The organism is Desulfuromonas sp. TF, from assembly GCF_000472285.1.
Classification (GTDB): Bacteria; Desulfobacterota; Desulfuromonadia; order Desulfuromonadales; family ATBO01; genus ATBO01.
The window spans coordinates 110,442-166,175 of record NZ_KI421426.1 but is presented as its reverse complement, the minus strand read 5'-3'; the positions used below and the strand labels follow the sequence as shown (position 1 = coordinate 166,175).

Sequence of the window (55,734 nt, the reverse complement as noted above, 5' to 3'; positions counted from 1 at the left end):
TGTGTTTGCGGAACACTTCAGCCGCATCGGCGTGCCGGTCTTCATGGCCGACGTCAAAGGAGACCTGTCCGGACTGGCTAAAGCCGGCGGGGATCATCCCAAAATCGTGGAGCGGGTTGAAACCCTCGGTCTGGAGGACTTCCAGCCTCAGGGTTTTCCCGTGGTGTTCTGGGACCTGTTCGGTGAGCAGGGACACCCGGTCCGCACCACGGTCTCGGAGATGGGCCCTTTGCTGCTCGCCCGCCTGCTCGACCTGAACCCGACCCAGGCAGGTGTTCTCACCCTGGTGTTCAAGGTCGCCGATGATCAGGGACTGCTGCTGCTCGATCTCAAGGACCTGCAGGCCCTGGTCCGATCCGTCGGCGACAACGCGAAGGACTATCGCACAACCTACGGCAATATCTCCACGGCCAGCATCGGCGCCATCCAGCGCTCGCTGTTGGCGCTGGAGCAGCAGGGCGCCGAACACTTCTTCGGTGAACCGGCCCTGAACCTGGATGACCTGATGCAGACCGGACCCGGCGGACTCGGGGTGATCAACATACTCACGGCCGACCGTCTGATCCGGACCCCCAAGATCTACGCCACCTTTCTGCTCTGGCTGATCGCCGAACTCTTCGAGCAGCTGCCGGAGGTCGGTGATCCGATCAAGCCGCGGATGGTTTTCTTTTTCGATGAAGCTCATCTGCTCTTCGACGACCCGTCCGAAGCCCTGCTCGAGAAGGTCGAACAGGTGGTCCGTCTGATCCGCTCGAAAGGCGTCGGCATCTATTTCGTCACCCAGAATCCCCTCGATGTGCCGGACACCATCCTCGGACAGCTCGGCAACCGGGTACAGCATGCCTTGCGCGCCTATACCCCGCGCGACCAGAAGGCGGTGCGTGCGGCGGCGCAGACATTCCGCCCCAACCCGCCTCTGGATGTCGAGCAGGCGATTTCGGAAGTCGGGGTCGGGGAGGCCCTGGTCTCCTTTCTCGACGAAAAAGGGATACCTGCGCCGGTGGAGCGGGCCTTGATCTGTCCGCCGGCCAGCCGCCTGCGTCCGCTCGATTCGAAGGAGCGCGAACAGGTACGATCCGAATCGATTGTCGGCACCGTCTATGACCGGGAAATCGACCGGGAATCCGCTTATGAGCAGTTGGCGGCCCGGGCCCAGCAGCAGGCGGCTGAGCCGCCTTTAAGCACCCAGCGCAGCCGATCGCGACAGACAAATTCGGCGGGAGAACTTCTCGAAGCTGCGGCCAAAAGCGCCGCCCGCTCGATCGGAACCCAACTCGGCCGCCAGATCATGCGGGGCGTGCTGGGTTCCCTGTTCGGCAAGCGGAGTTGATGCATCGCGGCGTGTAGGTCCTGCGCCCGGATCTGAGACCTCCTTGCGCGAGAGCCAGAATATGAAAGGGCCGATTCTTTTGAACCCGGCCCTTTTTAATTGATCCCTGACTTTAGCTATCGGCTTTGGGGATAGACCATCTTGCCGCTCAGACTCAGGTCATAACCGGGGAGGCTCTCAGCCAGGCTCCGAAAGTCGCTGCCATGGAGGAGCTCGAGAAATATTTGCGGCCCCTTGGCGAAGAAGCCTTCCTTGGGGATGAGCAGGTCGAAGCGTTCCCAGCGCAGGGGAAGGAAGTCGAGATCGAGCAGGGAGGCGACGGCGCGGATGCCCGGGCCGATGTCCGCCCGCCCGGACAAAACCTCCAGGCCGACTTCCAGGTGACTGTTGAATTCGCGGTCATACCCCTTGACCTTCCTGCAATCGATGCCGGCCTTGTTGAGTTCCCGGTCGAGCAGCAGTCGTGTGCTTGCTTCCAGGGGCCGGTTGGCTATCCTCAGCTCCCCGGCGCCGATGTCGGCGACCCCCTTTATATTTCGGGGGTTCCCCTTGGGGACGAAGAGGCCCTGCTCGCGGCGGCAGAAGTTGACCACCGCGGGCAGCTCCTCCAGCTCGGTTGCCGCGAAAGAGAAGTTGTACTCCTCCTCATTTTCCTGGGCCAGATGGCTGGTGGCGATGTGGCAGAGTCCCTGCCGCAGCGCCCTCAGACCTCCGAGGCTGCCGAGGTTGCCGAACAGGGCGACATGTTCCGGGTTCTGCCGCCGGAAGAGCGCCAGCGTGCGGTCGAGCAGGATGTCGTTGCTCCCCGCGACAAGAAGCAGATTAGGGACCTGGACGGCCGACTCCGGCTGCCGGGGGAAGTTTACCGTCTTGCTCACCACCCATTGTTCGACCAGATGCTTGGGAAACAGCCACTTCCCGGTGATCCGCGTCGCCGGCAGGCCCTTCTCATTGATCAGTGTGTAGATCATCTTCTCGTTGACCCCGAGAAACTCCGCGACCTCTTTGGTCGAGAGAAGTTTTTCCATGGCAGGATTCCTTTCCTATGACCGGGAACGGGTGAATGTTGAGCGACATCCGTCCGGAAATATATAGGAATCGGGAGAGAAAGTCTACACGGCGAGGCCCATGCGGGGGGGACCGCCGATCCCTCCGGGCCGGGAGAGGGCAACCCGCCGGCCCGCTTCGAGCCGCAGGACCTCCCCCCGCAGGCGGCGGGACTGATCGGCGTCGTGGGTGGAGAGAATGACGGTGACCCCCTCCCTGGGCAGAGCTGCCAGGCAGTTCTCGAAGAGCGGCAGCGACTCCCGGTCGAGACCGGCCGTCGGCTCATCGAGAAGCAGGACTTTCGGTCGCAGGACCATGGCCCGGGCCAGGGCTACCCGCCGGATTTCGCCGCCGGACAGGGCGCGCGCCCGGCGGAAATCGAAACCCTGAAGTCCCACCGCCTCCAGGGCCGAGGAGATGCGGCGGCGCTGCAGGTCGCCGCGGATATTCCGCAGGCGCAGACCGAAGGCGAGATTGTCGTAGACCGTTCCGTCGAAGAGGAAAGGCGCCTGCTCGACCAGGGTGATCTGCCGCCGCAGACGCTGCCGGTCCGATCCTCCCCGCACCACCGTTCCCGCGACGATGATCTCTCCCCGGTCGGGCGGCAGCAGCAGTCCGAGCAACTGCATCAGGGTGCTTTTGCCGGCTCCGTTGGGCCCGGCCAGCAGGTAGATGCATCCGGGCTGAAAGTCCAGCTGGTCGATGCTGAGGCTGAATTGGGGACCCCGGCGGTATTCCAGATTGCGCAAGGCAAGAATCGGTTCCATGGCCCTACCGCTGCTGCAGCACGTTGAAAAAACGGTTCATTGATCCCTCTATTTCTTGTAGACGAAGAAGATCGGATCGCCGTCCACCTTGTAATCGGCGATGATTTTCTGCCCCATGGGGCCGGTGATATAGTCGATGAAATGCAGCGCCAGGTCATAATTCACATGCGGATGCTTCTTGGGATTGACGGCGATCACACCGTAAGGGTTGAAGAGTCCCTTCTCCCCTTCGAAGACGATCACCAGGTCGGTCTTCTCCTTCTTGAAGGCGTTGTAGGTTCCCCGGTCGGCCATGGTGTAGGCGTCCTTCTCGGTCGCCATCACGATCACCTCGCCCATCCCCTGGCCGGCCTCCACGTACCAGGCGCCGGACGGCTTCACCCCAGCCGCCTGCCAAATCTCCTTCTCCTTCTGGTGCGTTCCCGACTCGTCGCCGCGGGAGACGAAGGGCGCCTGCTTTTCGGCGATCTTCGCAAACGCCTCGGCGGTCGATTTCGACCCCTTCACCCCCGCAGGATCATCGGCCGGGCCGAGAACCACGAAGTCGTTGTACATGACGTCCTTGCGGTTCACGCCGAAGCCGTCGGCGACGAACTTGTCCTCCAGCGTGCGGGCGTGCACCAGAACCACGTCGACGTCCCCGGCCTCGCCGAGCTTGAGCGCCTTGCCGGTGCCGACGGAGATCACGTCGACCTTGCAGTCATTGGCTTTTTCGAAGGGGGGGAGAAGGACCTTGAGCAGGCCCGAGTTCTCGGTGGAGGTGGTGGTGGACATACGCAGCCGCTCCGCGGCGAAGCCTGGGACGGCCATCACCAGCAGCAGTAGAATGGCTAACAGATGACGATGCATGGCTTTCTCTCCTTTGCTTGCCGGTCCCGGCGCCTGGGCGCCGGGACCGGAGGGTTGATCAGTAGTAGAACTGGGCCTGAAGACGGAAGATGTTGTCGTCCATGTCGTCGTTCAGGTCGTCCTCGACCATGGTGTAGTCGCTCTGCACTTTGAGGTTGTGCTTGGCGAAGTAGTAGTTGACGCCGAACTGTGTCTCCGACTTGTCGAAACTGGACGACGCATTGACGTCGTCGGACTCGACCTCGGAATAGCGCACCGCCAGCTCAAGGGTCTTGGGGATCACCTGGTAGCCGGCCTGAACGTAATAGCCGTCGGCGTCCCAGTCACTCCCCAGGTCGGGATCGGCGTTGAGGTCAAAATACTCGGCGGCGAAGACGGCCCCCATCCAGGTGGCGTTCAGATTGGCGGTCCACAGCAGCCAAGTGAGGTCGCTGCCGTAGGCGGCCGTGAAGCCGGCGGCATTCAGGGCGTCGAGGCCGAGAGCCACATCCATGACGTCGTTGTCGCGGTTGAAGCCGGAGCCGATATCGCTCGCCCCCACCTTGTTCCAGGCGAAGGAGCCGCCGACGTTGACCAGCGGCTCATCGACCGGCCAGCCGGCTTCGTCCATGGCGTAGGCGCCGAGGGGATTGAGGTCGAGGCGCCCGGACACCATGTGACGGTTATCGGGGTTGCCGGTATTGGGGCCGTTGCCGTTGAAGAGGCCGAGGCGGTATTCGACCAGCTTGTCGGCGAAGCTCCCGGCGGCCTGCACGCCCTGGTCGCGGCCGAGATTGAAGGTGTCGTTGGCCAGAGAGCGCTCGGGAAAGAGCTGCTTGCCGGCGCCTGTCAGCTCCTGCCGGGACTGTGGCGGCTTGAACTGGCCGACCTGCACGGTGAGAGGAGCCCCGAATTTGTAGTTGAGTAAGGCGTCCTCGGTGACGAAGCCGCTGGAGACGTCTCCCTGAAACTTGTATCCGAAGTTTTTCGAATAGATGTTGCCCTGAAGCACCAGCTTGAAGCGCCGGATGTCGAAATCGCTCCTGTCGTCACCCGCCTGGCTGTCGAAGTCCGTGTACCGGTAGATCAGCTGGGCATATCCTCCAATCAGGAGGGCGTAGTTGCCGTCGGCCGTCGCCGCCTTGAACCCCTTCCCCGCCACATAGGCGGCGTTCGGTTTCTGCTTGAGTGCCTCCTGGTACTCCTCGGCGGTGATCACCCCTTTGTCCTTGAGAATCTCCTCGATGCTTTTGGCTTCACCGCTTCGGGTAAAGCCGGCGGTCGCTGCGAGCATCAGCGCCAATACGAAGATCTGCTTTTTCACTTCTGTTTCCTCCTGGTGCATAAATAGGCTCCGGACCATCCGGAGCAAGGCTAAGACGACAACTCACGCGATCTGGATCATGTCTGAGGCCGTCATCCATGGTTGAATTTAATCGTCATTCTTGAGAGATGATAGGTCAATAAAATTCCAAAAACAACCAAAAATAACCGTAATGAACAAATAAAATTATATGCGACTTGGAGGTTGAGAGCAGAGAATCAGCATACAGGGGGACAGGGTTCTGGACGGGCCTTCACCGGCGGGAAAGGAAAACGGAGAGGAGGGGGTGCGGTTTTAGAGGAGGAGTGAGGCATCGGCGGGAAGAGAGCGGGGGTGACCCCGAGATCACATCAGGTTTTCTCTGGCGGCAAAGCAATCAGACCAGGTGGGTTGTCGCGCTCTACCACCTTTCACGCTCGGCCCTTTCGAAGGCAGCTTGCGCCCCCTGCACGTCCCCGAGCAGGCTTCGCGCTTGACCGATGATTCGCCAGTTCTCAGGCCGCAGGCGCTTGTCATCCCCGGCGAGAGCATTGGATTTCGCAGCGAGGTTTTCCGCCTGCCGATATTGTCCCTGATCCAGTCGGACCCGCGCCAGTTCCTGCCACAACACAGGATTTCGCGGCTCGATGCGCAAGGCGCGCTCCAGGGAGGCGCCTGCCGCCTCCATCTGACCGGCGGACCGTTGTGCTTGTGCCTGATCCAGAAGGGCCAGAACAGCCGCATTTTGCGAAGGCGCCGTCGGGGCTTCTGGCAGGAGCCCAGCACATCCCGCCAGGAGCAGGGCTGCGGCCAGAAGGAGGGCGCGGCGTACTATTCTCATCTTCCGAATATCCTTTCGAAGAACCCTTTGACTGACCTGGCCATGGAGCCCGGCCCGCACGGTGCGGACTCGGTCGGCGCCGAGCCGGTTATAAACGGCAGCTCGACGGCGTCACGGCACCCCCTGTCGCTGAGCAGGCCCGACACCGGATCGATCCAGACCCGTTCGATATCCTCCGGTTCGGCCAGGATAAGCGGCTCGGGATCGAGGCCGGCCATCAGGTCGCCCCAGACGGTCATGGCCCCGGAGGCTCCGGTAAGGCCGGTCGACCCGTTGTCGTCGCGTCCGACCCATACCACGGCCAGGCGATCTCCGGAAAAGCCGGCGAACCAACTGTCGCGAAAATCGTCGGTGGTGCCGGTTTTACCCGCGACCTCGAGAGCCGGCGGCAGATAACCGCCGAGTCCGTGTGCCGTCCCCTCGCGCACCACATCCTGCATGGCCGTGGTCAGCAGAAAGAGGGGGGCGGGGTCGATCACCTGCTCTACGTTGAGGGGATACCGCTGCAGCGGTTCGCCCTCGGCGGTCAATACGGAATGGATGGCCCGCAGCGGCGTGCGAAAGCCGCCGCTGGCAAGCGTCTGATAAACCTGCGTCACCTCCAGAGGAGACAGGGCGTTGGAACCGAGCAGGCTGGACGCGAACTCGGGCAGGTCCCGTTCCACCCCGAGGCGCCGCAGGTTCGCCATCACCCGGGATACTCCGATCTCCAGGCCGACCTTGACCGTCGGCACATTATACGAGTTCACCAGGGCGGCTCGCAGCGACACCTCGCCGTGAAATTCCTTATCGTAGTTCTGGGGTGACCAGTCGTCGGTTCCCGCCTGCTGCAGGATCAAGGGCGTATCGTCGAGGAGCGTGGCCAGGTTGTAGCTCTGAGGCTGCTGGAGGGCGGTGAGGAAGACGACCGGCTTGATCAGCGACCCGATGGGCCGCCGGGCGTCCAGGGCCCGGTTGAACCCCTTGAAGCTCGGGTCGCTTCCCCCCACCACGGCCTGAACCTCCGCGTTCTGGGGGCTGGTGACGATCAGCGCGCCCTGCAGCGTGCCGTGCTTCATGCCGCGCGCCTTTTCAAGGCGCGCCAGGCGTCTGCTCAGAGCGTTTTCGGCCGCGCTCTGCACCCTGGGATCCAGCGTGGTGAAAATCCTAAGTCCTTCCGAGCGCAGGTCTTCGTCCCGATAGTCTCGTTTCAACTGGTGATACACCAGGCTCAGAAAGGCCGGATGCGGAGACGTGCCGCGGGACGGCCTCTCGACGACGCCCAAGGGAGCGGCCTTGGCGGAACGCAGCCGCTGGTCGGTGATGAATCCCTCCTCGGCCATCTTCTCCAGGACGAGATTCCGCCGTTCCAGCGCGCGCTGGGGATGACTGCGCGGGCTGAAATAGGTCGGCCCCTTGAGCATCCCCACCAGCAGGGCCGCCTCGTGAATGTCGAGATGAGTCAGAGGCTTGTTGAAGAAAAAGGGGGCGGCCAGTCCGAACCCGTGGATGGCGCGGTTGCCGTCCTGGCCCAGGTAGACTTCGTTGAGGTAGGTTTCCAGGATTTCCTCTTTACCGTAATGGGTCTCCAGCAGGACCGCCATCACCATTTCGGTGAGCTTTCTCCTCAGTGTTCGATCTGCGGTCAGGAAGAAGTTCTTGACGAGCTGCTGGGTCAGCGTGCTGCCTCCCTGCACGCTGCCGCCGCTCAATGTGGTGAGGGCGGCCCGCGCGATCCCCCTCGGATCAAGGCCGTGGTGGGAATAGAACCGGCGGTCCTCCACGGCGATCAAGGCATCGACAACGTGCTCGGGTACGTCGGCCAGTTTTACCAGAACGCGGTCCTCGTTTTTCCCGGGATAGATGCCTCCGATCAGGGGCGGGTCCATGCGCGCGAGATGAAGGGGTTTGCCGGCCTGATCGGTCAGCTCCGCCACCCGATTGCCGTCGAATTCCACGCGCACCGATATCGCTTCCTGGGGTCCGTCGGCGAAGCCGAAGGGGCGCAGGGCCAGATGGAGGGTATCGTCCCTCCATTGAAAAGAGCCCGGGTCCCGGGGGAGGGGCGTTTCACGGTAGTCAAGAAGAGCCAGCTCCGACATCATCTCCGCAGGGCTAAGGCGCAGACCCGGATACAGCTCCAGTGGCCGGGCATAGACCGTCGCCGGCAGCGCAAACCGTTTTCCTTCGAAGCGCCCCCGCACGACGAAGTCCAGGTAGGCGGTAAAGACGGCGGCAAAAAGCAGCCCTGCCACGGCAAAAATGATCAGATATTTTTTTCTGTTTCTCAGGCGTTTAGCCTTTCTTTTTCTCATTAACTTTCCGCCTTAACAAATAGAGGGAAACCGCATTATGTCACGAAGGGATGCGATATGGCTATTTTTAGATACTGACCGGCATCCGTCACGGTTGTTCGGATACCTTACAAGTTGAGCAAGAAATGTTCCATTGCCCGGTTACAGGTGTCAGTCCTCTTCGAGCCATTCGACGCCCGAGCGCCTGCTTGATAGAATAGCCACACAGTCGTAAGCTCTTATGACCCGGAGCTTCCGTTCATAAAGGCGCTTTGGATAGCACCGGTCTCGGCTGCGCGTCGGTAGGCGCTCCGAACAGGTCACGGGTCTTGATTGCCTTCGGCCCTGATTTTGTTAAGATGTTTTCATGTCACCGATACCGGTTTTTTGCCGTGCCGCAAATGTCAAGAAAATGTACCTGGAGGAGTTGCAGCGATTCAAACCGGAGAATTAGATCCGTGAACTTCAACGACCTGGTTAACGAGCAGCCTCTCCTGAGCGATATCATGGACACCATCCTGGACGGTGTCGTCACCATCGAGCACTCCGATACGTTCACTTACGCCAATGCCGGCGCCGCCAGGATTTTCGGCGTCAGCAGGGAAGAGCTGACAAACCGCAAGTTCGGTACCAGTGAATGGGCGTTGCTTTTTGAAGAGGGAATTCCCCTTACAGGAAAAGAGGAGCCCTTCGCCAAGGTGCACCGGGAAAACATCACGATTTCAGCTAAAAAAGTGTATGTTCAGCGCCCCGACGGAAGCAAACTTCCGGTGCTGCTCAACATTGGCCCCATCGAGCTGGATGGTATAGGGGAGGGGATGGTGGGCGTCTTCACGGACATTTCGGCATTAAGTGAAACCGAGAACCTGCGGCAGGATTACCAGCGATCGATTTCCCATGATCTGCGCACGCCTCTGACCGTCATTCTCGGGTATTCCGAGATGCTCGGGACCCTGTTGCGCGGCTATGATCTCCCCGACGAGGTCTGGACCGCGATCGAATCCATACGCCAGTCCGGCACCCGCATGCTGGCTATGATCAATGACCTGCTGGAAGTCGCCCGCCTGGAGGGCCACCCGATCGAGCTGGATCGAAAACCCGTGCATCTGGACCGGTTTCTTCCCTCTCTCCTTCAAGATTCGCGCACGCCCCAAAACCTCCACCGTTTTAAACTTCAAATTCAACCGGACTTGCCCCCCATAGATGCCGACCCTGACAAGCTGACGCGAGTGATTACGAATCTGCTCGACAATGCCGTCAATTATTCAGAGGAATATTCCCCGATTGTGATCGAAACCGGGGCAACGGCTGCTGGATTTGTCCGAATCTCCATCCAGGACCAGGGAAAGGGACTCCCGCCCATAAAGATCTCCACCTTGTTTAATCGATTCGACCGCGGCGAAAGGCGTGGAGGAGAGGGCTATGGGCTGGGCCTGTACGTTGTCAGGCTGTTGACCGAAGCCCATGGAGGGCATGTCTTCGTCTGCAGCGAGCCCGAAAAAGGGTCCACCTTCTCGATTTATTATCCGGAATGGACCTGAAGCGGGAAGGCGTTGCGAGGGGGAGCCCGGCTTTCCCAGGGAGGAATCCCTTCCCGCCGCAAAGGCGCAACGCCTCCAGCTCATCATAGTGCGGCGGGAGCCTGACCGGCGACAACGACTCAATCACCCCTTGCAATGGGAGGAGCGATCATGATCCGAAACATTCTTGTCAGCCTTACCCTGGTACTTGCCGGCGCCACTCTGGCAGCCGGAGCCGACGATCTGATGCAGCGGGCCCAGGGGCAGTTCAAACCAATCCCCCAGGATCCGCCCGCCATCGAGGGCAATCCGGCGACGCCGGAGAAGATCGACCTGGGCCGGATGCTCTACTTCGATCCGCGCCTCTCCGAGTCCCATCTGATCAGCTGCCAGACCTGCCACAACGTCGGCCTGGCAGGGGTGGACCTGCAGGCGACGTCGGTCGGGCACGGCTGGCAGAAGGGGCCGCGCAATGCCCCGACGGTCTACAATGCCGTCTTCAACGTGGCTCAGTTCTGGGACGGCCGGGCCAAGGACCTGGCAGAGCAGGCGAAGGGCCCGGTGCAGGCGAATGTCGAAATGAACAGCACTCCCGAGCTGGCCGTGAAAACCCTCAAGAGCATGCCGGACTATGAAAAGGCCTTCGCCGCTGCGTTCCCCGATCAGAAAGAGCCTGTGACCTTCGACAACATGGCCCGGGCCATCGAGGTCTTCGAGGCAACCCTGATCACTCCGAACGCCCCCTTCGACAAGTTCCTCAGGGGAGATCCCGAGGCCCTTTCGGCCCAGGAAAAACAAGGGTTGTCTTTGTTCATGGATAAAGGTTGCGCGGGCTGCCACAGCGGCATCAACATAGGAGGGCAGGGCTACTTTCCCTTCGGGGTGGTAGAGAAGCCCGGCGCCGAGATCCTACCGCCGGAGGACAAAGGCCGCTTCGCGGTGACCAAGACCGCCAGCGATGAATATGTCTTCAGATCACCTCCCCTGCGCAATATCGATCTGACTCCTCCCTACTTCCACTCCGGTCAGGTCTGGGATCTGAAGGCGGCGGTAGAGGTGATGGGATCGTCCCAGCTCGGCGCTGCATTGACGGACCAGGAGGCCGGGGACATCAAGGCCTTCCTGGTCTCCCTGAACGGGGATCTCCCCGAGGTCGTCCACCCCCTGCTCCCTGGAAGAACCTCCGGGACGCCCCAGCCGGTTCTGGCCATCAAGAGGCCATAGTATCAAAAAATCGATTGATGGCGACGGTCAGTGCTGGTGCGCTGTTGGAGACGCGGCTTCGTCATGATGGGGGGCGCCATGAACGGCCTGAGCGATCCCTTCGACATAATGGACATAAGTCACGTAGGCTTCGACGTATTCCCTGCCTGCCCGCACACTATCCTGTGCATGCTTTCTGGTGAGCAGGGCATTCCTGAAGCGCTCGCGAATCCCTTCCTCGGTGTGGGCGGCAATGGCCCCGGCCAGGCCGTCTACAACGCCCTGTTCCAAGGCCTGGTCGGCTTTGGCGACCACGGGCTCAACGGTTCCTGCCGCCTTGAGCCCGGTGTAAGGAGCCCCCTCCCCGGCGCGATGGAGCCGTACAAGGGTTTCAAAGAAGTAGGTGTCGGCCAGTTTCTGCGCTTCGGGATTGAGCCTGCGCACCGCAAGGGTCCTTGCGAAAGCCTCCCGAACCTCCTGTTCGTCTCTGACTTGAAGCCACTTCAGGATAGGGGTAACATTCCCCTCGGCAAGGGCGACCCGTGCGTCCGCTACCACCGGTCCGTCGAGAGTGTCGCAATGGGCCATGGCAGTCTGCGGAACGATCAGGATTGCCAGGGCAAGGCAGACCGAAAACAGAAATCCTTTACTGCAGGTGCTGACTTTTTGCATGGTGTACTCCTTGGGAAATGGGTTTTTTGTGCATTTGAATACCAGAACGAAAACCCAGAGCTGTTTGTGACAAAAAAATAAAAGAAAAATTCTGTCACAAATTTCTGCTGCCCTTCGTTACAGGAGAAAAAGGGGAAAGGTGAGGTACGTTGAACGACGAGGAACTCATGCTGGCTTATATCGATGGCGATATGGAGGCGTTCGAGGCCTTATATGAGCGGCACAAAAATCGGGTCTTCGGGTTTTTGATGGCAAGATTGAAGGATCGCAGCGAGGCGGAGGATGTCTTTCAGGCGATTTTCGTCAAGCTTCATCGCAGCCGTGACAAATACCGGCAGGAGATCCCCTTCCTGCCCTGGCTCTTCACCCTTGCCCGAAACACCCTGATCGACCATATCCGCAAGAGGGACGCCTATGGGAAGCACGTCACGGTTTCCGAGAAGACCGTAGAAACCTACGTCGCCCCGGTTTCCGATACCTCCTCCATCGACGCAGCCTTTGCCGAGCTCTCCAGGCTGAACGATAGTCAGCGCAAAGCCCTGGAACTGCGGTTCAACCAGGGATTGACCTTCGCCGAAATTGCCGACCAGATGCAGATCTCGGTGGACAATTCGCGCCAGATCATCAGCCGGGCGGTCCGCAAACTGCGCAGCCTGATGGTGGGAAAGGAGAAGCCATGAGTAAAATTGGATCGGAACATGAGATGCTGAGGGAATTTGCCGGGTTCATCGATGGCGTCCCGGCTGACACGTCGAGGGAAATGGATGAGAATGTCCTGCACATTGTGGCCAAAGACCTTCAGCCTGCCTCCTGGAAGGTCTTTGGCAAGTTGACGGTGGTCGAGGTGGCCGCCGGTCTGGTGACCTTGACCCTCTGCCCCCAATTCGGTCTGGGCTTCGGGGCGCACAACGCTTTCCTGCATCGTCTTCACGCTGCAGCATCCCCCGCCGTCTTCTATCTCCTCTGTGGGATGCTGTTCGTGATTCTCGGAGCGGCACTGGGCGGCCTGGTTCTGACTCGCCACGAAATCCGAACCGTCGCCCCTGCAAAGAATCTCTACTTTGCCCTTTACAGCGTACTGGCCTATGTGACGCTGGTAGCGCTTGGACCCGAGGTGTTCATGGCCGGCTCCTTGACCTGGGTGGGGGGTGCGATGCTGGGCAACGTTTTCGGGTATGGATTCGTCATCCGGCTGCGGGCGGGTCGGGGGGCAGCCGGAGAGCCCGCTCATGGATAGTCAGCCTGACAGGCCTTCGCTGAGCGGGGACGCCAAAATTCAAGGGCTTGCGGTGACGTCCGCAAGCCTTTTGCAGGCACGCTCTGGGATCGGATGGTCAATCTCTCCACCGAAATTCGGGCCCGCGCTTATGACAGGGTACGCCCTTCTTGCTGCAGTGGGATGCTGAAGGTAAACATGCTTCCTTTCCCCGGCTCACTGGTCACCCAAATGCTTCCACCATGGGCTTCGACCAGTCTCCGGGTGATGTAGAGACCCAGTCCGATCCCCCGTTTCCGTCCGGCATCCCTGCTCCGGAAGAAGCGCTCGAACAGATAGAGCTGGTCCTCCGGCGAGATCCCCTTGCCGTGGTCAGTTATGGAAATCCGCATGTTTTCTCCATCGACCTCGGACGCAACCCGGACCGGGCTTTCAACTGAGGAATACATGAAGGCGTTCGTGATCAGGTTGGTGAGGATGCGCTCCAGGCTTTCCGCGTCGGCCCAGACCGGCGGCAGGTCCGGCGGGAACGATTTTTCTGCCGGCCAGCCGATTCCGGCCAGAGTCAGCCGGTTCAGCAATCGGGTTATGAACTCCGGCACCTCGATCGGCTCGAATTCGAGGGGGAGCTGCCCCTTCTCCAGATGGATGACCCGCGCCAGGTCCTCCATCATGCCGGTCAGCTGCCGCGTGCCCTCTTTGATCGAATCCAGATTGACGGTGGTGATCTCGTCGGGCTCCGAGATCCGCCCTTGAAGCATCTCCGCATGCCCCTGGATGACGGTGATCGGCGTCCGCAGGTCGTGGGAAATCATCTGCATGAAAATCTCCTGCTCTTTCTGCAGTTGGTACAGATCCGTGATATCGGTGAGGATGATGACGGCCCTCGCGGCGTTCGGTCCGGTCGCGAGAATGGGGGCGGCACTGACGGAAAGCCAGCACGGAGGCCGCCCGGGCGGCCGGAAATGAAGGACTGTCCGGATCTTCTCGCCCGCCAGCGCCCTTTTGGCCGGGATCTCACCGGACGGCAGGGGGGCGCCATCCATTTTCTCCACGCGCATCCGGTCCCATCGCCGATCGATATCCATCTCCCGCACCTCGGCCGTATATCCGAGGAATTCTTCAGCGGCGCCGTTCATGCGCAGAATCTTCCCCTCCGCATCGTAAATGGCGATTCCATCCTGCGTCGCATCGAAAATCGCCTCTATCAAGGCCAGGCGGCGCCGGTCCTCCTCGATCAGCCGTTCCCGTTCGCGTTCCAATGTTCTGCGGTCGGTGATGTTCCGGTCGACTCCCCGGTAACCGAGAAGATTTCCCGACTTGTCGAAAAACGGAACGCCGCTGGTTTCGAGAACGACCAGGCGACCGTCTTTATGGAAATTGGTGTTTTCCAGGGCGCAAAACGGCTGGCGTTTTTCCGCGATCTCCCCGAAGATCCTGCCCACCCTCTCCCCTTCATGGTCGGGCATGAGATCGAAAGGCTTTTTCCCGATCACCTCCTCCGGCTCGTACCCGAGCAGGTCGCGAATCTGCGGGCTGGCATAGGTATAGACGCCTTTCTCGTCGACCTCCCACACCCAGTCATTGACCTGCTCGACCAGATCCCGATACCGCCCCCTGCTTTTTCGCGGGGCCTTCTTAACACCTTCGATATTTCCCGCTGGCTCCGTCTCGGCATCCTCGCGTGCCGAGTTTTCGTGCTGACGGCCTGCTGTTTCCAATTCCCGAAGGCGCGACAGAACGGCATCCCTCTCATTCTCGAGGCGCCGGATCTTCTCCTTCAATGTCAGGTTTTCCCTCTGGGACGCTTCAGAATTGCCGGCGTCAGTTTTGTTCCGTGCCATCCCGTCCCTCCTTCAGATGTAAGACAAAGTATAACTTTAAATAACTTCAATAAACAACAGCGGGTAAGGCAAAAAAAGCAGGTGCTTTTTCTCCCGAAGCGCCTGCCCCTTCTTTACCGAGAGCAGCGGATTCACTTCTTCCCGCGCGGACGTCACGAAAGCATCTGAACTGCCATGGCATGAGAAAGGCCGATGCTCTTTAGGGATCGGTTTTTTAATAATTGCGATGAAAAACGCATGGAAAAAGGGGCTCCGGAGAGCCCCTTTCCAGCGCCTCAGTGGAGCCGGCGCTCCGTCTCCTCGCGCGCCGATTCCACGCCTGTGCGGAGGATTGCTTCGGCTGTCTCCGTCTGCTCACGGCCCTTTTCCTTAGCACGGTCCACAGCCTTGTCGCGGGTTTCTCCCATCAACCGGTCCTCGGTTCGGGTCGGGGGTATGGCCGCGCCGATGAGAGCGCCCACGGCCAACCCCAGTCCGGCCAGCAGGATGGGGCGCTCATCCCGCATTCCAGCAAAGCTCTCTCGCATATGCCGGCCCTTTTCCTGAATGCCGTAGCCGGCTTCTCCGGCCCGGGAACGGGCTGCCTCCGCTCCTTCCCTGACCGAACTTCCTGCTTCGTGCATGCTTTCCTTGACCCGTGAGATCCCGCCGTGGATGCGGTCGCTGACCTGGTGGAACTTTTCACCCACGGTGTGGGACGCCTCCCGCATCTTCTCCCGTGCGGCGCCTGAATGCCGCACCCGGCCTTCATAAGAGGAACTGCCGGATTCGGCCATGAGCCAGGCGAGGCCGATACCCGTCAACGCCGCGGGGAGGGGATTGTCGCGCAGGGCGTACCCCAGGTTGTTAGCAAATTCCTTGGGTCCCCCTGGCAACTGATGAAGTGCCCGATCCAGGAGTTCTCCGGGAGATAATCTGCGCTCGATTTCCCGGAGAGTCTGGTCCATTTCGGCGCGGATCATGCGGATTTCGTTCTCCAGTTCGGCGGAATTTTTTTCCGAGAGTTCATCGAGCGATTCGGAATGCCGCACGGATTCCTGTGCCCGGAACTTTTCCCGGAGCTCTTCGGTCCGTTCGTCGATATCCTGTCTTCCGTTCATCTCATGTGCTCCTTATATGATCCTTGGCAAACGATTTGTCCTCCCGCATCGTTTTCATGGTGCGGTGCGGAACCAGATTCTTCGCCTTGAGGTTGCTGCGCCCCTTCTGCAGCATCACCACGCCGACCACCAGAACGATAAGGCCGACGATCAGGGCGGCAAGCCAGAGCTCCACCACCTGGGCGAGGGCGTAGACGGCCGAAAAGAGCAGGACGAGAATGCTGGCGAAAGTGACCATTCCGCCGACGGCGAGGGAGGTGACCCCCGTGGTCGCCTGGTGGGCCTTTTCGGACATTTCCGCCTTGGCGAGGGCGACCTCGTGGCGCACCAGCGAAGACATCTCCCGGGTCAGTTCGGAAAAGAGGCCGGCTACCGACCGCTCTTCCCTGTATGTATTCTTTTCCATAACGTCCTCCTATGTGGGGAATTCCTTTTCTTTTTCCTTGAACTCCTTCTCCGTGAGGATTGGGGAAGAGGGGGTCGTTCCCCGGAACCCCGCCTCCGTCCCCATGATCAGGCTCTCCTCTCGTTCGCGGGAACCTGAGTCTTCGCGATATTCATGTTCCGTATGCTCGGCGGAACTCTTGAAGAAGCGGGAAGCGAGGAAGCCGAGTGCCACCGCGCCGCCGGCGATCAGGGCCGGCTGCTGCCGGGCCAGATCCGTAACCTGGCGCTTCAGAGATTCGATATCGCGTTCGCGCAGGTCCCGGGCAAAGCGATGGAGATTTTCCGCCGCCTCCCGGGTGTAACGGGAGGTATTGGGCTGCCCTTCTTCAGCGAAGTGGGGTGCCGATTTGTCCAGGGCATTGGCGATTCCGTTCAGGATCTCGGCCAGAGAGCCTTTCTGCTCGCTCAGCAGGGATTCTCCCTTTCTCTGGAGCTCTTCCCGGAGGTGTTCCGCCTCCTGCCTGGACCAGGTTTTCTTATCGCCGGTCCCGGAGGCGGGTCCAGTGGTGCTTCCACTGGTTCCGATTATTCTATCCTCTGCCATAGGTGCCTCCTGTGTGCGGGTAAGTACCTCTTTTATCGTCGTTTTTTATTCCAAACCTATCACCGCCAAGGAGTCTGTCAAGAGTGGAAGAGTGCCCTCACGAATGGTCATGGATTCTACAGAGAAGCTCTGAGCATATCAGGGAAACTAGAAAACTTTTCGGTCCCGCTTCCCCTGGCGCAGGTGGCTTTATTCAAGACTAAGTTATTAAAATTACTTGATCTTTGACCCCGAGGCCAAGTATATGTAGAATTTATTTCACTATACATCAAAGTGGACCTAGGACATGGATGACAAAAATACTCCCGACCTGCCCGAATCGGAACGCGAGACCGGGGTGCTGAAGGAACAACTCCGGCGCCTGGAAAAGGAGCGGGACGATGCCCTTGCCAGGGTGCGAGAAGCCGATGGATGGCGGGAGACGGGCGACCTTTTGCGGGTCGTTTTCGACAGCAGCTTCGATGCGATCGTGATCCACACCCTGGCCGGCGAGGTGCTCGATGCCAATGAAACGTTCCTTCATCTGCACGGCATCAGTCGTGAAGAAGCCCTGCGCCTGACGATTGCCGACTTCGTCAGTCCATCGATGCCGATGGAAACCGCGACAGCCATCTGGGCGAAGGTGGCGGAGGGAGAAGATCAGGTATTCGAATGGAAGGGGCGGCGGTACAAAGAGGGCACCGAGTTTGATGCGGAAGTATTCCTGCGCCGGATGCCCATGGGCGGGCAGGATGCCATCCTTGCCCATGTGCGCGACATCACGCGGTACAAGCAGACCGAGACGGAGATCAGGGAAAGCCGGGAACGCCTGCGGCAGGCGCATGACCTGCTGGAGGGGATCACCGAAGGGACCGAGGATCTGATCGCCGCGCAGGACCCCGGCTTCCGGTTTATCCTCTTCAACCGCGCCTACCGTGAGGAATTCAAGCGGATCTTCGGCACGGACATCGAGTTGGGCAGCAGCATGACGGAGGCGCTGGCGCATCTTCCGGAAGACCGGAAAAAGGCCATGAAGCTCTGGGGCCGGGCATTGAAGGGGGAGTCATTCACCGCCATACAGGAGATGGGCGATCCCGGACTGGAGCGAAACGTTTACGAGATGCGGTACAGTCCTCTGCGAGGCGCCGAAGGCAACATGATCGGAGCGGCGTACATCGTCCGCAATGTGACGGCGAAAGTTCAGGGGATACGGAAACTGCAGAAAAAAGAAGAGCAGTTCCGGGCCTTCTTCGATAATGCGGCGGTGGGGACGGTGCAGATGGCCCTGGATGGATCCTTTTTGCGGGTAAACGATCGCTTCTGCCAGATTGTCGGCTATAGCCGGGAGGAATTGCTGGGAAGGTCGGTCCTTGAGATCACCCATCCGGAGGACCGGCACGAAACCCGGGAGGCCCTCCGGGAACTCGGTTCCGGCGATATCTCGGTTTACAGGATCGAAAAACGATACCTCCGCAGGGATGGGAACGAAATATGGGTCTATCTATCGGCAGGACTTGTCCATGATGCGGAAGGCGCTCCCCTGCACCTGATAAACATTGTTCAGGATATTACGGAGCGAAAGCGCATGGAACAGGATCTGCTTATGGCGAAGGAGGTGGCCGAGGATGCGAGTCTGGCCAAAAGTCAATTCCTGGCCAACATGAGCCATGAACTCCGCACCCCGATGACGGTGATCATGGGCTCACTGGAGTTGCTGAAGAAATCATGGGCAGCTCCCGAGCGGGAGCATCTTCTGGAGATGGCCGACACCTCCGCCGATCGGCTGCTGGAACTCATCGACGACCTGCTCGACATCTCCAGGATCGAGGCGCGGCAGTTGAAAATAGAGGAGCAGCCTTTCGATCTCCGGAGTTGTATTCGCCAGGCGATGGAGATCTTTGCGGCGCCGGCGCGGAAAAAGGGATTGCTCCTTCACTGGACGGTTGACCCGCAGCTGCCTGAGCAGTTGAACGGCGATTCCGTTCGGCTGGAACAGGTGCTGATAAACCTGGTGGGGAACGCCGTTAAATTCACCCGGAACGGCGAGGTATCGGTGAATGTCGTCAAGAAGGCCGGTGAGCTGGTGTTTTCCGTTCGCGACACCGGCATCGGCATTCCCGCAGATAAAATCAGTGACCTTTTTCGACTCTTCACCCAGGCGGACAGCTCACTGACCCGCACCTATGGCGGTACGGGCCTGGGATTGGCGATCAGCAAAGAACTGGTGGAAATGATGGGCGGCTCCCTCGAAGCGGAAAGTGAAGTGGGGAAAGGAAGCATCTTTACCTTCACCATCCCCTTGACAGAAGTTGAAAAGGGAGTCGAGCCTGCTCCCTCAGAAGCGACGGGAGACAGCGGCGGCCCATTGCAGATCCTCCTGGCCGAGGACGATCCGACGGTTCGGGATCTGGTAAGAATGATTCTCGACAAGCGGGGGTTGACGGTGTCCACTGCCGCGAACGGGCGCGAGGCGGTGGACCTATGGAAAGCGGGAGGAGTCGACCTGATTCTCATGGATCTTCAGATGCCGGAGATGAACGGCCTTGAGGCCACGAGGCAGATCCGCGAAATGGAAAACGGACGGGGCCGAAGAGTCTGCATTTTTGCCCTCACTGCCCACGCCAGGCCGGAAGACCGGCAGGAATGCCTGTCCGCGGGCATGGACGGGTTTTTGGCCAAACCTATTCATGTAGAAGAACTGAACAGACTAATCGAAAGCTGCCGGTGTGGAGTGAAATCGAGGTTTCCCGGGAACTGATCTGTCCGCTTGAAAATGCCGAACCCTGCTCCCGCAGGAGAACCTTGATCGGACGAAAGACATATGCGATAGTGCATCGCTCCGGTGTCTTCGCCTTCCGGAAAACTCGTTTTGATGTGTATTCAAGGAGGTTCCCGCATGAAGAAGTATTTGCTGCTGCCCTTATTGCTGTGCCTGCCCGCCTTGCCGGCATGGTCGAGTTCCTTCGACCTGAGCTTCAACGATACGAGCGCCCAGGTTCAGCTCGTCTTCCCCCTGCGCTCCGATGATTACGGAACGATGCAGTTTGAGGGGCGAGCGCTCTACAACGACCACGAGGAGACCCGGCTGGGATCGGCGGGGGTGACGTTCGTCGGTGAGCCGGGGAACGTTCCTGGATTCTCTCTCGGCGTCGGCGGCCTGCTCTATGGAGGCCGCACGGACGACAGGCAGGATCTTCTTGCCCTCGGCGTCGGCGGCCGCCTGAACTTCGCCCCTCCGGCCTTGGGCGGCTTCGGTTTCGGCGGCAAAATTTACTACGCGCCGCAGATCTTTACCGGCCTCGATGCCGAACGCCTTCTGGAGACCGGCGTCCGGCTCGCTTATGCCGTCACCCCGAAGGTGCGGGTGTTTGCCGAATACCAGAACATCAGGAGCGATTTCGAGGATCGGGGGAACTGGACGATCGACGAAGAGGTGCGGGTCGGCTTTCAGGCCAGCTTTTGAGCCGGCGGCAGAGTATGGAAGAGAAGGGGCGTCACCCGAGAGGATGGCGCCTCTTTCTATTGGTGCGCCCCGTCGGGATTGACATGCGGGTTCCAGACGCTAAGTTCAACAAAGGCTACTGACTCCGAGCCAGGCAAACGATGCCACAGACTACCTCTCCACCACTTTGCTGGAGAACTGTCGGCTGACAACCCCGGAGTGGCCGTCACTGGTTCATGCCCAGGACAAGTCATTCAAGGTCAGAGTCTGGCCGCCGCGAGCGGTCCGACACAGAGAGATGAACCTGCCGCAGCGGCCGCGGGGGGAGATGGAAAGGCCGCTTCCTTATCGGAAGCGGCCCCAGTAATCCGTGGATCTGCTCATGTCTCCAAAGCTATTCTCCCTCGGAGTCCCCCACGAAGTAGTTCTCCCAGGCATTTTGTATCGTCTCCTCGGTAAGTTCCGGAGGGTAGTTGTAGTACCGCGAATCATCGACCACATGGCCGATGATATCCCTGGGATGGCAGGCATTGAGGGGGACGCCGAGCCTTTTGTAATAGTTGCTGAGCAGATATTCGAAAACCTCTTTTCTGAACGGAACATCATTCGATTCGCATACTTTGCGGAAAATATGTTCATACTCCTCTTCGGTAGGATGATCGATTTTGATCTTGTACCGGATGCGGCGCAGGAAGGCTTCGTCCACCAGCGTCTTCGGTTCGAGGTTGGTCGAAAAGATCACCAGCTGGTCGAAGGGGATCTCGAACTTCATTCCTGTATGCAGGGACATAAAGTCGATTTTCCGGTCGAGATTTACGATCCATCGATTGAGCAACTGCTGGGGATCGACCTGCTGACGGCCGAAATCGTCGATGATGAAAAGCCCGTTGTTGGCCTTCATCTGCAGGGGCGCCTCATAGTACTTGGCGATGGTGTTGAATTCGAGATCCAGGGTTTTCAGGGTGAGTTCCCCCCCCGTGGTGACGACCGGCCGGCGGACCCGCACCCATCGCTGGTCGGCCGCCTGGCCGTTTCCGGCCGGTTTCGAGACGTCGGGTACAGGAGTATGGTTTACCGGATCGAAGATGATGATGATCTGACCGCCTACGATAATCGAATAGGGCATGAAAATGGTGCTGGGAAGTATGTCCCCTATCCTTTCAGCCAGCGTCGTTTTGCCGTTCCCCGGTGGACCGTACATGAATATGGGGTTTCCCGAGCTGATGGCGGGTCCAAGACGCCTCAGGAGCTTTTCGCCGACGATAAGTTCGGAAAATGCTTTTCTGACCCGCTCTTCGTTAATTTCCATATTGTTGATGGTCTGAAGTTCCACCATCTTGCGGTAGGATTCCAACGGCACGGGAGCCGGACCGGAATACTGGCAGATATCGAGCAGTTCCGACGCCCTGGCCTTTCCGTTCTCATTGATGGAGAAATTGTAGGAGGATTTGACGTATTCGGCGGCGCCTTTGACCTCGATCAGTTTTTCCCGACGCAGTAATTCGACAGCCGGGTCGAGGACGGAAGCCGGAAGTTTAATGCTGTCTTCGAGGTCGGAGAGCTTGAATTCTCCCATGTGCAGGATGTGTTTCATGATCAGGTCTGCGATAAACGAGAGTTCAAGCCCGGTGTCCTGCACTGCTTTTGGAGCGACTGGTGTTCTTTTTGAAATAGAGTCGAATTCGGCGGAGGTGATATAGCCGAGAGCGGCCAGGTTGTGGCCCAGCCTGCCGCCATGCAGACGCTGGCGCTCCAGGGCTATTTTCAGCTGTTTATCCGATACGGCATGATGTTCATTCAGGCGCTGACCTAGCTGTTGTTCCATCTTTTCCTCCAAATGAATTAATTATTCAATCGGCTGAAATCAACTGTCGTATCTTCGTAAAATCTATTATAGCGTCGAGGCGGGAGATGTATAGGCGGGGAAATTATTAAACACTAAATATAACAAGGGGCCGCCCCTTTCGGAGTCGGCCCTTGTTATATTTTCTTTAATTTAAGCTGGATCGAATTATTTTATTTGATTTCTTACCCAGCCATCGATGGCATCCGCATCCGCTTCCGGCAGGTCGATGAATTTGAGTCCCATTCCGGGTTCCAAGGAGGATTTCTTTTTGAACTGGCGCTGCCAGACCACCTCGCAGGTGCAGCGAACGGTGCGCCTCAGGGGTTCCGGAAAAGGGATATCCACCTGGAAAGTGCTGCCCGGCTCACGGGGATTGGCGGTTGCGATAAACATTCCGCTTCGGCTGATGTTCTTGGCATAGCCGAAGAAAAATTTCCTGCCATCATCGACTTTTACCTTCAATACGAGTAGCGGCGAACGCAGACTGGTTCTCTGGTTGGCCTGGCCGACAGGCGGTTTGTCGCTGGTCTGCTCACTCATTCTTGCATCCTCCCGGAATTTTTTCTGAACCGCAACCTGCCCCGCCGCTGGTCCGCAGGGCTATCCTATCACAATTAATCCGACCCATATAAGAAGCTTTTTGCAAAATCTCCTCCCCTCTGGTATTCCCGAAGCCGTGAGAGGTGCAGTGCCGCGTCGCCGTTCCCCTCCAGTTGCGCCCAATCCAGCAGCCGGGGGAGGGCGTCTTCCGGTCCTGACCTCGGATGGGGCCCGGCGCAGAGATGGTGAATGAACCTCAGTGTTTTAAAGGCATCGAACCAGCCGTGAAACCCGGACATAAACGCCTCCCGGGTCCGGTGGTTTCTTCGCAGCCGATCCCAAACTACGGTAAAATCAAGAAGGTTCAGGTAGTCGGCCAAGGATGCGGACAGATCGAGTGCTTTATCCAGAACGGCGAATCCCGGGGTTCGCCACTCCCGCGCGGCGAGGCTCAGCCACGCACCGAGAAGGCGAAAACATTCAGGGCGGTAAAAGCTCACGGCGCCTTTCTCTCCGGCCAGCATGCGGGCAATGGAGCGCCCGGTTCCGAAGGGGACGCGATGGGAGGGGCGGGCCGAGGGGTACACCTCCGTCCCCGTGAGACCCGAGACGCCGGAGGTCTTTGCCAGTTGCTGAAGAAAATAGAAGTCCTCACCGGCCCGGCGGAGGTTCATTCCCCCGGCCCGGACATAAGCATCGGCCCGGCAGGCCATAGCGCTGCCGACGGTATGAAATGCATAGGGAGACCCCGCGAGGGAGAGCCCCAGAACGTAATGGCGAAGGAAGAGTTCGTACTGCTCGATGGCCAGGTTCTCTTCCTGCGTCTCTCCCTTTTGGTGCCGGAAGGGAATGACTGCGCCGCCTTCTGCGGCCGTCTCGAAATGACGGAGAAGAACTGCAAGATAATCGGGGCGCACCAGAGTGTCGGCATCGAGGGCGACCAGCAGCGGCGGGGCTCCGGAATAGTCCAGGCGGCCCAGGGCCAGATCGAAGCCGATCTTGCGGGCCAGGCCCACCCCGCCCGTGCGGTCCGGCAGCTCCAGCCCCTTCGAGGAGGCATCGATCCAGGCGAGTCGAATCGCGGGAAAGGGTGCGCCGGAAAGCTTACGCAGCGTCCTCAGGTTGGACTCCTTGTCCGACTCTTCGGCATCGGCGCGGTGATTGACGACCACCAGCACAAGAAAGCGGGATAAAAGCTCGGGCGGGTTCCGCTCCAGGCTGTGCAGGGTGCCAAAGAGGCTGTCCTCCTCGGCCAGGGCGGGGATGACCACCGCCCCGGAAAAGCCGCCGCGGCCGCACCCTTCAATTTTCCAGGGGCCGGCGGCGAAGCGGGTCGCGAGATACCTGGCAATTCCGGATGGAAGGCATGCCGGCAGGTCGCAGTTCATCGGGTCCCCATGACGTGCAAGATCTCCCCCAGCGGCTCCCCTTCGCCGTCCACCCATCGGATCTCCGTCCCATGCCGCTCCATCCGGCGAAACCAGGTCTCCTGGCGTTTGGCGAAGTCGTGAATGGCGCTGTTCAACTTCTGGAACATGTCGTTGCGATTGAGCTTCCCCTGGAGGTGCTGTGCGACGAAGCGGTACTCCAGCCCGTAGAATTCCAGGGTCGCCCAGGGCACCCCTTCCCCGTGCAGTCCGGCAACCTCCTCGATCAGGCCCTGCTCGAGCCTCTCCTTCAGACGGGCTGTGATGCGCTGCCGCAGCGTTTGCCGCTCCCAGCGGATGCCGAAGACCAGCGGCCGGAGGGAGGGCAATGGAGGGAGGTCGGCTCCGGCAGCCGCTTCTCCCTCGGCGATCTCGATGGCGCGCACCAGTCGCTCCCGGTCGGTCAGGTCGGTGGTGTTGTGCATTGCGGGACGGAGTCTGAGCAGGAGGGCGGCCAGCGCGTCCTGGCTCAGTCCGGCCAGCTCACTTCTCAACTCCGGGTTTTCCGGAACTTCGACAAGGCGGTATCCCTTGAGGACCGCATCCAGATACAGCCCCGTCCCCCCGACCAAAAGGGGAAATCGGCCTCGCCTGCGGATCTCAATAAAGGTGTCGAAGAAGCGTCTCTGGAACTCGAAGACGCTGAATTCGTACCCTGGATCGACGATGTCGATCAGATGGTAAGGGACCTCGCCATACTCCGCCAGATCCTTGCCGGTGCCGAGATCCATCCCCCGGTAAACCTGGCGGGAGTCGGCGGAGAGGATCTCACCGCCGACCTCTCTGGCTGCCTGGACGCCCAGACGAGTCTTGCCAGAGGCGGTGGGGCCGAGAATGACGAGCAGATTTGGATGAGGTCCAGGGTTCAAGGGCGAGTCCGGGTAAAATTAAAGGTAAAAAGCTCCGAGGGGACATCTATTGAGAGGGGGCAGGCTGCTACTTTAGCGATTTTGGCGTCTAAATTCAATCCCCCGTGACCACTTTGGCGCATTCCGGCTTCCCTTTGTCTCTCATATTTGTTAAATTGATGGGCATTCGATCCCCGCCGCTTTCCGGTGGCGAAACGTTCCATGCCGTTGGCGTCTTTTTCTTATGATGAAAAGCACATCCGAAACTTCCCACGAGCCGCTTTCTCCGGTCGTACTGCCGCGTTCAGGGCATTCCATCTCCCGTAAAAAGATCGACGAGGACACGCTCAAGGTCCTGTACCGCCTGCACCGCAGCGGACACAAGGCTTACCTGGTGGGCGGCGGCGTTCGCGATCTCCTCCTGGATCGCACCCCCAAGGATTTCGACGTCGGCACAGACGCTACCCCCAGCCAGATCAAAAAGCTCTTTCGCAACTGTTTCCTGATCGGGCGGCGTTTCCGCCTGGCCCACATCCGCTTCGGCCGCGACCGTCTGGTGGAGGTGGCCACCTTTCGCCGCCAGGCCCGTCCCGACGATCTTCCGGAAAATCCGGAGGATCACTTCTTTTTTGCCGAGAACATCTTCGGGACGCCCCAGGAGGATGCCTTTAGGCGCGACTTCACCATCAACGCCCTTTTCTACGATATCGGCAGCTTTTCGATCATCGATTATGTGGGAGGACTGGAGGATCTGGCGGAGCGGCGGCTGCGCGTCATCGGGGATCCCTTGGTGCGCTTTACAGAGGATCCGGTGCGGATGCTGAGAGCCCTGGAATTCTCCGCCCGGCTCGGTTTCTCTCTGGATGAGGCGACCCGGGAGGGAATCTATGTCCGGGCTCCTCTGATCGCCGAGGCCGCTCCGCCGCGCATTCGCGAAGAGATCATGGAGCTGTTCCGCCATAAGGTGGCCGCGACGGTCCTGCGCGACGCCCAGGCGATGGGGCTTCTTCCCCACCTGCTGGCAGGCTTCGAGGGAGACCGGGAAACATTCGATCTGCTGGCCCGGGTGGATGCCCGTACGGCCGACGGCCATCCGATCGAGGAACATTTCGCCCTGGCGGCCCTTTATCTCGCCCGTTTCCGCCGCGCCTGCCCTCCGGAGAGCGACATCACCGTTTCCGATGTGGTGCGCATCGCCGGTCTGGTGCTCTCTCCCCATTGCGGCTACTTTCATATCGCCCACGGCACCCGGCATCAGGCCAGGGAATTGCTGGTGGGATTTTTCCGCCTCTGTCGGGGCCGGGGCAACAGGGGGGAGCGCCGGTTCCTGCAACACCCCATGACTCCCCAATCCCTGGATCTTTTCTCTCTCTGGGCCGAGTTTTCCGGAGAAAAAAGGGAACTGGCGGCTGCCTGGAGGGAAGCCCTGACCCGGATCACCGAAGGGACGGAAAAACCACGATCCACCTCCCGCCGCCGTCGGCCGAGGCGCAACACCCGCCGCGAGCCATCCCCCCGACCTTCAGATTCCTGATCCCCCAGGTGGCGGTCTGACTATACGGGCCGAATTTGCAGCCAGCTCATGGATAGTCCGACAGCCTCCTAATTACGTCTCCCTTTCTTTTCGCCCATTTTTCCGAATTCATGCCGTCGCTGAAGAATCTGGTATATTGAATTGAAACGGCTTTTCATCTGCCGGGTCATCTGTATCCATGGAATCGATGCGGTGAAATCATTTTTCTCCCCAAAACACTCTCTTAGCGCTCGGCTGCTGGAGGCCCTCGCCGCCATGCTCGTGCCGCTCCTCATCCTGGGAGCGGGCAGTTATTTTTCCTTTCAACTTCTCTCCTCCTCTCTCAACGAAGTGGTGGAGGAGGCGCTGGGAGAAATGGCGCCGCTGACAGAGCTTCAGCTTCTCCTTCAGGAGACGCGGATTTCTCTGCACCGTGCCGTCCAGGAGGTAGATCCCGGTGCGCCCGGACGCCTTGCCAGCCTGGTCGAGGACACGGATAAGGCTTTTGCGCGGGGGAGCGAACTTCCCTTCACCAATCCGGAGAAAAAGAAAAGATTTAAGGCCGCCTGGCGCGAATGGCAGCAGGGGCGCCAGAACCTCGGCGAGATTCTTCCCGTGCCGGAGGGAAAGCCGTTCGCCGCGCCGTCCCTCAGAATCTTTGAAGAACATGTGAGTCGGGCGGTTCTTCTGCTGAAAGAAGCCCACATCCTGGCTGAGGCCGAAATTCTGGAACAGCTCAGTGCCGTCGACGCGACCAAGCGGAATATCTCCAGGCTCAATACCGTTCTTTTTCTGATCGGCCTGGCCATGGTGGCGGGGATCGGGCTTCTCCTTACCCGCTCCATACTCCGTCCTTTGCGGCAGCTCGAAAGCGGTGTGCGCCGCTTCGCCTCGGGCGATTTCTCCTATCGCATCGCGTCCCAGCGCGAAGACGAACTGGGAGGGCTGACCCGGGCCTTCAATACCATGGCGCAGGAACTGGCCAAGGAACGCCAGGCTCTTCAGGAACTTTCCGTCCGCGATCCGTTGACCGGGCTGTTCAATCACCGCGAATTTTACCGGCTCCTGCGGGAGGAATTGGAGAGGGCGTGCCGATATCGTCATCCCCTCTCCGTGCTCATGCTCGATCTCGATTGTTTCAAGAAGGTCAACGACACCTATGGTCATCAGGCCGGAGATCACGCACTCACGGCCGTCACCGGGCTTCTCGTCCGGGAATTGCGCCGGGTGGATGAAATCGCCCGATACGGCGGAGAGGAATTCGCCATCATTCTCCCCGAAACCTCCGGGGCGGAAGCGATGATCTTTGCCGATCGCATCCGCCAGGCGGTTGCCGCCCGGCCGGTGCCCGTCTCCACAACGGAGGAAATCAATCTGACCGTCAGCATCGGTCTTGCCGTCTACCCCCATGATGCCGAAACGGGAGACGATCTGGTCAACCTGGCGGATAAAGCCCTCTATCGGGCCAAGAATGAAGGGCGCAACCGGGTATGCAGATCACGAGCGGCAGGGCGTGGAGAGGCCAACGAAACAGGTATGTCCGTCCTGAACCGCCACTGAAAAACGCCCTTTAGCCGCGAGATTTTTCCCCTATTTTCCCGATCAATTCCCGCAGCTTTACCGCTTCCCCATCCTTCAGTTTGCGATCCCGGTAAACCGCGCGGTTGTATATTTTGACGAATTCCAGGCAGGCGGGATCATCCAGTTGTCTTGCCAGTTCTTCCAGTCCGACCGAAGGAGGAATCTCCCCGACGTGATGACTTTTGCGCACCTTTCGCAGAAAGTCCCGCAGGAGCCTCTCTTGCAGGCTGAGACGACGGAAACGGAGGAGGAAAACCGCCGCGGCTGTGCCGGCCAGAAGAATCATCACGATGGGCAATACCTTTTTCAGATCCGGTGGCCCCTGGATCCGGCGCAGCTGAACACCGGTCTGCCGCAGCAGTTGGACCTGCTGTCCGAGGTCGTAGGAAACAACCGCCCGGTTCCAGTAGTAATCCACGGCATCCGCCAGGCGCTGGATCATGCTCAATCCCCCTCGTCTGAACGATAGAAGAGAGGTGTCGGCGTTCTGTGCCAGTCGGCTCGGATCGATCCGCAGCCATCGGTTCTCCACCAGGGCTTCCACCCAGACATGGGCCGTATCCTCCGTGATCACATAATACCCCCCCAGCTCATTGTATTCTCCGCCGTAATAACCTCCCACCAGTCGTGCAGGCACCCCGGCAATCCGCAGCATCAAGGCGAAAGATGAGGCGAAGAACTCGCAGTATCCCCTTTTTTTCTCGAATAGAAACTCGTCCACGGGATCATCCGAGGAAGGCAGATCGGTCGTGGCATAGGAAAGGCCCTGGGTGGTGAAGAACTCCTCAAGGCGGGCGATTTTTTCTTCGGCACTTCTTCCGCCGTCGGCAAGGCGTCCGGCGGCCTGGCGAACCCGGCTCGACAGGTCCGGAGGAACATCGAGATAGAAGTCTCGATCGATCGGCCCGAAAATTTCGATCGTTCCCCCAGGGGCGGAGCGGGCAAGATACTTGACCCGGCGATCGAGAGGGCGGCGGGCTCTGAAGGTGAAATCGTCTGCCTGTGCGAAGCTCAATCCTTCGAGGCCGCCAGGGGGATCGAGGGCGAAAAGATAACGCTCCGCCCGGGGTTCGGGGTAGATCGTCTGGATGACCGTCCGGCCTCCGACGATTCTCTCCCTTCCCTGGCTCGGAGGCGTCTGCCGGGTCCAGGTGTTTCCCTTGGGAGTATTCAGCACGATCCCCCTCCAGTAGAGATCGTTCGGCGGCAGTTTTTCCGACTCGACGCGAAAAGCCGTCTCCTCGACGGAGGCGATGCCGGCGAAGGAGCCCGGGCTGACCTCCTCGCTGAAGCCGGCCGTAGCCGTTGCGGCGGGGTTGAGGAAGTTCCACAGGGGGTGCTGGGTCCGCGGCAGGATGAAAAAGAACGCCAGCATCAGCAGCAGGGAGACGGCCGGCAGAATCAGGGCCACGCCGATCAGGGCGGCGGCCTGCCGGCGGCCCAGGGAGAGACCCTCGTCGGCGGAATAAAAGGAGAGCAGCACCAGGGCCACGGTAACCACAATCACCAGCAGGACCAGGTAGACAAAGAACGCCGCCGAAAGGGTGAGCAGGGAGGAACTGGCCAGGGCGAAGACAGAAAGGACCAGAATCTGCAAATAGTTGCGGCCGCTCTTTTTGGTAACCAGGCGCACCGCCAGCAGCAGGACCAGGATATTGACGGCCGGTTCGACGAGGTGATCGCGGCTGATCTGAAACGCGTAGAGGACAAAAGAGGCGATGGAAAGGATGGTTGCCGCGCCAGCGGGCAGCGCAAAGCGCGGATGTCGATCGATGGCGACAGCGGCTGCCAGGGCCAGGGGGAGGGCCACCTGAGCCGGCGGGTCCAGATAGAGGAAGAGAGGCGCGACGCCGAGGAGGGTCGCCGCGTAGCTCAGTTTGTTAAGAGATCCCTTAATGCTGACCATAAACCGCCAGTTCGGTAAGAAGACGCAGTTTGTGACCCCGCCCCACGTCCGGGGGCAGCAGCGTCCGGGGTCCGAGCCGCAGGCCCACCGGCCGGTTTTCGCGCAGGCAGCTTCCGATCAGATAGGAAGCGCAGCGCAGGCGGTCCTCCAGATTTCCCGGCAGATGCGCGAGTTCTAGCACCACGGGTGGTCGAGTGACGGTGGAAAGCTCCTTGACCTTCAGCATCCCGTGGCGGGCCGAAAGCTTCCAGTGGATCAGCTTGAGCGGCTCGCCGCCGCTGTAATCGGAAATCCGGCTGATGTCCCCCTCGTATCCTTTGCGCCCGGCCTGAAATTCGCCGCCGGCCCTGGAGCGGCCGGCTTCGGCGGCCGTGTTCCGGCAGAAGCGTGGGGCGGGGAAGACGGTGATCTTCCGCTCGACCGGGATCGGAAAGGAGCGGACAAAGAAGTTGATGGGAAAGATGGATTCCACCCGGCCCTGTCCGATGGACTGAATCCCGCGGCCGTGGAACGTGGCGTAGAGGGTCTCGCTGGCGGTATCGCGACGAGCGATGTGGACGGCCGTGGTGCGGCCGACCGGGAGGTGCAGGGCCAGGAGAAAGGAGGGAAGCCATCGCTTGCTATTCTCGAAGCGGACGGTCAGCATCGTCTCCACGCCGTCATAGATTTCGTCGGGGAGCACGAGGTCCACCCGGAGTCCGGCAAGATTCCAGCGGCCGAGAATTCCCGATATGGACATGAAGCCGAGCAGGGCCGAGACAAGGAGGTAAAGGAGGTTGTTGCCGGTGTTGACCGCGGCGAATCCCAGCAGAAGCGTCATCGCTATATAAAGAACGCCAGCCCGGGTCAGCTTCAGACCCGGGGCACCGGTACGCTTTTGACGATTGATTTCAGCACCTCCTCCTTGCTCAAGCTCTCCTGCTCCGGCTGCAGGATAAGCCGATGGGCACACACCGCGGCGGCGACCGTCTGGACGTCCTCGGGAATGACATAATCCCGTCCCTCCAGGTAGGCCGCGCTCCGGGCGGCGGCGGCAAGACTGATGCCTCCGCGGGTGGAAACACCGGAAAGAACGAAAGAGTGCTGCCGTGTGGCGGAGACGATGCCGAAGATATAATCCACCATCTTGGTCGAGATGTAGATCTCTTCCTTTACCGCCTGCCGGGCTGCCAGGATGTCGTCAAGGGTGAGGAGCGCCTCGATGTGCCGGATCTCCTCGCGGATGCTCCCCCCCTGGATAATCGCCTTTTCCATGTCTTCGGGGGGGTAGCCGATGCCTGTGGTGATGAGAAACCGGTCGAGCTGGGATTCAGGCAGCGGATAGGTTCCGACCTGTTCGACCGGGTTCTGGGTCGCGATGACCAGAAAGGGGTCGGGGAGGGGATAGGTCGTTCCTTCCACCGTCACCCGCCTCTCTTCCATCGCCTCCAGCAGGGCGCTCTGGGTCTTGGGCATGGCCCGGTTGATCTCGTCCACCAGGACCAGGTTGTTGAAAATGGGGCCCGGGAGGAATCGGAAGCCGTTCTCGTCCCGATCGAAGATGGAAAGGCCGGTGATGTCCGACGGGAGCAGATCGCTGGTGCACTGGATGCGTCCGAAGGAGAGGCCCAGGGCTTTCGCGAGGGCCAGAGCCAGGGTGGTTTTGCCCAGTCCGGGAATGTCCTCGATCAGGAGGTGGCCGCCGGAGAGCAGAGTGATCATCGCCAGTTTAAGCGCCCGGATCTTCCCCTTGAGATAGCGGCTGGAGAGGGTGTCGATGACGCCGAGGATTTCCGTGCGTTTTTTCAATTTCATTGGCGAAGGTTTCCGCTTGAGTCGTTTCCGGAGGATGTTGTTGATAAGTATACCCCAATGGAAAAATGAGCGGAACGGTAACAGGGGCAGAGGAAAAATTTGTGTGGAGGATGGCTGCTGAATCTGAATAACTGATTATCTGATGTTATTGGCTTAATTTCTCAGAAAGAATGCCGTCTTATTTATGAATATAGTTCTCCGGTATGGCGGACTCCTTTTTCCGGTAAACCATCCCTTGAAAAAGGGCCACGACAGCACCTGCATCATCGGTGATTTGGACAGAGTAGGAGGCCAGTTTGGGGTTCCGTGTCTGCTCTTTGGCTTCAGCATAAAGCGTCCCGCCGGTAACCGCCTTGACGAAGGAGATACTGACGTTTATGGCCATTGCCAGGGTACCATGGGAATTCGAGGCGACCGCAAAAGCAAAGTCGGCAAGAGAAAAGATGGCCCCTCCATGAACTGTTCGGGCTCCATTAAAGTGGTACGGCTCAATCCTCATGCAGGCTTTCGCCCGCCCGGACCCGACCTCGAGAAGTTCCATCCCGTTATGGCGGGCGAACACATCTTCTGCGGAATAAAACCGCTTTATCTCTTCCATGGTTTCCTCATACGGATTGGTGTATAAACTGCGCGATTATAGCCATTCAACCCGCCCGCGGTGAAAGCAAAAGACCGCTGGTCAGTACCTTGCGACGCAGCGGTCTTAGACCATGTCAATTTAGCCCACGCCTATCATCCAGGTCAAGGGAAAGGTTCTCCCGCAGGGATGTCGAGGGCGACGGAGGCGGCGCGGTTTGCTGTGGATAAGCCGGGGCGACTGTCATCCTAGGTCTCGTCGGCGTTGCCAAAGGCTTAAGGACGTTGCTCGGCAGAAGGGGATAAGACAGGAACCGGTGCTGGCTATTTTTCTCATCCCCGTTAAGCTTGACCTCATGTCGAAGGCTTTCCCCATTAATCCGATCGCCCCATGAGGAAGAGTTATGGAAAAGGAGCAGTATGTCTGTCTCGTCTGCGGATTCAACATGGTGGGTTTCCATCCGGACACCTGCCCCTTTTGCGGAGCGCGGAAGGAGCGGTTCTTCACCTCCGAGGAATGCTCGGCGCGCTACCAGGTGGTGGCCACCCCGGTCAACGAGAAGGTGACCCGGCTAAACTCCCAGCCGGCGCTCGGTTTCGAGCACGCCGCATATCGGATCGAAACCGGCGACAGCGCCTGCTGGATCGACTGCCCTTCTTCCTTCAACGCCTCGCTGCCGCGAGTCGACATGATCCTGTTCACGCATCACCATTTTCTCGGCGCCTCCAACCTCTACCGGGAGCATTTTGCCGCCAAGGTGATCATCCACCAAGCCGATTCACGCCATGAAATCTGCCGCCCGTTCACCTTTGACGACCCGTTTGCACAGGATTTCACCCTTGACGGCATCGAAGCCTTCCACGTCGACGGGCATACCCCCGGGTTCACCTTCTACATCTTCGAGGAAACGGTGTTTATCTGCGACTACGTCTTTCTCGATGGCAATGGCATGAAGCTCAACCCCTTCGGCCCGGCCGACCGGACCATGGAAGGGAGCCGCCGCATCCGCGAGCTTCTGGATGGGCGGAAGCTTACCACCGTCTGCGGCTACAACTACGTTATCGACTATCTCGAATGGCGGCGCAGGTTTGAGGCGGGCCCGCCGTTCGGCGGTTTCTGAAAGGCTGTTGTTCATGTGCAAAAGCAAGGCCTTTCACTATCGCACCAGGGGCAATGACCAACTCACGGAAAAAGGAAGCAGGTCCACCTTGACCTTTGGTCGGGAGGAACTAAAAGGATAGAAAGGCGGTTCCGACGGCGTTGTCCATAAAGAGGAGGTGCTCATGGCGACTTTCGTTATGCTTACGCGTCTATCCCCGAGTGCTCTGCGATCGCCGCAGTCCCTGGAGGACTTGGAACGCAGAATCAAGGAGCAGGTCGGCACGGAGTGTCCCCAAGTGGAGTGGCTGCACAATTATGCCATCCTCGGCGGGTGTGACTACCTGGATATTTTCAATGCTCCCGACCTGGAAACGGCTATGAAGCTCTCAACGATCATCCGCACTTATGGCCATGCCCATACCGAGGTCTGGACTGCCGTTGAGTGGCAAAAGTATAAGGAGATGATTCGCCATCTCCCGGCCGGTGAGGTCGGGGGGGCGGGGGAAGGCGTTTAGCATTCGTGCGCATCGCAGGTAACAGGCGGATGGGATTTCAGGAACAGGCGCTTTGCCATCTTGAACAGCTCCATCACCAGCAGAAGCACAAGAGCCACCAGGATGAGGATGGCCCAGGAGGTTAAGGAGACGGGCGCCACCTGGAGAACTCTCTGCATCAGGGGGGTGTACAGGGTCAGAATGTGCACCGTCTGGGCGGCGAGGACCCCGAAAACCAGAATGCGATTGCGGCGGATCGGTACTTTGAAGGCGGAGACGAGCTCGGAGCGGCAGTTGAAGACGTGGACGTTTTCGAACAGAACCATGAGCAGCAGGATCATATTGCGTGCCTCGGGTTCCGTCCAGCCGTTTTCCAGCAGCCACCACCAGGCTGCGAAGGAGAAAAGGCCCATGGTCAGCCCGGAGACGACCGTCTGCTGCACCATCAGCCGATTGAAAACCCCCTCCGTCGGAGGGCGGGGCGGTTTCTCCATGGCCCCCGGCTCTCCTCCCTCGAAGGCCAGGGCCACGTCCTGAATGCCGTTGGTCACCAGGTTGAGCCACAGAAGCTGGACGGCCAGCAGGGGAAGGGGAAGTCCCGCGGCGAGGGCCAGGGTGAAAAGAACGATCTCGGCGGCCCCGGTGGAGATGAGCAGGTAGACGACCTTGCGCACGTTGTCGTAGGCAAAGCGTCCCTCCTCCACTCCGGCCTGGATGGAGGCGAAATTGTCGTCGGTGACGAGAATCTCGGCCGTGTCTTTGGCCACGTCGGTCCCCGAACCCATGGCCACACCGATGTTCGCCCTGCGCAGGGCCGGAGCGTCGTTGACCCCGTCGCCGGTTACGGCCACGAAATGACCGAGACGGATGAGAGCTTCCACGATGTGCAGCTTCTGCAGAGGAGCGACCCGGCTGAAGACCGTGGCTCCGCGCACGGTTTCGAGAAACTGTGGAATGTCCGCGGAGCCGATGTCCGCCAGCTGCTGTCCGGTGACGAGATCCTCCCGGCTGCGGGCGATGGACAGCTCGCGGGCGATGGAGAGAGCGGTGGTCGGGTGATCGCCGGTGACCATGACCACCTTTATTCCGGCCCTCCGGCACCGCTCGACGGCTTCCCTTGCCTCTGGGCGCAGGGGGTCGATGAGGCCGACCAGACCCAAAAAAGTCAGCGGCGGGATCCTCTCTTCCAGCGGCTCTCTCATGAGGGATTCCGGCGGAAGGTGTCCATCGGCAACGGCGATGATCCGGTATCCCCCTTCGGCCAGGGCGAGGGCCTGGCGCTCCATCCGTTCGAGGTCCAGTTCGGCAGCCCCCTCCCCCTGCTGCATGATGGCGCAGAAGGGGAGGACCGCCTCCGCCGCACCCTTGACAGCGACATGGATGCCCCCCTCATGACGGTAAAACCGGGCCGCATACCGCCGCTCGGACTCGAAGGGGATGTCGCCGAGGATTTCCGCCCAGGCCGCCTCAGCCGGCGGAATGATACCGACTTTAAACGCCAGGGCGAGAAGAGCGACATCGACGGCGTCGCCGTGATGCTCCCATCCCCCTTTCTTTGACACCAGGCTCCCTTCGTTGCAGAGGGCGGCCGCCATGGCCAAGCGTCTGAGCCCCTCCCTCCCAGCCGGATCCGGTTCCATTCCCTCGGGGGTGGTCACCCGTCCTTCCCCCGTATACCCTTCGCCGGAGACGGCAAAGAGCTCGCCGCCGGGGAGGCTTATCACTTTTGCGGTCTGCCGGTTGACCGTCAGCGTCCCGGTTTTGTCGCTGGCGATGCAGGTGCAGCTCCCCAGTGCCTCCACGGCGGTAAGTTTTCGGACGATGACGCTGCGCCGCGCCATGCGGGTGGTGGCGATGGACAGGGCCACCGTCATCGCCACCGGCAGACCCTCGGGAATGGCAGAAACGGCCAGGGCGACCGCCATGAAGAAGACATCCAGCCAGGGAGTTCCCTGGAGATGGGCGAAGAGGGCGAGCAGGGCGACGAAACCGAGGACCAGATAGCTGATCTGCCGGGCGAATCGCTCCATTCGGATCACCAGGGGAGGCTTTGCCACCTCGGCGGCGGTGACCGCCCGGGCGATCTGACCCACCTCGGTGAGAGAGCCCGTCGCCACCACGACCCCGGTGCTGCGGCCGGTCGCCACGGTGGAGGCGGCAAAAGCCATGTTGAGGCGCTCGCTTACGGGGAGTTCTCCGCTCAGGAGTCGGGCGCTCTTGCTCACCGGCAGGGACTCGCCGGTCAGCAGGGACTCGTCAATGGACAAATCCCTGGCGCTGATCAGGCGCAGATCGGCCGGGACACGACTTCCGGACTCGAGCAGGATCACATCCCCCGGCACCAGCTCCTCGGCGGGGATTTCCGCCTCTTCCCCCTGTCTTCGGACCCGGGCATGAATACTCAGCAGCCGCTGAAGGGCGGCGGCGCTCCTCTCCGCCTTCCATTCCTGGAATGCGCCAAGAGTGGCATTGAGGAGGATGACCGCGAAGATGAAGACGGCATCGGTCAGTTCGCCGATGATCACGGAGACCGTGCCGGCCGCCAGAAGAATGTAGATGAGGGGACTGAGGAACTGGTGCAGAAAGATGATGCCGAGACCGGGAGTTTTTTTCGCCGGCAGGGAGTTAGGGCCGAATTCGCGCTGCCTCTCCCGGACTTGCTCCTGGGGAAGGCCGTGAACACCGGACCGGAGTTTTTCGAACACCTCCTCCATTGCAAGAGCATACCAGGCGATTCCGGCATCTTCTTCGCCGCCAGCTTCGAGCCGGCCGAGTTGTTCCCCGGTGTTTGATTCCATGCCGGCACCCGCTCCGAGGACATCCCCTTGCCCTATTCCGACGAAGCGGGGCTTCTTATATAAGCGACGCTTCGCTACGAACGGACTCTCCTCTTTCTTCGGGGTTCTGACTCAAGTATAGCACCCGTTCTGGGACGGAGACGGCGGGGAGTTTCCCTCGAAATGGATCAAAGGTCTTCGCCGTCCGGCTCTTCGGCGAATATCAGCAGGTAGCCGTCGGGATCATGAAGCCAGAGCTCGCGGCGGCCGAACTCCTCATCTTCCAGTTCATACAGAACGTGGAGTCCACGGCGGTCGATGCTCTTCGCCAGGGGGGCGAGCGCCTTCAGGGAGAATTCAAGAGTCACCCCCACCCCCTTAGGGTGGCGGTCGAGGTTCTGAAAAAGGGCCGGATGTGTCGCCTCCAGAGTCTCCGACTCCCGGAACAGGACTGAGGCGTCGCCGCAGGAGAGAAACAGAACGGCAGGATGTCCCGGCACCGGGATAAGGCGCTCGATCGTCATCTGCAGGATGTCGCCATAGAATTCGGCGGTAAGATCCAGGTCGCGAACGGCCAGCGTCAGAGTCAGGTTCATGGCAAAAATCTCCTTTACGGTTTCTTAACATCCATGCAGCCTCCTGACAAGGACAATGGATGCGGGAAAGTTGATGGCGGCATCCTCTGAGTTTTTGCGAGTGCGGGAAAGTTGACTCCAGTTTGAGGGCGTGATTTAATCATGCTGATTGTTGGGAGACAAGGATGATGGCGTCGCAAAAAGTCCGCCCTACGGCGTTACGGCGTTTTTTCAGGACCTCGACATACCTGATGTATGCCTTCGCTCTTGAAAAAACACCAGGCCTTGTAGGACGAAATTTTTGCTTAGCCATTCTATGAGTTTTTGCAAAGGCATTAAGGATGATTACGGCTTATCTGGCCCTGGGTTCCAATCTCGGAGACCGTGAGGAAATCCTCAAGGGAGCGCGCCGAACTCTGAGTGCCGCTCCGGGTGTCCGGGTGACGGCCTGGTCCCCCCTTTACCTGACCGAACCGGTGGGAGGCCCGGAGGGCCAGGGCCTTTATCTGAATGCTGTTCTCGAGGTGGAAACGGAACTGTCTGCCCAAGATTTGCTGCAGCGCTGCCTGGAGGTGGAAAGATGCTTCGATCGGCAGCGGGAGGAGCGGTGGAGCGCCCGGACCCTGGATGTCGATCTCCTCTTCTGGGGAGAGGAGACGCGCTGCGAACCGGACCTCGTCATTCCCCATCCGCGAATGCATTTAAGGCAGTTCGTTCTGACGCCGCTGCGGGACCTCGCCCCGAACCTGCTTCATCCCCTGCTGGGACGGACCGTATGCGAGCTTCTGGCCGACCTGCCTCCGGGTGACGGCGTGACCCGATTTCTCGAGAACTGGTGAACCGATGATCCGTCTGCTTCTTCTGGCTCTTCTTTTCTTTCTGGCCTACACCGCCTATAATGCCTTCGTCCGCTCCCTCCCCGGCCGGAAGACTCTGCCCAAAGACAAATCCCGCGAGGGAGAGGAAATGGTCCGTGATTCACAGTGCGGCACCTTTGTGCCCCGCAGCATGGCGCTGGAGAAGTCAATCAAAGGGGAAAAGCACTTTTTCTGCTCGGCCAAGTGCCGGGATATTTTCACTGGAAAAAAGGGATGATTTCATAAAAATCAAATGAAGCTTAAATCTTTTGGGTTCGATCAACAATCCCGGTAAAGGAGCACCACATGAAATTCTTCATCGACACCGCCGAAGTTTCTGAAATCCGCAAGGCCAACGCTCTGGGCCTGGTGGACGGCGTCACCACCAACCCCTCGCTGATCGCCAAAAGCGGCCGCGATTTCAGGGAAGTCCTCAATGAGATCACCGAGATCATCGATGGACCCATTTCGGCCGAGGTGATTTCCCTCAATGCCGAGGAGATGGTCAGGGAAGGGCAGGAGCTGGCCAAGATCAATCCGAAGAATATCGTCATCAAGGTGCCGATGACCGACGAAGGGCTCAAGGCGGTGCATGTCTTTTCCCGGGAAGGAATCAAGACCAATGTCACCTTGATCTTCTCCCCTCTCCAGGCATTGCTTGCCGCCAAGGCCGGTGCGACTTACGTCTCTCCTTTTATTGGCCGACTGGACGACATCGGCCATTCCGGTATGGAGGGGGTCGAGCAGATCCGCACCATCTTCGACAATTACGGCTACGAGACAGAAATCATCGTGGCTTCGGTGCGCAGCCCCTTGCATGTACTCAATGCGGCACTGATCGCCGCCGACATCTGCACCATTCCCTTTTCGGTGATGATGCAGCTGGAAAAACATCCTCTGACCGATATTGGTATCGAAAAATTTCTGGCAGATTGGGAGAAGGTAAACAAAGGATAAAATGAATGCGTCGGGCGTTGCCCGCCGCCGAAAAATTAGCGAGATCCGTGGCCTGGCCGGCCCCCTCTGTTACAATTCTACGGAGAAGTCGGCCAGGCCTTTTTATTTTTTAAGCGACGGTTTTTTACGTGTAGTGACGGTAAAAAATATTGGTAAGGCCACTTGACAATGGACACGCATATCGCTAACGTATACGGGATATTCAAGAGATAAAGTCCAGATATTAAGCTTGAAATTCAGGACGATTGTTTTGGTAGGGCCAAATCGCCATTATCTTCATTCTGTTTTAGTCATGATAAAAACCAGGGGGCTCTATGTTTTTCCGCCGAAAAAGGCGGGTCGTGACCAATGCGCGGCTTTGACCGATTTTAACTGGTTCCGCTAACCGCATGAAGAAAGGCAGCTTTTCGGGTCATAGCCCTTTGGCACCCCGATTGCTATTGGAAATACGGTTCTGGGATGTGAGCGGTCAGGGCGGCTGCAGAGAATCGTTCCCGGGACATATCAATCATTCCAGTTGACGAGGAGACGATGAACATTCACGAGTACCAGGCCAAGGAGATTCTCAGAAAGTACGGAGTGGCCGTTCCCGACGGCCATGTCTGCTACAACAGCGCCAGCGCCCGCGACTGGGCCAAGCGCATCGGCGAGGGGCCCTGGGTCGTAAAGGCACAGATCCATGCCGGCGGTCGAGGCAAGGGGGGCGGGGTGAAGCTCGCCAGGACCCCTGACCAGGTGCGGGATTTCGCCCGCGAGATGATCGGCATGACCCTTGTCACCCATCAGACCGGCCCCGAGGGAAAGCTGGTCAAGCGCGTTCTGGTGGAGAAGGGGTGCAACATCGCCAACGAACTCTACATCAGTTTGCTGGTCGACCGCGCCACCTCCAAAGTCACCCTGATGGCCTCCACTGAAGGGGGAATGGACATCGAGGAGGTCGCCGAAAAAACCCCGGAGAAGATCCTCAAGGAGCCGATCGACCCTCTGGTCGGCCTCCTCCCCTTCCAGTGCCGAAAGCTCGCCTTCAAGCTCGGCCTCGAAGGTAAGCAGGTGGGGCAGGCGGTCAAGTTGCTCATCGGCCTCTACGAAGCTTTCGTCGGTTACGATTGCTCCCTGCTTGAGATCAATCCCCTTGTGGTCACCGCCGAAGGGGACCTGCTGGCCATCGATGCCAAGCTCAACTTCGACGACAACGCCCTCTTCCGCCACCGGCTGATCCGCGACATGCGCGACTATGACGAAGAGGACCACAACGAGATCGAAGCCTCCCAATACGACCTTTCCTATATCGCTCTCGACGGCAACATCGGCTGTCTCGTCAACGGCGCCGGTCTGGCCATGGCCACCATGGACATCATCAAGCACTGCGGCGGCAAGCCGGCCAACTTTCTCGACGTCGGTGGCGGTGCCACCATCGAGCGGGTCACCGAGGCCTTCAAAATAATACTCTCCGATGAAAAGGTCGAAGGGATTCTGGTCAATATCTTCGGCGGCATCATGAAGTGCGATGTCATCGCCACGGGGGTCATCGAAGCAGCCCGGCAGGTTGGCCTCGAAGTGCCGCTGGTGGTGCGCCTTGAGGGGACCAACGTCGAGAAGGGGAAGAAGATGCTGGCCGAGAGCGGCCTCAACATCGTCGCCGCCGACGGCATGGCCGACGCGGCGCAAAAAATCGTCAGAGCTGTTCAGAATCAGGAGAAAGGATAAAGGTGAAAGGAAAAAGGTAAGCCATCGATGCATTGCCTAGAGCCTTTAACCTTTTGCCTTTAACCTTTTTTTGAGGGAGAACATCAATGAGCATTCTCGTCAATAAAGATACGAAAGTCATCACTCAGGGGATCACCGGCGCCACCGGACTCTTCCACGCCCAGGGGGCAAGGGACTACGGCACGCAGATGGTCGGCGGAGTGACTCCCGGCAAGGGGGGCACCACCATCGACGGTTTTCCCGTCTTCGACACCGTCGAGGACGCCGTCCGGGAGACCGGCGCCGACGCCTCGGTCATCTACGTTCCGCCCCCCTATGCCGCCGACGCCATCATGGAGGCGGTCGACGCCGGCATCGAGCTGATCTGCTGCATCACCGAGGGGATACCGGTTCTCGACATGGTCAAGGTCAAGCATTTCATGAAAGGCAAAAAGAGCCGCCTGATCGGTCCCAACTGTCCCGGGGTGATCACTCCCGGGGAGTGCAAGATCGGCATCATGCCCGGCTACATCCACAAGCCGGGGAAAGTGGGGATCATCTCGCGCAGCGGCACCCTGACCTACGAGGCGGTCTGGCAGCTCACCACCCGCGGCATCGGGCAGTCGACCTGCGTCGGTATCGGGGGGGATCCGGTCAACGGAACCAACTTCATCGACTGCCTCGATCTATTCGAGAAGGACCCGGGGACCGAGGCGGTGATCATGATCGGCGAGATCGGCGGGACGGCCGAGGAAGAGGCCGGCTGCTATGCCAAGGAGCACATGAGCAAACCGGTGGCGGCGTTCATCGCCGGGCGCACTGCTCCCCCCGGCAAGCGCATGGGTCATGCCGGCGCGATCATTTCGGGCGGCAAGGGGACCGCGGCAGAGAAGGTGGCCGCCCTCGAGGAGTGCGGCATCAGCGTCGCCGCCAGTCCCGCGGAAATGGCGGAAGCCCTGTTGAAAATTTACACCCCCTGATTCCGTCAGCACCGGGCGGATCTGTTCTCTCTCCCGAAGGGCCTGAATTGAAGGCCCTTCGGGGTTCATAAAGTCGGTAGGATCCCCCTTCCGTTTTCCAGGATCATTCTTTTCCCCGCCAGAGCCGCTTCAGCCATGGCCTGAATGACTGTTCTGCCCCTGCCGCTGGTAATCGTCGCGCCGGTCAGGGGGTGGACGATCAGAAATTCGAAGCGTCCGTCCATTGCTCTGCCGCCGTATCGGTAGGGGAGTCCGAGACGGGAGAGTTCGTGCCACGCCATGGTGATGTCCTCCTCGGAATGTCCCTCGATTCCATTACCCACTCCTTCCCCGAGCTTTTTCATTCTTGCTCCTTTCGATCACGATGTCTCCGTGATAGACCCTGATTCCCGGCCCGTGTCGCATGAGGTAAAAAAGTACCTTTGTGGTTTATTCTATCCCATTATTTCGTCAGCGCAAGTAATCCCAGGCAATGTGTTCGCATCCCGCTCCACCGGAAGGTGAGTGCCGTTGCTGTTGACTTGGCGATCCGCTCCCTTTATCATGAGAAAATATGTTGAGGCCGGTGGCCAATGCCGTGCCGGGAGTGTGCCGTTTTTACTTTCTGACAAGGACATGCACCATAAATGGCTATTCTGCGCATACTTCACTACCCTGAGCCGATTCTGAAGAAAAAGTCGGCGCCGGTGACCCGTTTCGATGAGGAACTCAAGAAGCTGGCTGACGATATGGCGGAGACCATGTACGCGGCGCCAGGTGTGGGTCTTGCTGCGCCCCAGGTGGGGATTTCACAGCGGATGGTGGTGATCGACTGCTCTCCCAAGGGTGAAGAGCCCCGCCTTATGAAGATCGTCAATCCCGAGATCGTGGCCCGGGAGGGAGAGGTCTTCGAGGAGGAGGGGTGCCTGTCGGTTCCCGCCTATTATGCGAAGGTTCCGCGCAGCGCGCGGGTCACGGTGCGCCACCAGGATCTGGACGGGAAAACGGTGGAGCTGGAGGCTGAAGGGCTTCTGGCCATTGCTTTCCAGCACGAGATTGACCATCTGGACGGTATACTCTTCATCGATCATCTCTCTCCCCTGAAGAAGTCGATCTTCCGCAAAAAATACAAAAAGCTCATGGACCAGCAGCAGGAGCAGATGTGATCGCGCCGAAAGAGATCCGCACCGTCTTCATGGGGACCCCGGAGTTCGCCCTTCCCACCCTGGAGGGCCTGATCGAGTCAGGGGTTGACCTGCAGGCCGTCTACACCCAGCCCGATCGTCCCAAGGGACGGGGGAAGCAGGTGGCCCTGCCGCCAGTAAAGATTCTGGCGCAGAGCCGCGGCATTCCCGTGCACCAGCCCCTCAAACTGCGCGATCCCGCCGTTGTCGCGGAGCTGAAGAGAATTTCCCCCGATCTGATTGTGGTGGTGGCCTACGGACAGATCCTTCCCAAAAGCGTGCTGGAGATTCCCCGCTACGGCTGCATCAATGTCCATGCCTCCCTCCTCCCCCGCTATCGGGGAGCGGCCCCGATCAACAAGGCAGTGATGGACGGGGAAGAAGTGACGGGGGTCACCACCATGCTCATGGACGTGGGGCTCGATACAGGCGACATGCTGATCAGGCATTCGACTCCCATCGGTTTCGAAGAGACGGCGGGAGAACTGCATGACCGCCTGTCCCTTCTCGGGCGCCAGGCGATGGAGGAGACTCTGGCCCGGTTGTGCGCCGGCACTCTCGAAGCCGAGCCGCAGGATGACGCCCGGAGCTGCTATGCTCCGATGCTGAAGAAAGAGGACGGGCGCATAGACTGGAACAAAAGCGCCGGCGAAATCCACAATCTGGTGAGAGGGCTCGATCCCTGGCCGGGCGCCTACACGCATCTGGGTGGAGAGGTGCTCAAAATCGCCCGCACTCTCCCCGAGCCGGGAGAGGGAGAGGCCGGGACGCTCCTTTCGGCCGGACCCGAGGGGGTCTGCATCGCCTGCGGCGAAGGGGTCCTGCGGGTGCGTGAGCTGCAGCTCCCCGGAAAGAGGCGCCTGCCTGCCTCCGAATTTCTCCGTGGTCGACCTCTGTCCCCCGGAACGCGCCTGGAGTCATGATGTCGTCTGCTTCTTCCGAAGAGAAATATCAGCCGCGCAAGCGGCTTTTTATCGGCCTGCTGTCCGCCGCCTGCACCCTGGTGCTGGTTCTGGCCTTTCTGCTGTGGTGGGTTCCCAGCGTCGGTCTCAACACCATTCACCCCCTCCTGCCGGTGATCTTCGGGGTGGTTCTGGCCGGACTCTCTCTGGTCGTCGTCGGCGGCCTTCTGGTCCTCATCCTTACCCTGGCCAGCGGCAGGGATCTCTTTTTTTCGCAGCGGCTTCGGGGGATCGTCATCCGCTACCTGTTTCCGGCCATCATCGGCATAGGAAGGCTGGTGGGGGTCAACCGCGATACCCTGCAGCAGTCTTTCATCGCCCTGAACAACCAGCTGGTTGCCGCGAAAAAACTCAGGGTCTCCCCCAAGAAAGCCCTGATCCTCCTCCCTCACTGCATCCAGCTTTTCGACTGCGCCATCAAGATCACCGGTGACGTGGACAAGTGCGTCCGGTGCGGCCAGTGCGATATCAGCGGGCTGGCGGAGCTCGCCAGAGACCGCGGCATCGACATCGCCGTGGCCACGGGCGGCACCCTGGCGCGCAAGATCATCGTAGAGAAGCGCCCGGGGATCATCATTGCCGTGGCCTGCGAGCGGGATCTCACCTCGGGGATTCGGGATGCCTATCCCCTGCCGGTGATCGGCATTCTCAACCACCGGCCGCACGGCCCCTGCTTCAACACGCACATCATCCTCGCCGAAGTGGAGAGGGCGTTGAACGATTACGTCATCGCCTGATTCCCTTGATTTTCCACCGGCCGCTCTTTATATTGATGTATAAGGTCCGGCTTCCGCCGGTTCAGACTTCATTTATAAACAAGGGGATTTTTCAACTATGAACACTCTGCGAACCGTATTTCTGATGACCCTCCTCACTCTGGTCCTGGTCGGAGCCGGCGGGGCTCTTGGAGGCCGCGGAGGAGCTCTCATCGCCTTGATCATGGCCGGCGTCATGAATCTCGGCTCCTACTGGTTTTCCGACAAGATCGTGATCAAGATGTACAGGGGCCGGGAGGTGACGGAGGGAGCCCTCTACGATGTGGTTCGGGAACTGTGCCTGCGAGGCGGCCTGCCGATGCCCAAGGTCTACATCCTTCCCCAGCCGACACCGAACGCCTTTGCCACCGGCCGCAACCCGAAACATGCGGCCGTAGCCGCAACGGAAGGAATACTCCAGATCCTGAGTCGCGAAGAGCTGATGGGAGTCATGGCCCACGAAATGAGCCACGTCGGCAACCGCGACATCCTCATCGGCTCCATCGCCGCCACCATTGCCGGCGCCATCTCCTACATGGCGCATATGGCTCAGTGGGCGATGATCTTCGGCGGCAGGGACGACGAGGACAGCAACCCGATCGCCATGATCGCCATGATGATCCTGGCGCCCATTGCCGCCATGCTGGTGCAGATGGCCATCTCCCGCTCCCGCGAATACGAGGCGGACAAAGGGGGGGCAAAGCTCTGCGGCAACCCCTTCTATCTGGCCAGCGCCCTGCGCAAGCTGGAAGCAGCCAATAGTCGGAGCCCGATGCCGAAGGTGAATGAGGCGACCGCCCACATGTTCATCGTCAATCCCCTGCGGGGCAAGGGCGGCCTTAAATCGCTCTTCTCCACCCATCCGCCGGTGGAGGAACGAGTCCGCCGGCTGGAGAGCATGACGATCGGATAGGGCAGGTTAAAGGTACGGGCCCAACCCGGCCGCTTCCAAAGGATTTCCATTGAAAATTTCCGACCCGCGCCAGGTCGCTTTTGCTGTTCTCTGCCGGGTGGAGGAGGGGGCTTTTGCCGACCTGACCCTCGATACGGCCCTGTCCAGGGCGCCGTCCATGGACCCCCGGGACCGGGGCCTGGCCACCGAGCTGGTCTACGGGGTGCTGCGCCAGCGGGGGCGGATCGATTTCGCCCTCTCCCGGTTCTGCCTCAAGCCGCTGGCGAAGGTCGAACCCAGGGTTCTCATCCTGCTTCGCCTCGGGGCCTATCAGGTCCTTTCTCTCGATCGGGTGCCGGACAGCGCCGCCGTCGATGAGACGGTCAAACTGGCCCGCCAGGAAGGATTGGCGCGGGCCACCGGCTTTATCAACGGCATCCTGCGCTCCCTGGTGCGCGGCCGAAACGAGATCGCTTGGCCCGATCCAGACGCTTCTCCCCGGGAATATCTGGAACACGTCCTTTCCCTGCCCAGGTGGCTGGCCAGGGAGTGGCTGGAGGAGATGGGAAGGGAGTCCGCCCTGGCCGTGGCTGAAGCACTCTGTGCGGCTCCTCCTTTTACTCTGCGGGTCAATACCCTGAAAATCAGCCGGGAAGAATACCTGGGGCGCCTCCGCGAGGTGGGGCATCAGGCCGTTCCCACCCTCTATGCTCCCGAAGGGGTCGTCCTCACCGGCAGAGGCGGGGGGCCCCTCCCCGGGGCGGCCGAGGGCTGGTATCAGGTGCAGGACGAGGCGAGCATGCTCATCGCTCACCTGCTGGCCCCGCAGAAGGGAGAGAAACTCCTGGACGCCTGCGCCGCTCCCGGGGGCAAGACGACACATATCGCAGCTCTGGTGCAGAACGAAGCCTCAGTGCTGGCCCTCGATCTCCACCCCCAGAGGGTTCGGCTGATCGATGAAGGAGCCGAGCGTCTCGGCTGCGAACAGATCGATGCCCGCCCCTGGGATCTGACCCGACCTCCCGATTTCCTGCAGCCGGATTCTTTCGACCGGGTGCTGGTGGATGCCCCCTGCAGCGGCCTGGGGGTGCTGCGGCGCAACCCCGAAATACGCTGGCGGCGGACGAAAGACGAAATCCGTCGGATGGCAGCTCTGCAGAAAATCATCCTGGAAAATGTCGCCCCCCTGGTTCGCCCGGGCGGCGTCCTGCTCTACTCCCTGTGCACCCTGACGCCGGAGGAGACGACCGGAGTCGTCGAAGCATTCCTGAGGAAGCACGACGATTTCACTCCCGAGGATCTCCGCTCCGACTTTCCCCATTGGCGGGAACTTTTTGACGGGCAGGGCGCCCTGCGTACTTTTCCTCACCACCACGGTGGCATGGATGCCTTTTTCGCCTGCCGTTTCAGGCGGCGGGATTGAACAATAAATCATAGGAGCCAGCCCATGATCAAGATCGCCCCCTCCATCCTGTCGGCGGATTTCTCCCGCCTCGGAGATGAAATCCGCGCCATCGAAAGAGGCGGAGCCGACTATGTTCACATCGACGTCATGGACGGCCACTTCGTCCCCAACATCACCATCGGTCCCCTGGTGGTCGACGCCGTGCGGCGGGTGACGGATCTGCCCCTCGACGTCCACCTCATGATCGAGAATCCGGACCGATACATCCCCGATTTCGTCAAAGCGGGCGCCGACATCGTCACCGTTCACCAGGAAGCCGTCCCCCACCTGCACCGCACGGTTCAGTTGATCCGCAGTCTGGGCAAAAGAGCCGGAGTCTCCATCAATCCCGCCACACCGGTTTCCACCCTGGACGTTATTCTGGAAGAACTGGACCTGGTTCTGATCATGAGCGTCAACCCGGGTTTCGGCGGGCAGGGGTTCATCCCCGCCTGTCTGCCAAAAATCGAGGAACTGCGCCGCCAGATCGACCGGCGCGGACTGCCGGTGGAACTGGAGGTTGACGGAGGGGTGAAGACCGACAACATCGGCCTGATCGCCGGTGCCGGAGCCGATGTCTTTGTCGCCGGCAGCGCCGTTTTCGGCGAGGCCGATTACGCCGCCACTATTGCAAGACTCAAAGAGAATGCCGTCAGCATAAAGGTGTGATGCTCGATCTTGCTTTCGTCAAAACCGCCCTCACCCGAAATCCCGCCCGCGGTATCGCCCTGGGCGAGCTTCGACCCGCCGCCGTTCTGGTCCCGCTCTTTATCAGGGACGGAGAGGACCATCTTCTCTTCACCCGCCGGACCGAACTGATGAAGCACCACCGGGGAGAAATCTCCTTCCCCGGCGGGGGACGTCATGCCGAAGATGCCGACCTGCTCCAGACCGCACTGAGGGAGACAGAGGAGGAAATGGGCATCCGCCCGGCCGATATCACCGTTCTCGGGCAACTGGACGATTTCGTCTCCATCGCCGGTTACCGGGTCACTCCCTTCGTGGGGGCCTTTCCCTATCCCTATTCCTGCCGCGTCAACGCAGCGGAGATTGCCGAAGTCATCGAAGCACCCCTGTCCGTCCTGCGCGACCCGGCCATCTGGCGCAAGGAAAACTGGCGCCACAGGGGCCGGGTCCACCCGGTTCATTTCTACACCGTGGCTGGGCATGAGATCTGGGGGTTGACCGCGGCCATCCTCAGGCAGTTTCTCAAGCGTATCGGTTATATCTGATTTCAGCGGGAAATCCCCGCCGAAACTTGCATGTGGCCTTTCCAGCCGGTAAGCTTTAAAGGCTTATCTCACCGATTCAAGAGGCCTTCTATGATTTCTTTTCGCAATCTCGGACTGCTCGCCAAGGTCAATATCATCGTTGCGGGCATCCTGCTCTCTTTCTTTGCCCTTTCCACATTTCTCAACTACCATCAGCAGAAGGCCTTCATTCTCGAAGAATCGGTGGAAAAGGCGCGGATCATAGCCTCCGAGGCCATCCAGGCCAGGGAATACCTTTCCAGACAGCTGCAGATCGGCGATGTGGAGCTTTCCCACGGCCGCTACGGGCTGATTCCCGTGGTGGCCTCCACCCGCATCGGCGAACTGGTGGCCGAAGACCTCGACTACCGCATCCGCCAGATCTCCGACCGCTATCGCAATCCGAAGAATGCTCCGGACGTTTTCGAGGCGGCAATGCTGCAGAGGTTTTACGGCAGTCCCTACCTGAGAGAAGCCTTCCAGATCTCCACACTGCAGGGGGAACGGGTATTTCGTTATCTGCAGCCCTTCCGGGCCGAGGAGAGCTGCCTGGAGTGTCACGGCGACCCCGCCGCCGCACCGGACTACATTAAGGAGCTTTTTCCCCAGGATAGGGATCAGGCCTACAACTACCGGATCGGGGAGATCATCGGGGCCGCTTCGGTGACCATCCCCATGGACAAGCTCTCTCGGCAGATCTATGCCAACCTGCGCAACGATATCCTCTATACGGGAGGTATTTTCCTCGCCCTGATCACCTGCCTCGGGCTGCTGACCCGGATCGCCATCACCCAGCCACTGAACCAGTTGGGCGGTGCAGTCCGCGAGGTCATGCACACCGGCAGGTTCGAGGAAAAAATCCCCAGGCGCGGCGGTGACGAAATCGGAATCCTGATCGACGGTTTCAACGAGATGATCGATAACCTTCAGGAGAAGACCGAACATCTCGAAGAGTCGGAAAAGCGCTTCCGGCTCCTGACCGAAACGGCCCGCGACGGGATCGTCGCCTTTCTGAGCAACGGCCAGATCATCATGTTCAATCGCCAGGCAGAACGGATGTTCGGCTTCAGCAAGATGGAAATTATCGGCGTTTCCATAGAACGCCTGATCCATGAAGACTGCGCATCCATTCGCGAAGTTTCCATCGAAAGTTACCTCGAGAAAAACGCCGCAGAGCTGATGCGCAAGATCCACAAGATACCGGGCCGGCGGCGCGACGGCGCTCGCTTCGATCTGGAGCTGTCCATGTCAGTGGCCGAATCTGACGGTCATCTCTTCTATACGGCGATTCTCAGGGAAAGGGAACAGAGCTGAACGCCCTATATCTATGGGGAACTCTTGGCTGAGTCCCACCGGCACAGCCTTCCCCTCGGAGGATGACTTGACGGGTCGAAAAACAGGCATATAGTGAGGTTGTAAAAAGATTGTTGTCCCGATAAAGCCAAACCTGCCGTGAGGCGGGGCCGGAAAGCCACGGGTCTCAGAAGACGAAGACGGCCGAGCTGCCGAAGGATGAAGAATCCTGAACGGTGGCCCGGTCTTTGTTTTTGGGAAGTTCCACACGATACCCTCCCCGTGGGGGACTGACCTCGTGGCGAGTTAAAGGAAAAGGAGACCATGCCATGCCAACGATCACGACCAAGGACGGTTCTCATATCTATTACAAGGACTGGGGGACGGGACAGCCCGTCGTCTTCAGCCATGGATGGCCGCTCTCGGCGGACGCCTGGGAAGACCAGATGTTCTTTCTCGCCTCGCGCGGATATCGCTGCATCGCCCATGACCGCCGCGGCCATGGGCGGTCGAGTCAACCCTGGAACGGCAACGACATGGACACATATGCCGATGACCTCGCAGAACTCGTCGAAACGCTCGACTTGAAGAACGCCATTCATGTCGGCCACTCCACAGGCGGCGGCGAAGTGGCCCGCTACATCGGCCGCCACGGCACGAAGCGTGCGGCCAAGGCCGTGCTGATCGGCGCAGTGCCGCCGCTGATGCTGAAGACAGCCGCCAATCCGGGCGGCTTGCCGATGGAAGTCTTCGATGAGATCCGCGCCAATGTCCTTGCCGACCGCTCGAAATTCTTCAAGGATCTGAGCATCCCCTTCTACGGCTACAACCGGCCTGGAGCCAAGATCTCGGAAGGAGTACGGGAGTTCTTCTGGCTCCAGGGGATGATGGCCGGCTTCCCGGCAGCTTACTTTTGCATCAAGGCCTTTTCGGAGACGGATCAGACCGAGGATCTGAAGAAAATCGACGTGCCGACCCTGATAATTCATGGCGACGACGACCAGATCGTGCCGATCGCTGACTCGGCTATGCTGTCCGCCAAGCTGGTCAGGAACGCGCAGCTCAAGGTCTACAAGGGCGGGTCGCACGGCCTGTGTACCACCCAGAAGGACGCGGTCAACGCCGAACTGCTGGCGTTCTTCAAGGGATAGGTGACCAGGAGAAAGGTCTCGTCCCCAAGGCATGGAGGAAGTGGAATTCCCTCTTTTCGACCTTACCCAAGCTAAGAGGAGACACACCATGAAATCGGTTCAAATCGCTAGCGCCATCATGGCAGTCTTTGTTTTCGCTCTGGCCTCGGCGGCCTTTGCGGCCCCCAAGGCCGCCCCGACCCCGGGAAAAAGTCTGCTTGACCCGACTAACCACATCCTGATCCTGATCGACCACCAGCCGCAGATGGCTTTTGCCACCAAGTCCATCGACATTGTGGAACTGCGCAACAACGTCACAGGCCTGGCCAAGGCAGCCAAGGCTTTCAAGGTACCGACCATCCTCACCACAGTGGCGGAAAAATCCTTTTCCGGCCCGATGTTTCCCGAGCTCAAAGCCGTCTTCCCCGAACAGAACCCCATCGACCGCACCACGATGAACACCTGGGAGGACAAGCGAATCACTGATAAAGTCAACGAGTTCGGGCGAGGCAAGGTAGTGATTGCCGCCCTCTGGACGGAGGTATGCGGGGTCGGCCCGGTCTTGTCGGCTCTTGACCAGGGGTTCGAAGTCTATTTCGTCACCGACGCCTCGGGCGGCGTGAGCGACGACGCGCACAACATGGCCGTGAAGCGCATGGCCCAGGCCGGGGCGCATCCCATCACTTGGCTGCAGTATCTGCTGGAGCTGCAGCGCGACTGGGCGCGCGGCGAAACCTACGACGTTGTCACCGGCATCGCCAAGGAGCAAGGCGGCGGCTACGGCTTGGGGATCATCTACGCCAAGGAGATGTTCAAGGCCAGCGAAGGCACCCATAAATAGCCCCGGCGCATCGTCGGGTCGAAGGAGCCGCCATTTATGAGGACCTCTGTTGTATTCAGGCCGATTGGGCTTCCCCGGAGGGTCCCGTCATGATAAGGAAAATGACTTACGAAAAAAAAGGGTGGTTCGCGTTAGTCGCATTGATTCTGTCGGCAATGGTGCGGGTGCTATGGCCGCATCCGGCGAACGCGACCGAGGCGAACCTGATCGTCTTCAACGCCAAAATCACCACCCAGGACGCGAAAAATCCCAGTCCCACGGCGTTGGCCGTCAAGGATGGGAAGTTCCTCGCCGTCGGCACGGATGAAGAAACCAAAAAGCTGAGAGGAAAAGAAACCCGGGTTCTGGACGCCGGAGGACGGCGGCTGATCCCCGGCCTCAACGACTCGCACGGCCACTACGTGCGCGGTGGCCGTTTCTACAACAGCGAGGTGCGCTGGGACGGAGTGCCGTCGCTGCAAATCGCTTTGAACATGATCCGGGAGCAGGCCGATCGGACCCCGGAAGGCAATTGGGTGCGGGTGATCGGTGGCTGGAGCCCCTTCCAGTTCGAAGAGAAGCGGATGCCGACCCCGACGGAGTTAAACCAGGCCGCCCCTGATACTCCGGTCTTCATCCTATACCTCTACAGCATGGGCTTTCTCAACGAGGCCGGGCTCAAGGCCCTCGGCGTCACGGTGGAGAACGCCCAGGAAAAAGCCCCACCGGGCGGCCGCTACGAGGTGGTCGATGGCCGACTCACCGGGCGGCTGCTGGCCGAGCCCGACCCGACCATCCTTTACAAGACCATTGGCAGCCTCCCGCCGTTGTCAGCGGAAGACCAGCTCAATTCCACCCGGCATTTCTTCCGCGAACTCAACCGCTTCGGGATGACTTCGGCGGTCGATGCCGGAGGCGGCGGACACAAGTATCCCGTCGACTACACTGGCACCGCCCTCCTGGCCGGGAGTCCTGACCTGCCGCTGCGCATCTCCTACTACCTCTTTCCACAGCAGAAAGGCAACGAGTACCGCGAATTCGTTGAGTGGATGGCGAACCACGGCCTGTTTCACGACGGCGCCCTGCATCTCGACCACGGCTACGAACTGGAAGGAGCCGGGGAGTTCCTCGTCTGGTCGGCGGGGGATTTCGAGAACTTCACCGCGGACCGGCCGGACCTCACCCGCCGCGAGCGGTGGCGCGAAGACCTGAAAAGGGTCGCCCAACTGTTGGTCGAAAGAGGGTGGCCGCTGCGCATCCACGCCACCTACGACGAATCGATCGGTCACATCCTCGACGTCTTCGAAGAGGTCGACCGCGAGGAGCGCGCGGCCGGACGTAAGGGCTTTGTCGGCATCCGCTGGGCCGTCGACCATGCCGAAACCCTGAAGCAGGCCAATCTGGAGCGGATCAAGAAGCTCGGCGGAGGAGTGGCCATCCAGAATCGCATGGCCTTCGCCGGGGAGTATTTCATTGAGCGTTACGGCGCCGGGGTGGCCGATCACGCCCCGCCGGTCAGGGCCTTGCTCGATGCCGGAATTCCGGTCGGCGCCGGCAGCGACGCCACCCGGGTTTCGACCTACAACCCGTGGATCTCCCTCTATTGGCTGGTCACCGGCCGGTCGGTGGGAGGCACTCCCTTGCTCTCGGCGGAAAACCGGCTGAGCCGGGAGGAGGCCCTGGAACTCTACACGATCGGCAGCGCCTGGTTCTCGCAGGAGGAGGGCGTCAAGGGACGTATCGCCCCCGGCCAGTATGCCGACTTCGCCCTGCTTAACAAGGACTACTTCGCGGTCGCAGAGGAGGAGATCCGCGGCATTGAATCGGTGCTGACCGTCACCGGCGGCGTCATCGTCTACGGCGCCGAAGAATTCGCCGGGCTTGCCCCCGAGCTGCCGCAGGTCAGCCCGGCCTGGTCGCCGGTGAAGTTGTTCGGCGGCTACTATCGGACCTCAGAGCACCGGTCCGAAAAATGAGGGATGATCCTACTCGCCATCTGCCTCGGAAAATTCCGCGGCCAGTCTCGCGGGACTGCGCCAAGGACTGGCTTCTGGCGATTCTTTGCGTCCTCCTGCTTTACCCGGTGCCGGCTCGCTGCCAATACGAGTTTCAGAAACTTCGATACGAGGAGGATTGGAGGCCCAAGCAGGAAGGTTTGCCGCCCGAAGGAATCTTTGGGCCGCTCAAATTCATCCCTCTCGACCCGTCGGGACGGGCCTACCTCAGCATCGGCGGCGAAATTCGCGAGCGTTACGAGTTCACCGACGATCCCGCTTGGGGCGATGACCCCCAGGACGAGCGCGGGGTTTTTCTGCAGCGCTACATTTTGCACGGCGATCTGCACCTGGGGAAGAACATGCGACTTTTCGGCCAGCTTTTAAGCGCCCTGGAAAACGGCCGCGCCGGAGGGGGCAGCCCGGTCGACGAGAACAAGCTCACCGTTCAGAATGCCTTCGTTGACCTCGGCAACCCCGAACTTTTGGTCTTGCGGGGCGGCCGGCAGGAGGTGGTTCTCGGCTCGGAACGTCTGGTTTCCGCGCGGGAAGGGCCGAACGTGCGCCGAAAGTTCGACGGAGTCCGGGTACTGGGGAAGACGGCCGGCTGGCAATGGAGCCCGATGTGGCTGAAGCCGGCCGAGGACGACACCGGGATTCTGAACGACCAGACCGACGACAGCCGCACCCTCTGGGGACTTTATATCGTGGGAGCGCCGCTCATTCTGCCCGGGGGCTCCGTGGACCTCTATTACCTCGGTTTTCGGGACAAGGAGGCCGGGTACGAGCAGGGGGATGGGGTCGAAACCCGACACAGCGTGGGGTTGCGCTGGTGGGGCGAACAGCAGGGATGGGATTTCAACGCCGAGGGGATTTTCCAATGGGGCCGTTTCGGCAGGGGGGACATCCGTGCCTGGACTCTGGCATCCACCACCGGTTTCACCTGGCGTGACCTTCCCCTTCGCCCGCGCCTGGCCCTGAGCGCCAACATCGCCAGCGGCGATCGTGACCCCGGCGACCCGGACCTGGAGAGCTTCAATGCCCTATTCCCCCGCGGCAACTACTTCTCCGAACTGGCCTTGCTCGGACCGCGAAACTTCTTCAATGTCCACCCGTTTCTGACTCTGAACCTCCCCCATGACATCTCCCTGACCGGCGAGGTCAATTTTTACTGGCGGCAGAGTCGGAACGATGGGGTCTACGGCCCCAGCGGCAACCTGCTGCGTGCCGGCAGTGGCCATTCGGAACGGTACGTTGGTGCGGCCGCGTCTTTCAATTGCGAACGGCGGATCAATCGATGGCTTTCAACGACCCTGATCTACACCCATTTCTTCCCGGAAGCGTTCATCAAGGAGACCGGACGGTCCGAGGACATAGATTTCACCGAGTTTACTGTGATCTTTCTTTTTTGAGGATTGCTGAAGGGTCGTTGGCAGCCTTCAAGGTAGTCTGAAAGGGATTTCCTGGCCGATCCGAAAGGCCCCAACGCGCTCTCAGAGCGCGTAGTTCTTAATGGGGGGATGACTTGACTGGTCTGAAAACAGAGGCGTTGTAAGACCACCCATGGTGGACCCCTCTGTTGCCTCTGATAACTCCAGATGCAACTTATCGGGCATACCCTTGTAAGTCCTTGGAGAGAGGAACCTCTGCTGCGACGCCAGGTCTAACTTCCTGATTTCGTCATTGACATCTCGGTAGGAGATGGGTAGATTATCGCTAATTAAAGGGGAGTAGCATCCGGAACCTACCGGCCCGCGCTTCGTCAATACGGTGGCCTCGCCACCCGGACGCGGGAGCTGCGACGTAAAGTCGAGCCTTGCAAGACCTTTGTCCATGCATTCAACCATGCATCGGGTAAAGGTCTTTTCTTTTACCCGATGCGCAAATTAAACGCGGAGGTAAAAGAAATGAACCTGCTCAAGATCACCTTCCTTCTCACCTGTCTGACCCTCCTTCTCGTCGCCATGGGCAGCGCCATTGGCGGCCAGTCCGGCATGCTCATCGCATTCGGTCTGGCGTGCGGCATGAACTTCTTCTCCTACTGGTATTCGGACAAGATCATCCTCAAGATGTACAAGGCCCGGGAAGTCTCCGAAACAGAGAATCCCTCTTTTTACGGGATGGTCCGACGCCTCGCCCTGCAGGCGAACATGCCCATGCCCAAGGTCTACATCATCCCCTCGGAAGGTCCAAACGCATTCGCCACGGGACGCAAC

Annotated in this window: 50 protein-coding genes, 1 pseudogene and 1 riboswitch; of the genes and pseudogenes, 29 read left to right on the top strand and 22 right to left on the bottom strand. The window is 59.9% G+C overall.

Annotated features, from left to right (window positions below; translation table 11 throughout):
* Positions 1 to 1,330, top strand: a 1,330-nt coding sequence (locus DTF_RS24540; RefSeq protein WP_226989423.1) for a helicase HerA-like domain-containing protein, incomplete at its 5' end; no start/stop codon positions are given.
* A 116-nt stretch (positions 1,331 to 1,446) separates the two neighbouring features.
* On the opposite strand, the gene DTF_RS0118815 is transcribed toward DTF_RS24540, so the two are convergent.
* The 6 genes from DTF_RS0118815 to mrcB form a co-directional block, all read right to left on the bottom strand.
* Complete coding sequence (locus DTF_RS0118815; protein ID WP_027716577.1) at positions 1,447 to 2,358, bottom strand: helix-turn-helix transcriptional regulator; 912 nt, start codon at positions 2,356 to 2,358, stop codon at positions 1,447 to 1,449.
* 84 nt (positions 2,359 to 2,442) lie between these two features.
* Positions 2,443 to 3,144 carry an ATP-binding cassette domain-containing protein gene (locus DTF_RS24535; RefSeq protein ID WP_051361470.1) on the bottom strand — a complete coding sequence of 234 codons (702 nt, stop codon included), beginning with the start codon at positions 3,142 to 3,144 and terminating at the stop codon, positions 2,443 to 2,445.
* Positions 3,145 to 3,192: 48 nt separating this feature from the next.
* On the bottom strand, positions 3,193 to 3,993 hold the full coding sequence (locus DTF_RS0118805) for a substrate-binding domain-containing protein (protein WP_027716576.1): 801 nt from the start codon (positions 3,991 to 3,993) through the stop codon (positions 3,193 to 3,195).
* A 58-nt stretch (positions 3,994 to 4,051) separates the two neighbouring features.
* Complete coding sequence (locus DTF_RS0118800) at positions 4,052 to 5,296, bottom strand: porin (RefSeq protein ID WP_162148670.1); 1,245 nt, start codon at positions 5,294 to 5,296, stop codon at positions 4,052 to 4,054.
* Positions 5,297 to 5,696: 400 nt separating this feature from the next.
* Entirely contained in the window at positions 5,697 to 6,116 is a 420-nt protein-coding gene (locus tag DTF_RS24530) for a tetratricopeptide repeat protein (protein ID WP_051361469.1), read from the bottom strand.
* On the bottom strand, positions 6,113 to 8,410 hold the full coding sequence (gene mrcB, locus DTF_RS0118790; protein ID WP_027716574.1) for a penicillin-binding protein 1B: 2,298 nt from the start codon (positions 8,408 to 8,410) through the stop codon (positions 6,113 to 6,115). Before mrcB ends, DTF_RS24530 begins: the two co-directional genes overlap by 4 nt.
* A 437-nt stretch (positions 8,411 to 8,847) precedes the next feature.
* Between mrcB and DTF_RS24525 the strand changes: the two genes are divergently transcribed.
* Positions 8,848 to 9,930: a PAS domain-containing sensor histidine kinase gene (locus tag DTF_RS24525; protein ID WP_027716573.1), complete on the top strand. Its 1,083-nt coding sequence runs from the start codon at positions 8,848 to 8,850 to the stop codon at positions 9,928 to 9,930.
* Positions 9,931 to 10,080: 150 nt separating this feature from the next.
* On the top strand, positions 10,081 to 11,133 hold the full coding sequence (locus DTF_RS0118780) for a cytochrome-c peroxidase (RefSeq protein ID WP_035058141.1): 1,053 nt from the start codon (positions 10,081 to 10,083) through the stop codon (positions 11,131 to 11,133).
* Between the two features lie 27 nt (positions 11,134 to 11,160).
* Here the strand turns inward: DTF_RS0118780 and DTF_RS0118775 are convergent, their stop codons facing one another.
* Positions 11,161 to 11,784 carry a DUF6448 family protein gene (locus tag DTF_RS0118775; RefSeq protein ID WP_027716571.1) on the bottom strand — a complete coding sequence of 208 codons (624 nt, stop codon included), beginning with the start codon at positions 11,782 to 11,784 and terminating at the stop codon, positions 11,161 to 11,163.
* Positions 11,785 to 11,933: 149 nt separating this feature from the next.
* Here DTF_RS0118775 and DTF_RS0118770 point away from each other — a divergent pair, with 149 nt between their 5' ends.
* Together DTF_RS0118770 and DTF_RS0118765 are read left to right on the top strand one after the other, a co-directional pair.
* Positions 11,934 to 12,464: an RNA polymerase sigma factor gene (locus DTF_RS0118770; RefSeq protein WP_027716570.1), complete on the top strand. Its 531-nt coding sequence runs from the start codon at positions 11,934 to 11,936 to the stop codon at positions 12,462 to 12,464.
* A complete protein-coding gene (locus DTF_RS0118765; protein ID WP_027716569.1) occupies positions 12,461 to 13,021 on the top strand; it encodes a hypothetical protein in 561 nt (186 codons plus the stop codon). Before DTF_RS0118770 ends, DTF_RS0118765 begins: the two co-directional genes overlap by 4 nt.
* 128 nt (positions 13,022 to 13,149) lie before the next feature.
* On the opposite strand, the gene DTF_RS0118760 is transcribed toward DTF_RS0118765, so the two are convergent.
* The 4 genes from DTF_RS0118760 to DTF_RS24520 form a co-directional block, all read right to left on the bottom strand.
* Positions 13,150 to 14,844, bottom strand: a complete 1,695-nt coding sequence (locus DTF_RS0118760; RefSeq protein WP_027716568.1) for a PAS domain S-box protein — start codon at positions 14,842 to 14,844, stop codon at positions 13,150 to 13,152.
* Between the two features lie 275 nt (positions 14,845 to 15,119).
* On the bottom strand, positions 15,120 to 15,944 hold the full coding sequence (locus DTF_RS0118755) for a DUF3618 domain-containing protein (RefSeq protein ID WP_027716567.1): 825 nt from the start codon (positions 15,942 to 15,944) through the stop codon (positions 15,120 to 15,122).
* A 1-nt stretch (position 15,945) separates the two neighbouring features.
* Entirely contained in the window at positions 15,946 to 16,350 is a 405-nt protein-coding gene (locus DTF_RS0118750) for a phage holin family protein (protein WP_027716566.1), read from the bottom strand.
* A 9-nt stretch (positions 16,351 to 16,359) separates the two neighbouring features.
* Entirely contained in the window at positions 16,360 to 16,935 is a 576-nt protein-coding gene (locus DTF_RS24520) for a hypothetical protein (protein WP_051361468.1), read from the bottom strand.
* 286 nt (positions 16,936 to 17,221) lie between these two features.
* Between DTF_RS24520 and DTF_RS25825 the strand changes: the two genes are divergently transcribed.
* Complete coding sequence (locus DTF_RS25825; protein ID WP_051361467.1) at positions 17,222 to 19,672, top strand: PAS domain S-box protein; 2,451 nt, start codon at positions 17,222 to 17,224, stop codon at positions 19,670 to 19,672.
* Between the two features lie 138 nt (positions 19,673 to 19,810).
* Entirely contained in the window at positions 19,811 to 20,377 is a 567-nt protein-coding gene (locus DTF_RS0118735) for a YfaZ family outer membrane protein (protein ID WP_027716565.1), read from the top strand.
* A 373-nt stretch (positions 20,378 to 20,750) separates the two neighbouring features.
* On the opposite strand, the gene DTF_RS0118730 is transcribed toward DTF_RS0118735, so the two are convergent.
* The 4 genes from DTF_RS0118730 to miaA all read right to left on the bottom strand — a co-directional run bounded on the left by DTF_RS0118730 (position 20,751) and on the right by miaA (position 25,038).
* Positions 20,751 to 22,181, bottom strand: coding sequence for an ATP-binding protein (locus DTF_RS0118730; RefSeq protein ID WP_027716564.1), 1,431 nt, complete (start codon positions 22,179 to 22,181; stop codon positions 20,751 to 20,753).
* 186 nt (positions 22,182 to 22,367) lie between these two features.
* On the bottom strand, positions 22,368 to 22,742 hold the full coding sequence (locus DTF_RS0118725; RefSeq protein ID WP_027716563.1) for a PilZ domain-containing protein: 375 nt from the start codon (positions 22,740 to 22,742) through the stop codon (positions 22,368 to 22,370).
* A 74-nt stretch (positions 22,743 to 22,816) separates the two neighbouring features.
* Positions 22,817 to 24,130 carry a glycosyltransferase gene (locus DTF_RS24510; protein WP_051361466.1) on the bottom strand — a complete coding sequence of 438 codons (1,314 nt, stop codon included), beginning with the start codon at positions 24,128 to 24,130 and terminating at the stop codon, positions 22,817 to 22,819.
* Positions 24,127 to 25,038, bottom strand: a complete 912-nt coding sequence (gene miaA / locus DTF_RS0118715) for a tRNA (adenosine(37)-N6)-dimethylallyltransferase MiaA (RefSeq protein WP_027716562.1) — start codon at positions 25,036 to 25,038, stop codon at positions 24,127 to 24,129. Before miaA ends, DTF_RS24510 begins: the two co-directional genes overlap by 4 nt.
* A 223-nt stretch (positions 25,039 to 25,261) precedes the next feature.
* Here miaA and pcnB point away from each other — a divergent pair, with 223 nt between their 5' ends.
* Positions 25,262 to 26,551, top strand: coding sequence for a polynucleotide adenylyltransferase PcnB (pcnB, locus tag DTF_RS0118710; protein ID WP_226989422.1), 1,290 nt, complete (start codon positions 25,262 to 25,264; stop codon positions 26,549 to 26,551).
* Between the two features lie 192 nt (positions 26,552 to 26,743).
* Positions 26,744 to 28,090, top strand: coding sequence for a GGDEF domain-containing protein (locus DTF_RS25820; protein ID WP_155890878.1), 1,347 nt, complete (start codon positions 26,744 to 26,746; stop codon positions 28,088 to 28,090).
* 10 nt (positions 28,091 to 28,100) lie between these two features.
* Here DTF_RS25820 and DTF_RS0118700 read toward each other — a convergent pair whose 3' ends face one another.
* From DTF_RS0118700 to DTF_RS0118685, 4 genes are all read right to left on the bottom strand, one after another.
* Positions 28,101 to 30,017 carry a DUF3488 and transglutaminase-like domain-containing protein gene (locus tag DTF_RS0118700; RefSeq protein WP_027716560.1) on the bottom strand — a complete coding sequence of 639 codons (1,917 nt, stop codon included), beginning with the start codon at positions 30,015 to 30,017 and terminating at the stop codon, positions 28,101 to 28,103.
* Entirely contained in the window at positions 30,004 to 30,837 is an 834-nt protein-coding gene (locus DTF_RS0118695; protein WP_051361464.1) for a DUF58 domain-containing protein, read from the bottom strand. Before DTF_RS0118695 ends, DTF_RS0118700 begins: the two co-directional genes overlap by 14 nt.
* Positions 30,838 to 30,869: 32 nt before the next feature.
* Positions 30,870 to 31,811 carry a MoxR family ATPase gene (locus DTF_RS0118690; protein WP_027716559.1) on the bottom strand — a complete coding sequence of 314 codons (942 nt, stop codon included), beginning with the start codon at positions 31,809 to 31,811 and terminating at the stop codon, positions 30,870 to 30,872.
* Between the two features lie 178 nt (positions 31,812 to 31,989).
* Positions 31,990 to 32,409: a PaaI family thioesterase gene (locus DTF_RS0118685; RefSeq protein ID WP_027716558.1), complete on the bottom strand. Its 420-nt coding sequence runs from the start codon at positions 32,407 to 32,409 to the stop codon at positions 31,990 to 31,992.
* Positions 32,410 to 32,791: 382 nt separating this feature from the next.
* Here DTF_RS0118685 and DTF_RS0118680 point away from each other — a divergent pair, with 382 nt between their 5' ends.
* The gene (locus DTF_RS0118680) at positions 32,792 to 33,508 is read left to right on the top strand and encodes an MBL fold metallo-hydrolase (RefSeq protein WP_027716557.1); all 717 of its coding nucleotides are present in this window, start codon (positions 32,792 to 32,794) and stop codon (positions 33,506 to 33,508) included.
* Positions 33,509 to 33,671: 163 nt separating this feature from the next.
* Positions 33,672 to 34,004, top strand: coding sequence for a GYD domain-containing protein (locus DTF_RS0118675; protein ID WP_027716556.1), 333 nt, complete (start codon positions 33,672 to 33,674; stop codon positions 34,002 to 34,004).
* Here DTF_RS0118675 and DTF_RS24500 read toward each other — a convergent pair.
* Together DTF_RS24500 and DTF_RS0118665 are read right to left on the bottom strand one after the other, a co-directional pair.
* Positions 34,001 to 36,781, bottom strand: coding sequence for an HAD-IC family P-type ATPase (locus tag DTF_RS24500; protein ID WP_081703086.1), 2,781 nt, complete (start codon positions 36,779 to 36,781; stop codon positions 34,001 to 34,003). The two genes, DTF_RS0118675 and DTF_RS24500, sit on opposite strands and share 4 nt — an antisense overlap.
* 167 nt (positions 36,782 to 36,948) lie before the next feature.
* The gene (locus tag DTF_RS0118665; protein ID WP_027716555.1) at positions 36,949 to 37,356 is read right to left on the bottom strand and encodes a VOC family protein; all 408 of its coding nucleotides are present in this window, start codon (positions 37,354 to 37,356) and stop codon (positions 36,949 to 36,951) included.
* A gap of 320 nt (positions 37,357 to 37,676) precedes the next feature.
* Here DTF_RS0118665 and folK point away from each other — a divergent pair, with 320 nt between their 5' ends.
* From folK to sucD, 5 genes are all read left to right on the top strand, one after another.
* Positions 37,677 to 38,174, top strand: coding sequence for a 2-amino-4-hydroxy-6-hydroxymethyldihydropteridine diphosphokinase (gene folK, locus DTF_RS0118660; RefSeq protein ID WP_226989421.1), 498 nt, complete (start codon positions 37,677 to 37,679; stop codon positions 38,172 to 38,174).
* Between the two features lie 4 nt (positions 38,175 to 38,178).
* Complete coding sequence (locus DTF_RS0118655; protein WP_027716553.1) at positions 38,179 to 38,430, top strand: PP0621 family protein; 252 nt, start codon at positions 38,179 to 38,181, stop codon at positions 38,428 to 38,430.
* A gap of 68 nt (positions 38,431 to 38,498) precedes the next feature.
* Positions 38,499 to 39,149, top strand: coding sequence for a fructose-6-phosphate aldolase (gene fsa / locus DTF_RS0118650; protein ID WP_027716552.1), 651 nt, complete (start codon positions 38,499 to 38,501; stop codon positions 39,147 to 39,149).
* A 531-nt stretch (positions 39,150 to 39,680) separates the two neighbouring features.
* On the top strand, positions 39,681 to 40,856 hold the full coding sequence (sucC, locus tag DTF_RS0118645; RefSeq protein WP_027716551.1) for an ADP-forming succinate--CoA ligase subunit beta: 1,176 nt from the start codon (positions 39,681 to 39,683) through the stop codon (positions 40,854 to 40,856).
* A gap of 86 nt (positions 40,857 to 40,942) precedes the next feature.
* Positions 40,943 to 41,815: a succinate--CoA ligase subunit alpha gene (gene sucD, locus DTF_RS0118640; protein ID WP_027716550.1), complete on the top strand. Its 873-nt coding sequence runs from the start codon at positions 40,943 to 40,945 to the stop codon at positions 41,813 to 41,815.
* Between the two features lie 65 nt (positions 41,816 to 41,880).
* Here sucD and DTF_RS0118635 read toward each other — a convergent pair whose 3' ends face one another.
* On the bottom strand, positions 41,881 to 42,159 hold the full coding sequence (locus DTF_RS0118635) for a hypothetical protein (RefSeq protein ID WP_027716549.1): 279 nt from the start codon (positions 42,157 to 42,159) through the stop codon (positions 41,881 to 41,883).
* 282 nt (positions 42,160 to 42,441) lie between these two features.
* On the opposite strand from DTF_RS0118635, the gene def reads away from it, so the two are divergent.
* From def to DTF_RS27455, 13 genes and pseudogenes are all read left to right on the top strand, one after another.
* A complete protein-coding gene (def, locus tag DTF_RS0118630; protein ID WP_027716548.1) occupies positions 42,442 to 42,960 on the top strand; it encodes a peptide deformylase in 519 nt (172 codons plus the stop codon).
* A gap of 29 nt (positions 42,961 to 42,989) precedes the next feature.
* Positions 42,990 to 43,901 carry a methionyl-tRNA formyltransferase gene (gene fmt, locus DTF_RS0118625; RefSeq protein ID WP_035058218.1) on the top strand — a complete coding sequence of 304 codons (912 nt, stop codon included), beginning with the start codon at positions 42,990 to 42,992 and terminating at the stop codon, positions 43,899 to 43,901.
* Positions 43,901 to 44,677, top strand: coding sequence for a DUF116 domain-containing protein (locus tag DTF_RS0118620; protein WP_027716546.1), 777 nt, complete (start codon positions 43,901 to 43,903; stop codon positions 44,675 to 44,677). Before fmt ends, DTF_RS0118620 begins: the two co-directional genes overlap by 1 nt.
* 97 nt (positions 44,678 to 44,774) lie before the next feature.
* Positions 44,775 to 45,608, top strand: coding sequence for a zinc metalloprotease HtpX (gene htpX, locus DTF_RS0118615; RefSeq protein ID WP_027716545.1), 834 nt, complete (start codon positions 44,775 to 44,777; stop codon positions 45,606 to 45,608).
* Positions 45,609 to 45,657: 49 nt separating this feature from the next.
* Positions 45,658 to 47,010, top strand: a complete 1,353-nt coding sequence (gene rsmB, locus DTF_RS0118610; protein WP_027716544.1) for a 16S rRNA (cytosine(967)-C(5))-methyltransferase RsmB — start codon at positions 45,658 to 45,660, stop codon at positions 47,008 to 47,010.
* Positions 47,011 to 47,034: 24 nt separating this feature from the next.
* Positions 47,035 to 47,700 carry a ribulose-phosphate 3-epimerase gene (gene rpe / locus DTF_RS0118605; RefSeq protein ID WP_027716543.1) on the top strand — a complete coding sequence of 222 codons (666 nt, stop codon included), beginning with the start codon at positions 47,035 to 47,037 and terminating at the stop codon, positions 47,698 to 47,700.
* Entirely contained in the window at positions 47,700 to 48,263 is a 564-nt protein-coding gene (locus DTF_RS0118600; protein ID WP_035058134.1) for a CoA pyrophosphatase, read from the top strand. The genes rpe and DTF_RS0118600 overlap by 1 nt, the downstream gene beginning before the upstream one ends.
* 90 nt (positions 48,264 to 48,353) lie before the next feature.
* The gene (locus DTF_RS0118595) at positions 48,354 to 49,595 is read left to right on the top strand and encodes a DUF3365 domain-containing protein (protein ID WP_027716541.1); all 1,242 of its coding nucleotides are present in this window, start codon (positions 48,354 to 48,356) and stop codon (positions 49,593 to 49,595) included.
* A 116-nt stretch (positions 49,596 to 49,711) separates the two neighbouring features.
* A riboswitch (cyclic di-GMP riboswitch) is annotated at positions 49,712 to 49,791 on the top strand.
* Positions 49,792 to 49,903: 112 nt separating this feature from the next.
* Positions 49,904 to 50,725, top strand: a complete 822-nt coding sequence (locus DTF_RS0118585; protein ID WP_027716540.1) for an alpha/beta fold hydrolase — start codon at positions 49,904 to 49,906, stop codon at positions 50,723 to 50,725.
* A gap of 118 nt (positions 50,726 to 50,843) precedes the next feature.
* Positions 50,844 to 51,545, top strand: a complete 702-nt coding sequence (locus DTF_RS0118580) for a hydrolase (RefSeq protein WP_155890881.1) — start codon at positions 50,844 to 50,846, stop codon at positions 51,543 to 51,545.
* Positions 51,546 to 51,646: 101 nt separating this feature from the next.
* Positions 51,647 to 53,500, top strand: a complete 1,854-nt coding sequence (locus tag DTF_RS24495) for an amidohydrolase (protein WP_051361463.1) — start codon at positions 51,647 to 51,649, stop codon at positions 53,498 to 53,500.
* Between the two features lie 179 nt (positions 53,501 to 53,679).
* A complete protein-coding gene (locus tag DTF_RS24490) occupies positions 53,680 to 54,930 on the top strand; it encodes an alginate export family protein (protein WP_162148669.1) in 1,251 nt (416 codons plus the stop codon).
* Between the two features lie 495 nt (positions 54,931 to 55,425).
* Positions 55,426 to 55,734, top strand: a pseudogene (locus DTF_RS27455) (protease HtpX); the annotation flags it as partial.

Coding starts and splice junctions, on each gene's coding strand:
- DTF_RS0118750 (WP_027716566.1), bottom strand. CDS start 16,350: ATGGAAAAGAATACATACAGGGAAGAGCGGTCGGTAGCCGGCCTCTTT.
- DTF_RS24500 (WP_081703086.1), bottom strand. CDS start 36,781: ATGGAATCAAACACCGGGGAACAACTCGGCCGGCTCGAAGCTGGCGGC.
- DTF_RS24520 (WP_051361468.1), bottom strand. CDS start 16,935: ATGGCAGAGGATAGAATAATCGGAACCAGTGGAAGCACCACTGGACCC.
- DTF_RS0118805 (WP_027716576.1), bottom strand. CDS start 3,993: ATGCATCGTCATCTGTTAGCCATTCTACTGCTGCTGGTGATGGCCGTC.
- DTF_RS0118655 (WP_027716553.1), top strand. CDS start 38,179: ATGATCCGTCTGCTTCTTCTGGCTCTTCTTTTCTTTCTGGCCTACACC.
- fsa (WP_027716552.1), top strand. CDS start 38,499: ATGAAATTCTTCATCGACACCGCCGAAGTTTCTGAAATCCGCAAGGCC.
- DTF_RS0118580 (WP_155890881.1), top strand. CDS start 50,844: ATGGCAGTCTTTGTTTTCGCTCTGGCCTCGGCGGCCTTTGCGGCCCCC.
- DTF_RS0118675 (WP_027716556.1), top strand. CDS start 33,672: ATGGCGACTTTCGTTATGCTTACGCGTCTATCCCCGAGTGCTCTGCGA.
- DTF_RS0118760 (WP_027716568.1), bottom strand. CDS start 14,844: ATGGCACGGAACAAAACTGACGCCGGCAATTCTGAAGCGTCCCAGAGG.
- DTF_RS0118765 (WP_027716569.1), top strand. CDS start 12,461: ATGAGTAAAATTGGATCGGAACATGAGATGCTGAGGGAATTTGCCGGG.
- folK (WP_226989421.1), top strand. CDS start 37,677: ATGATTACGGCTTATCTGGCCCTGGGTTCCAATCTCGGAGACCGTGAG.
- DTF_RS0118815 (WP_027716577.1), bottom strand. CDS start 2,358: ATGGAAAAACTTCTCTCGACCAAAGAGGTCGCGGAGTTTCTCGGGGTC.
- DTF_RS25825 (WP_051361467.1), top strand. CDS start 17,222: ATGGATGACAAAAATACTCCCGACCTGCCCGAATCGGAACGCGAGACC.
- htpX (WP_027716545.1), top strand. CDS start 44,775: ATGAACACTCTGCGAACCGTATTTCTGATGACCCTCCTCACTCTGGTC.
- sucD (WP_027716550.1), top strand. CDS start 40,943: ATGAGCATTCTCGTCAATAAAGATACGAAAGTCATCACTCAGGGGATC.
- DTF_RS0118725 (WP_027716563.1), bottom strand. CDS start 22,742: ATGAGTGAGCAGACCAGCGACAAACCGCCTGTCGGCCAGGCCAACCAG.
- DTF_RS24510 (WP_051361466.1), bottom strand. CDS start 24,130: ATGAACTGCGACCTGCCGGCATGCCTTCCATCCGGAATTGCCAGGTAT.
- DTF_RS0118620 (WP_027716546.1), top strand. CDS start 43,901: ATGTCGTCTGCTTCTTCCGAAGAGAAATATCAGCCGCGCAAGCGGCTT.
- DTF_RS0118665 (WP_027716555.1), bottom strand. CDS start 37,356: ATGAACCTGACTCTGACGCTGGCCGTTCGCGACCTGGATCTTACCGCC.
- rpe (WP_027716543.1), top strand. CDS start 47,035: ATGATCAAGATCGCCCCCTCCATCCTGTCGGCGGATTTCTCCCGCCTC.
- DTF_RS0118680 (WP_027716557.1), top strand. CDS start 32,792: ATGGAAAAGGAGCAGTATGTCTGTCTCGTCTGCGGATTCAACATGGTG.
- DTF_RS0118735 (WP_027716565.1), top strand. CDS start 19,811: ATGAAGAAGTATTTGCTGCTGCCCTTATTGCTGTGCCTGCCCGCCTTG.
- DTF_RS0118595 (WP_027716541.1), top strand. CDS start 48,354: ATGATTTCTTTTCGCAATCTCGGACTGCTCGCCAAGGTCAATATCATC.
- fmt (WP_035058218.1), top strand. CDS start 42,990: ATGGGGACCCCGGAGTTCGCCCTTCCCACCCTGGAGGGCCTGATCGAG.
- DTF_RS0118730 (WP_027716564.1), bottom strand. CDS start 22,181: ATGGAACAACAGCTAGGTCAGCGCCTGAATGAACATCATGCCGTATCG.
- DTF_RS0118600 (WP_035058134.1), top strand. CDS start 47,700: ATGCTCGATCTTGCTTTCGTCAAAACCGCCCTCACCCGAAATCCCGCC.
- pcnB (WP_226989422.1), top strand. CDS start 25,262: ATGATGAAAAGCACATCCGAAACTTCCCACGAGCCGCTTTCTCCGGTC.
- DTF_RS0118695 (WP_051361464.1), bottom strand. CDS start 30,837: ATGACGCTTCTGCTGGGATTCGCCGCGGTCAACACCGGCAACAACCTC.
- DTF_RS0118585 (WP_027716540.1), top strand. CDS start 49,904: ATGCCAACGATCACGACCAAGGACGGTTCTCATATCTATTACAAGGAC.
- DTF_RS24535 (WP_051361470.1), bottom strand. CDS start 3,144: ATGGAACCGATTCTTGCCTTGCGCAATCTGGAATACCGCCGGGGTCCC.
- DTF_RS0118755 (WP_027716567.1), bottom strand. CDS start 15,944: ATGAACGGAAGACAGGATATCGACGAACGGACCGAAGAGCTCCGGGAA.
- sucC (WP_027716551.1), top strand. CDS start 39,681: ATGAACATTCACGAGTACCAGGCCAAGGAGATTCTCAGAAAGTACGGA.
- DTF_RS0118690 (WP_027716559.1), bottom strand. CDS start 31,811: ATGAAATTGAAAAAACGCACGGAAATCCTCGGCGTCATCGACACCCTC.
- DTF_RS24495 (WP_051361463.1), top strand. CDS start 51,647: ATGACTTACGAAAAAAAAGGGTGGTTCGCGTTAGTCGCATTGATTCTG.
- DTF_RS24530 (WP_051361469.1), bottom strand. CDS start 6,116: ATGAGAATAGTACGCCGCGCCCTCCTTCTGGCCGCAGCCCTGCTCCTG.
- DTF_RS0118780 (WP_035058141.1), top strand. CDS start 10,081: ATGATCCGAAACATTCTTGTCAGCCTTACCCTGGTACTTGCCGGCGCC.
- DTF_RS0118685 (WP_027716558.1), bottom strand. CDS start 32,409: ATGGAAGAGATAAAGCGGTTTTATTCCGCAGAAGATGTGTTCGCCCGC.
- DTF_RS0118635 (WP_027716549.1), bottom strand. CDS start 42,159: ATGAAAAAGCTCGGGGAAGGAGTGGGTAATGGAATCGAGGGACATTCC.
- DTF_RS0118700 (WP_027716560.1), bottom strand. CDS start 30,017: ATGGTCAGCATTAAGGGATCTCTTAACAAACTGAGCTACGCGGCGACC.
- def (WP_027716548.1), top strand. CDS start 42,442: ATGGCTATTCTGCGCATACTTCACTACCCTGAGCCGATTCTGAAGAAA.
- DTF_RS0118775 (WP_027716571.1), bottom strand. CDS start 11,784: ATGCAAAAAGTCAGCACCTGCAGTAAAGGATTTCTGTTTTCGGTCTGC.
- mrcB (WP_027716574.1), bottom strand. CDS start 8,410: ATGAGAAAAAGAAAGGCTAAACGCCTGAGAAACAGAAAAAAATATCTG.